Below are 48,161 nucleotides of genomic sequence, written 5' to 3'. Positions count from 1 at the left end.
CACACCGCCAATACTTGACCATTACCCACGGGCTCTCAACGTCCCCGTGTTTCGCGCGGCAATGTGCTTGCCTATGTCGGCTGCCAACGCCCTGGCTAAACGCCTCACCCGCCTCACCCGCTTCACGCGCGTGTGGCAGGTCTAAGGGTATCGAATGTTTCAGCGCCCCATTTCGGTAGTGAATGAGGTTGCTGTGTCGTACAGGACACCGCACTTGTAGCCGCATCGCGTAGCGAGGGTGTCCCGTGCGGTGCGAAGACCTACACACAGTTTGCCGCAAAGGGGCTTGGGAATATTCGATGTCGTGGGCCGCAGTTCGGATGCATGATGCAGGTGAGGCATTTGATCAGCGCGTTGGCAACGCAAATGGACCGGTGTGCTGCCGTGCGAACGGTGGGGACGTTGAGAGCCCGTGGGTAAAGGTCAAGGACTGGCGGTGTGAGCGGCTTTCTTTTGCCTACTTTTCTTTGCCGCTGCAAAGAAAAGTAGGTGCCGCCCCGCACAGGGGCAACGCCCGCGCCGCGAGGCGCATCGCGGATGCCAACGCAAGGGCAAAAACACCACAATAAAAGGCCGTCGCAGACACAAACCGCGGATGCCGGCGGTAAGCCCAAAAAGCAAACAGCGTCGCAGACAGAGAAGAAGAGAAGGCCACATCCATGATCCATGAAACAGTAATCACGACAGCGGCAAGCAACGGCCACCCCCACGTGGCGCCGATGGGTGTGCGCTTCGAGCATGGACTCGCGATCCTGGCCCCGTTCAGACCGTCGAAAACGCTCGACAACATCCTCGAAACCCACGCCGCCGTCATCAACTTCACGACCGACGTGCGCGTCTTCGCAGGCTGCGTGACGGGCGCGCAGCGCGACTGGCCGATCCGCGCCGCGAGCCGCGTCGCCAGTGTGCGGCTGCAGCAATCGCTCGCGCACACCGAGTTGCTGCTCGACCACATGACCGACGATCCGCAACGCCCCGTGCTGCACATGCGTTGCGTGCACAGCGAAACGCACGCGCCGTTCGGCGGCTTCAACCGCGCGCAGGCGGCCGTCGTCGAAGGCGCGATTCTGGTGAGCCGCCTCTTCATGCTGCCCGCCGACAAGGTCGACCACGAAATGGCCTATCTGCAGATCGCCATCGACAAAACGGCCGGCCCCGATGAACTCACCGCGTGGCAATGGATCACGGATGCCGTCGAACGCTTTCGCGCAACAGGCACCGCGTCGGAGTCGGGAAAAAGCAGCGCGCCCGCGCCGTCGCACGCCGGCACGACGTGATGCCGCCATCCACGCATTGCCCCCGCATCGCCCTTTCGGAGACTTCGATGACCGCATTGCTCGCCAGCGTTCGCTCGACGGAAGAAGCGCTCGACGCCGCCGCTGCCGGCGCCGACCTGATCGACCTGAAGGAACCGCTCGAAGGCGCGCTGGGCGGCGTGCGCACCGACGATCTCTGGCGCATCGCGCATGCGCTGCGCGCGCGCTACCCGGTCAAGCCGATCAGCGCGACGATCGGCGACCTGCCGCCCGATGCGCTCGACACGATCGCGGCGCGCGTCGCCGAAGTCGGCGATGCAGGCGTGGACTTCGTGAAAGTCGGCGTCATGCCGGGGCCGCATGCGCGCGCGTGTCTGACGCACCTCGCCGGTCTGGACGCGACCGTGCTTCCCGTGCTGCTGTCCGACGACGGTATCGATGCGTCGCTCGTCGACCATGCGGCGACACTCGGCTTCGAAGGCATCGTCTTCGATACGGCAGGCAAGATGGGGCGCACGCTTTTCGACTGCATCGACGGCGCGACGCTCGCGCGTTACATCGCGACGATACGCGCATCGGGCGCGATGGCATGCATCGCGGGCTCGCTAGGCTGGCCGCAACTCGATCAGATCCGCACGCTCGCGCCCGACGTCGCCGGATTTCGCACGGCGCTTTGCGAAAACGGCCGCACGTCGCGGCTCGATCCGCGCCGCGTCGCGCAATGGGCGGACGCGCTTCATCACGCCGCGCCGAGCGCTGCCGCGTGACGTGATGCGTATGCGTACGCGCGCCGTACCCGCGCGGCGCCGACACAGACGCTCAAACCGCCGACGCAATGTGATGCGTGCGCACGCGCACCGTACCGCCGCAGCGCCGGCACACACGCTCAAAACCGCTCAAACCGCCGACGCATTCAGCAGCCGCTCGCGCACCAGCGCGACATCCGTCTTGCTGAACAGTTCGACCTCGTAGTTCGCCTCTTTTACGTAGTGGACGAAGCTCGGATCGACCACGCCCTTCGACGCGAGCGTGACGAGCGGCACGCCCTCGCCGACGGGGCACGACTTGACGACCATCAGGCGCTCGGCGTTCAGCGTCGTCGACAGCCATGCGGCGAGGCTGTCGGACGTCGTGTCCCAGTTGGTCATCGAATCGGGTGTGACGCGCATCAGGCACACGGGCATCCACACGGCGACCTTGCCCTTGCGCAACGCGCGCCGGATCAGCTCCTCGTTCGTCGCGAGCACGAGATCGGGTAGGACGGCCTGCATGAGAAGCGCGTATTGCGTCATCGCGAGCAGACACATGTTGTGCGCGGCGAGATCGTCGAATTGCCATTCCTGCTGATACGCGCGCACGCTGTCCGCAAAGTCCCCGCCGCCGGGCACGATCACGACGCGCCCGCCGCCGACTTCCCAAAGCTGCGTGAGCCAGTCCCGCAGCGACGGGTCGTGACTCAGGCTTCCCCCGATCTTCACCACCCACATGTCCGTTACCTCGCTCTCGTTCGACTCCACGGCGGCGTTTGCGCCGCGCTGATGGCCCCCCGCCGATGGCCCCCGCTGATACCCGTCCGCGCCCCACAACGCGTCACCCGTTCGATCCCGCGAAGTCCGCATGCGGCCACGCGTGTCGCGCTACGATGCGCAGCACATGCAGCAAAGCCGCGCACGCTCGCGGAAACATTCACGCGGCGCGCGTCGACGCCCGCCGCTGCGCGAGCCCGTTCGCCATCAGCAATGCGACGGCCACGCTCGGCGCGCACGTCGCGATCCATTCGGCGGCGTGCTCTGGCGCGCTCGCCGCCGTGCGCGCGAGCGTGCCGAAGTCCACGTATTCACGCGCATTCGCACGCGCCAGCGACGCCGCCAGAAATCTCCCGCATCCCGCGCCGACGATGGGCGCCCCGTGCAACGACGGATGCGCTTCACACACCTGCGCGAAACTCGCGCCGACCGCTTGCAACTGCGCGTCGCGCCAAGCCAACGCGAACTCGCGCCATTCGTGCTCGGGCGCATCGGCGGCGTCGCGGCCGATCATCCGCGCGAGCCGCGCGCAACTCGCGGCCACCGTCTTCGGACCGTTGTCCGCGCTCGCATGCTGATCGTGCGGCGGCCATAGCTCGCCCGTCAGCCGGTAGACGTCGGCGCTCGTCGCGAACCATTCGTTCATCACGCCCGTCGTCTCGCCGCGAAACGCGATCCGGTGCGCGATGCCGCACAGCGGCGTGCGCACGACGCCGTGATACGCGAGCTCGCCCGTCGCGAGCCGGCCCGCATCGTTGGAGCCGCGCGCCGCGACGCGCCCGGCTACGACGGGCACGATATCCGTCGTCGTGCTGCCGATGTCGATCAGCACACAGTCGCGCATGCGCGTCGCGACGTATTGCGCCGTCGCGAGCCAGTTCGCCGATGCCACCGCTCGCCATTGCGTGACGCTGTACGCGGCGTCGAGCCAGCCAGAAGCGCCCGCAAAGAAAACCGTTGCGTTGCCGATGCGTGCGGCGAGCGCATCGACGATCGCGCGCACGCCGTGCTCGCGGTCCGCGAACAGGTCGACCATCTCGCCCGTCATCGTCACCGCATGGCGCGAGCGCGCGTGAAACGCATCGGGCCAGCGCGCCGCCACATCGTCGATCGCGCGATACAGGTGTTCCAGCCCCTGCCACAGCGGACAGGCCCATTGCGCGATATCGGCGACGGCACCCGACGCGTCGACGCGCGACACCTTCACGTGCGCGCCGCCGACATCCCAGCCGAAGATCGCGAATTCTCTCGAAGCAGAGGACGCGCTCATGTTCCCGTTCCGCAAGTGAAGAGAGCGTTGTCGGCAGCAGGACGGGCACGGACATACAGGCCGTGCGCCGCGAGCACGTCGGCCGCGAGATTACGGCCCAGCCGCGCGGACTGACCCGCATACGCGACCGTCGCGCGCGGATTCACTTCGATGACGACAGGGCCACGGCTCGGGTGCCACACGACGTCGATCCCGGCGAACCCGCGCAGCCCCGGCAACGCGGCCGCGACCTGCTGCGCGAGCGCATCGAGCGCGCGGCCTTGCGCGCCGTGGTGGTCGATGCAGCCGATCTCCACGCCTTCGAAGCCGACGACCCGCCCAGGATGCCCCGCCACGGCCGCCGCGACGCCGATGCGCTGACGGTTGATGCTGACGAGTGTCGTGCGCGATGTATCGCAGCCATCGCAGATCAGCGACACGCTCAGCGGATCGCCGTCCACCCATTCCTGAAGCACCGTGTCGCGCCCCGCTGCGCAGCGCGCCGCATATTCGGCGCGCGCGCCGTCCGCATCGTCGAACACATGCGTATCGAGACCACCCGCGCCGTCGTCGGGCTTGACGACCCAGCGCCGCTGCGTGTGCGCGTCGATCTGCGCGGCTTCGAGTGCGGGCGTCACGGCGATGCCGCGCGACGCGAGGCGCTGCGCCGTCGCGCGCTTGCTCGATGCGAGCGCGATCGCTTCCTTCGTGCAGCCGATCCAGCGCTGGGGACCGACGGCATCGGCGAGATCGAGCATCAGGCCGTCGCACTCCGGCGCGACGATCCACGCATAGTCGTGCTCGCGCGCGGCGCGCCCGACGAATTCGAGCATCGTTTCGCCGGGTTTCGCGCGGCAATGCGCGACGCCGTCGTCGACGGTTTCGAAGCGCGAACTGGCGAAGCTCACCTGCACGCCTTCGAGCTGCCGCAGATCGCCGACAATCGCATCGCGCATCATGCGTCCTTCGACGACGAGCGCGCTCAGGTCCGCGAGACTGCTGTTGTCCACGAACTGCCGGTCGATGCCGCCGCCGGTGAGATACTCATAAACCCAGATCTTCATCAAGGAACGTCTCCGCATGCAGGTGATCCCGGTACTCGATCTGCTCGACGCTCACGCGGTGCACGCGATACGCGGCGACCGCGCGAACTATCGGCCCATCCAGTCTTCCCTTTGCGCGACGAGCGAACCGCTCGCCGTCGCCCGCTCGCTGCTCGCCGCGAGCCGCGCGCGTGTACTGTACGTCGCCGACCTGGGCGCGATCATGTCACGCGATGCCGACCCATCGACGCTCGCCACACTTGCCACGAGCCTCGCCGATCCTCACAGCCAGCGTGACCCGCAACGCGCGCCGCTCGAAATCTGGCTCGACGCCGGCTATGCCGACTTCCCGTCGATGCTCGACCACTTCGCGCGCATCGCTTCCGCTGTCGGCTCCACATTCGAGCGCGAGGCGATTGCGCGCATCGTGCCCGTGTTCGGCTCCGAATCGCTGCGCTCGCCGGACGCGTTGCGTGAAGCCGAAGCGGCCGGCCATGCGCCCATCCTGTCGCTCGATCATCGCGGCGGCCAGCTGATCGCGGCCCCCGACATCGCGGATGCGCTTCGTTCGCCGTCGACATGGCCTTCGCGCGTGATCGTGATGACGCTCGATCAGGTCGGCGCCGATGCAGGCCCCGACCTCGACACCTTCGACGCGATCCGCGCACAAGCAGGCCAGCGAACGCTGATCGGCGCGGGCGGCATCCGTCATCGCGGCGATCTCGATGCAGCGGCACGCAGCGGCGCCGATGCATGGCTGGTCGCATCGGCGCTTCATGACGGCAGGCTCATCGAAACGCTTGCAACTCGCGCACGGTGAACGCGGACGCTTCGGCGTGAACCGCGAAACAATATCCATGCCACGCGGACCGCGTTGCAGCAACGGCGTGTGTCGTCTGCACATTGCGCGCCGTGGTGTCCCGAAGTGACACACTGTTGCAGCGCGGAGCACATACTGTGCTGCGCGCCGCAGGCCGCGCGAAACGCGGAACCGCTTCATTCGCTGAACGTATGTGCTCGCGTTCGACCGTTCGAGCCGCTACGCCAAAAAGCGCGAGACGCATAAGGTCCATCGGCAAGCACCGCGAAAAACGCTAACGCGCACGCACGTGTTGCGCCACGCGAGCCGCCCCTCATCTCATGCGCGCACGACGCGCGGGATACGGGAAATCGGCACGGACCTTGCTGAACGGGTCTTCATGCACGAGTCCAACTCCCACGTCACGAATGCCAATGCGGCCTCGCCCGCCGATGGGCCATTGCCGTTCCCCGCGGCGACGACCGACTGGACCTGCCCGTTCTGCCCGCTGCTGTGCGACGACATCGAGGTCCATCCTGGCAACGACGGGACGCTCACGGCGCCTTTCACCGATTGCCCGCGCCTCGCGCACGCGCTGACGCGCTACGACGCAAGCGACAACGTGTGCTCGCCTTCGATCGACGGCACGCCCGCATCGCTCGATGCCGCGCTCGACGAAGCCGTCACGGTGCTCGCCCGATCGCGCCGCCCGCTGTTCGGCTGCGCGACGGACATTGCGGGAACGCGCGCGCTCTATGCGCTTGCGGCCGGCTGCGGCGCCATCGTCGATTCGTTGCAGGGCGACGCGATGACGGCCGCGACGCTCGCGTTGCAGGATCGCGGCGCGTTCTTCACGACTCTCTCGGAAGTGCGCTCGCGCGCGGACCTGCTCGTCGTCTTCGGCTGCGAGCCGGCCGCGCGGCATCCGCGCTTTTATGAGCGCATCGCGAGCGGCACGGCGATGCAGCGCGAGATACGCTTCGTCGGCTGCGAAGTCGATCCCGTCGCGAGCCGCCTCGACGACGCGCGCGCCGGTTCGATTCTTTCCGCCGCGTCGCTGCACGATGTGCTCGCGCTGTGGTCGGCGATCGCCGAAGGCCGCAAGCCCGAAGCGCTCGAAGACGGCACAGGCATCGCGACCGAGCTTGCGTCGCTGATGGCGCGCATACACGAGGCGCGCTACACGGCATTCGTGATCGAACCCGCCGCTTTACCGCATCCGCATGCGGCGCTGCCGATCGAAGCGCTGCACCGTATCGTCAAGGCGATCAACCGGACGAGCCGCGCCGGCGTGCTGACGCTCGGCGGCGCGGACGGCGCATTGAGCGTCAATCAGGCGGTCACATGGCTGTCGGGCTTTCCGTTGCGCACGCGCGTGTCGAAGCCCGACCGGCTGTCCGGCACGCCGCCGCTCGATCACGATCCGTATCGCTATCGGATGGCGCGCCTGCTTGCGGCGGGCGAACTGGACGCGCTGTTGTGGATAGCGAGCTTCGAGCCGCATGCGCTGCCCGCCGAACTGCGCGACGATGTGCCCGTCGTCGTGCTCGGCGCGCCCACGCTCGCATCGTCGATCGCGTCGCGCGGCGCGAAGACCGTGTTCATTCCCGTCGCTACGCCGGGTATCGACAGCGACGGGCATCTGTTTCGCGTCGATGCGTCCGTTGTCGTGCCGCTGCATCCCGCGCGGAACATTGCGCTGCCCAGCGTCGCGACGATTGCGGCGCGCCTCGCCGATGACCTCGCCGCGCGCGCCGCGTTGACGCGGAGGCCGTCATGAGCATCTCGCGACTGCGGGGCGGCCGCCTCTACGATCCCGCGAACGGCATCGACGGCGAAGTGCGCGACCTGTATATCCGCGACGGCCGCATCGTCGCGCCGCCCGCCGATGGCGCCGTCGACGTGGACTACGACGCGCAAGGCATGATCGTGATGGCGGGCGGCATCGATCTGCACTCGCACATCGGCGGCGGCAAGACGAACCTGTCGCGGCTCCTGCTGCCCGAAGACCATCGCGACGACGCGCCGCGCGACGCCTCGTATGAAGCCGTGCAGGACGAACAGGGCCGCTATCTGCGCATGCCGTCGTGCGGCATCTGCACGCCGGGCACGCTCGCCACCGGCTATCGCTATGCGGAGATGGGCTACACGGCTGCATTCGAGCCCGCGATGATCGCGTCGAATGCACGCCATGCGCATCTGGAAATGGGCGACACGCCGATCATCGACCACGGCGCTTACGTGATGCTCGGCAACGACGAGCTGTTCTTGCAGATGCTCGCCGCGAAGGACGACTTCGAGCGCCTGCGCGATTACGTCGGCTGGACGATGCACGCGAGCCGCGCGCTCGGCGTGAAGGTGGTCAATCCCGGCGGCATTTCGGCGTTCAAGTTCAACCAGCGCTCGCTCGATGTCGATGAGGCGCACGCGCACTACGGCATCACGCCGCGCGACGTATTGCGCACGCTGACGCGCGCGCTCACGGAACTGCGCGTGCCGCATCCGTTGCACGTGCATGCGAGCAACCTCGGCGTGCCGGGCAATATCGATTCGACGATCGCGACGATGGATGCCGCCGACGGCCTGCCCATCCATCTGACGCACATCCAGTTCCATAGCTACGGCACGGAAGGTCCGCGCAAGTTTTCGTCGGGAGCGCGCGCAATCGCGGAGGCCGCCAACGCACGGCCCAACGTGTCGATCGACGTCGGCCAGATCATTTTCGGGCAGACGGTCACGGCATCCGGCGACACGATGATGCAGTTCAAGAACGCGCCGCTCGCGAGGCCGCACAAGTGGATCGTCGGCGATATCGAATGCGATGCCGGCTGCGGCGTGGTGCCGTTCCGCTATCGCGAGCAAAGCTATGTGAACGCGCTGCAATGGATCATCGGGCTGGAGATTTTCCTGCTAGTGAACGACCCGTGGCGCGTGTCGATGACGACCGATCATCCGAACGGCGGCCCGTTCACGAGCTATCCGCATCTGATTCGCCTGCTGATGGACAAGCCGTTCCGCGACGCGCAACTCGATCGGCTGCATCCCGAAGCGAAAGTCGCGAGCGCGCTACAGGAATTGAAGCGCGAGTACTCGCTGTACGAGATTGCGATCGTCACGCGCGCGGGCCCTGCGCGATTGCTCGGCCTGAAGGATCGAGGCCATCTCGGGCCGGGCGCCGCCGCCGACATCGCCGTCTATCCCGACGACGCCGACCGCGAGCGGATGTTCACGTCGCCCGCGTATGTGTTCAAGGACGGCCAGCTGGTCGCGCGCGACGGCAATCTCGTGTCGACGCCGACGGGCGGCATCCACTTCGTCTCCCCCGATTTCGACAGGAGCATCGAAACGACGCTGCGCCAGTACAGCGAAGCGAATCTGGCCACCAATTTCGCCCATGCCGCGATCAGCGACGACGAAATTTGCGCGTGCTGCCGCGGCGGACGGCTGTTGCCCGTCGCGTGCTTCGCGCGGGCATGAGGTTCAGAGCGGACCAACGCGCGATGCAGATCAACGACACCCTGATCGACGACACGTTCGCGGAAGCCTTCCCGATGAAGGCGACGCGGCTCGTCATCACCGCGCACACGCCGCGCTGGGCGCGCGCGGCGGCCGATTCGCTGACGGGCTTCGCGACGTCGGTGATCGACTGCGGCTGCGAGGCGGGCATCGAGCACGAAATCCCCGCCGACGCCACGCCCGACGGCCGGCCCGGCGTCTCGGTGCTGATCTTCGCGGTGTCGTCGAAGGAACTGGCGAAGCAGATCGTGCGACGCGTCGGCCAATGCGTGCTGACGTGCCCGACGACGGCCGTCTACAACGGCATCGATCCGCGCGCGCCGCTGTCGGACGCCGCGCCGCTCGGCGGCTCGCTGCGCTTTTTCGGCGACGGCTGGCAGATTTCGAAAATGCTGAACGGCGTGCGCTACTGGCGCGTGCCCGTGATGGACGGCGAATTCGTCTGCGAGGAAACGGTGCAGACCGTGAAGGCCGTCGGCGGCGGCAATCTGCTGCTGCTCGCGCGCGATCTCGACAGCGCACTGGGGGCAGCGGAAGCCGCCGTCGCCGCGATGCATCGTCTTTCCAACGTAATCACGCCGTTTCCTGGCGGCGTCGTGCGTTCGGGATCGAAGATCGGGTCGAAATACAAAGGCGCGGTCGCGTCGACGAACGATGCGTTTTGTCCGACGTTGATCGGCTTGTCGCATCGCAGCGAACTCGATGCGCAGACCGGCTGCGTGCTCGAAATCGTGATCGACGGATTGACGGATGCCGACGTGGGCGCCGCAATGACAGCGGGCATCGACGCGGCATCGGCAGCAGGCAGTGGTGTCGTGCGCATTTCCGCCGGGAACTATGGCGGCAAGCTCGGGCCCTATCATTTCAGGCTGCGCGAACTGGCCGCGGGCATTGTGCAGCGCGAAACGGGCGGCACGTCGGGCGGCACGACGGACGGCAAGTCGCGCGGCGCGACGAATGCCGCGAAGGACGGCGCGCCATGACCGCGATCACGTTGCGCGTGAAGGACGCGCCGGGCTTTCGCGTCGACGGCTCGCCGCTGCTGCCGTCGGCGTTGTCGGCACTGTCGGGCGAGGCGATCGAGCGGCTCCTGCTGTCCGCCGGCAACGAAGCGTTTGCGATCGGCGATCTGTTCGACGTTTCGCTCGCGACGAACGATGCGCCAGCGCGCGTCGTGATCGAAGGCGATGCGCGCTGGCTGGACGGCATCGGCGCGCATCTCGATGCGGGCAGCGTGCGCGTGACGGGTCCAGTCGGCGATTACGCCGGCTTGCGAATGACGGGCGGCACGCTCGACATCGAGGGCGACGCGGGGCATTTCACCGGCTGCGAGATGAGCGGCGGGCGTCTGACGGTCGAGGGCCACAGCGGCGATTTCGTCGCGGGCGCGCGGCCAGGCGGAATGGAAGGCATGACGGGCGGCACGCTGATCGTCGCGGGCAACGCGGGCGCGCGCCTCGCCGACCGGATGCGGCGCGGCACCGTGCTGATCGGCGGCGATACGGGCGATTACGCGGCGTCGCGGCTCGTCGCCGGCACGATCGGCATCGCTGGCCGTCTGGGTGCACACTATGGCTATGGCATGCGGCGCGGCACACTGTTGCTGCTGCAACGGCCGGAGCGCGTGCCGCCAACCTTTACGGCAGGCGGGCGCGGCTTCGACGTGTTCTGGTCGCTGCTCGCGCGCGCGCTGGCCGCGCAATGCAGCGAGATGGCTTCTGCATCTGCGTTAATGAAGCGACGGCTTACGCCCTTTGCAGCGCTCGATGCGCACCGGCTGCCGCGGCGCTACGCGGGCGATCTTGCCGTCGATGGCCGCGGCGAACTGCTGATCGTCGAATAATGCGGACGCCGCAGAATGATCGAGGGAACCGACATCATGAACGCCACACGCTCGACCGACGTCGCGCGCACGGAAAGGGAAGCGCCAGCGCGCTACCCGATGCCGCTGATCGTGCTGCACTGGCTGATCGCGTTCGGCATCATCGCGATGCTCGCGATCGGCCTGTACATGGTTGGCTTGCCGCGCGGCCTGCCCTTCAAGGCCACGCTGATCAACCTTCACAAGTCGCTTGGCTTGACGATTTTCCTGCTGGTGCTGATCCGCATCGGAGTTCTCATGGTATCCGGCAGGCCGCCGTTGCCGCCGATGCGAGCGTGGCAACGCGCCGCCGCGAGCGCCACGCAGGTTCTTTTATACGTTGCGATGATCGCGATGCCGGTGACGGGCTATCTGGGCTCGTCGTTCAACACGTACGGCACGCGCTTCTGGGGACTCCTGCTGCCGAAATGGGGCTGGGACGACAAGCCGATGCGCGAGTTGTGGTTCGGCATTCATGAGATCGTCGCATGGATCTTCATCGTCATGATCGCGCTGCACGTCGCGGGCGCGATCAAGCATCAGCTGATCGACCGCGACGGACTGTTGCGCAGGATGCTGCCATGACGGCGATGACACTCGACGCTCATCGATCGAAGCGCCTTTTCACGACCTGTTCAGGAGCGCGCGGACAATGAAGATCAAGGTGCTCGGTTCGTCGGCGGGCGGTGGCTTTCCGCAATGGAACTGCAACTGCCACAACTGCGACGGCGTGCGCAAAGGGACGCTCAATGCGCGGCGGCGCACGCAGTCGTCGATTGCCGTCAGCGTCGACGGCATCGCGTGGCTGCTCGTGAACGCGTCGCCCGATATCCTCGCGCAAATTGCCGCGAATCCGGAGATGCAGCCTGCGCGCCACGCGCGCGACACGGGCATCGCCGCCGTGCTGCTGATGGATGCGCAGATCGATCACGTGACGGGCCTGCTGATGCTGCGCGAAAACAGCGCGCCGCTTCCGCTGCATGCGACCGGGGCCGTGTGGCAGGACCTGTCGACGGGATTTCCGATCGTCTCGATCCTGTCGCACTACTGCGGCACCGAGCGCCACACGATCGCGCTCGATGCCGGCCCGTTTGAAATCGGCGCGCTGCCGGGCTTGCGCATCGAAGCGCTGCCGCTGTCGAGCAAGGCGCCGCCCTACTCGCCGCATCGCGCGGCGCCCGAGCGCGGCGACAACATCGGCTTGATGCTCACCGCGCCCGATTCGGGCAAGCGCGTGTTCTACGCGCCCGGCCTCGGCGTGCTAGAACCGCACATCCGCGAGGCGATGCGCAGCGCCGATCTGCTGCTCGTCGACGGCACGCTGTGGACGAGCGACGAAATGATCGAACTGCGCCTGTCGAAAAAAACGGCCGCCGACATGGGTCATCTCGCGCAAACGGGCGCGGGCGGCATGATCGACGTGCTGGATTCGCTCGATAGGCCGAACGCGCGAAAGGTGCTAATACATATCAACAACACGAACCCGATTCTGATCGACGACGGTCCCGAGCGGCGCATCCTCGCGCAGCACGGCATCGAAGTCGCGCACGACGGGATGCTGTTCGAACTGTAGGCGGCGCAAACAGCCGATCCAGACCGAGAAACGGAGAAGCGATCGATGAGGCTCACGAGCGATACCGGCCCCGCATGGACCCGCGAAGAATTCGAAGCGCAGTTGCGCGCGAAGGGTCAGGCGTATCACATTCATCACCCGTTCAACGTGAAGATGAACAGCGGCGGTTGCTCGCGCGAGCAGATTCGCGGCTGGGTCGCGAACCGCTTCTACTATCAGATCAATATTCCGCTGAAGGATGCCGCGATTCTCTCCAATTGCCCCGACCGCCCGACGCGCCGCCGCTGGGTGCTGCGCATTCTCGATCACGACGGCTACGGCGACGACGAAGGCGGCATCGAAACGTGGGCGCGCCTGGGCGATGCCGTCGGGTTATCACGCGGCGAATTGTGGTCGCTCGAACATGTGGTGCCCGGCGTGCGCTTCGCCGTCGACGCGTATGTGAACTTCGCACGGCGCGCGCCGTGGCAGGAAGCCGTTTGCTCGTCACTGACGGAAATCTTCGCGCCGCAGATTCATAAGGACAGGCTATCCACGTGGCCCGATCACTATCCGTGGATCAAGCCCGAAGGACTCGCGTATTTCCGCTCGCGCATCTCGCTCGCGCAACGCGATGTCGAACATGGACTCGCCGTCACGCTCGATCACTTCCGCACGCGCGAGCAACAGGAACGCGCGCTCGACATCCTGCAGTTCAAGCTCGACATTCTGTGGACCATGCTCGACGCGATCGAAAAGGCTTTCCCCGCATGAATACGCCCACGAACACTCCGCACGACAGCGCCGCGCAAGGTGGTGAAAAGCGCGGCCCGAAGCTCAGCAGCCTGTTTCGTCTGCAATGGGAACCGGCGCAGAATGCGCATGTGCTGCTGTACCCTGAGGGCATGGTGAAGCTGAACCAGAGCGCCGCGCAAATCCTGTTGCGTTGTGACGGCACGCGCGACATGCCGACGCTCGTCGCGGAGCTCGAACAGGCGTTCAACGCGACGGGACTCGCGCCCGAAGTCCAGGCATTCGTCGACCACGCGCGCTCGCGTGGCTGGCTGGAGTGACAGCATGAGCGATCTCGCGATTGCAGAACGGCAGCAGGGGCAGCAGGCGGCGCGCGGCGACGTCGGGCCGCCGTTGTGGCTGCTGGCGGAATTGACGTACCGCTGTCCGCTGCATTGCGCGTTCTGCTACAACCCGGTCGACTACACCCGCCAACGCGACGAGCTGAGCACCGCGCAATGGATCGGCGTATTGCGCGAGGCGCGCAAGCTCGGCGCCGCGCAGCTCGGCTTTTCAGGCGGCGAGCCGCTGATGCGCGACGATCTCGAAGAACTCGTCGCCGAAGCGCACAAGCTCGGCTTCTACACGAACCTGATCACATCGGGCGTCGGCCTGACGGATGCGCGGCTCGACGTGCTCAAGGCGAACGGGCTCGATCACATCCAGTTGTCGTTTCAGGATTCGACCCAGGAGCTGAACGACTTTCTGAGCAGCACGCGTACGTTCGACCTGAAGAACCGCGTTGCGCGCTCGATCAAGGCACACGGCTTTCCGATGGTGCTCAACTGCGTGCTGCATCGCTACAACCTGCCGCACGTCGACAAGATCATCGACATGGCGCTCGCGATGGGCGCCGAATATCTCGAACTTGCGAACACGCAGTACTACGGATGGGCGCACACGAACCGCGCGCAACTGATGCCGACGGCCGAGCAGCTGCGCGAAGCGGAAGCCGTCGTCGAACGGTATCGTCGGGAGATCGGCAACCGCTGCAAGATCTTCTTCGTCGTGCCCGACTACTTCGAAACGCGGCCCAAGCGCTGCATGAACGGCTGGGGCTCGGTGTTCCTCGGCGTCGCACCCGATGGCGCCGCGCTGCCCTGCCATTCCGCGCGCTCGCTCCCCGGCCTCGCGTTTCCGAACGTGAAGGACATGCCGCTGGCCGACATCTGGTACGCGAGCGACGCATTCAACCGCTTTCGCGGCTTCGAATGGATGAAGGAGCCGTGCCGCAGCTGCGACGAAAAGACCAAAGACCTCGGCGGCTGCCGCTGCCAGGCGTATCTGCTGACACATGACGCCGCCAATGCCGATCCCGTCTGCGACAAGTCGGAGCATCACGAGCGGGTCGTGCAGGTCGTACGTGACGCGGCCAGACGTGGCGCGACGCTCGCACCCGACGAACAGCCCGTCATGTTCCGCAACGACGCGAATTCGCGGCAGTTCGCCGCTGACGCACAAAGCGGCGCGGAAAACGGTGCACATGGCGGCACACGCGCGGCAACGGGAACGACCACAACGACAACGCCCCCCCCAAAAGAGAGAACACGATCATGACGACGCCCGCCATCTCCGTGCTTCTCGTCGACGATCACGCCGTCGTGCGCGAAGGCTATCGACGTCTGCTCGAACTCAGCCCCGATGTGCGCGTCGCGGGCGAAGCGGCCGACGCGATGCAGGCTTACCAGCGCTTCTGCGCGTTGCAGCCGGATGTCGTCGTGATGGATCTTGCGTTGCCGGGCGCGAGCGGCATCGAAGCGATGCGCCGGATGCTCGCGCGCGAGCCCGAAGCGCGCGTGCTGATCTTCAGCGTGCACGAAGAGGCGCTTTTCGTGCGCCGCGCGTTCGATGCGGGCGCGAGCGGCTATGTGACGAAGGCGAGTGCGCCCGATGTGCTCGTCGAAGCGGTGCGCGCCGTCGCCCGACGCGTGCGCTATCTGAGCGCGGACGTATCGCACGCGCTCGCGTTGCGGACAATGTTCAACGAAGGGCCGCCGGGACGCCAGTTGTCCGCGCGCGAGTTCGAAGTGCTGCGTCTGCTCGTGCAGGGCTATACGCTGCCCGTGATCGCCGAGCGGCTCGGCCTGAGCCAGAAGACGATTGCGAACCATCAGTCGGCGATCCGGCAGAAGTTCGGCGCGAACAATGGCGTGCAGCTCGCGCAGATCGCGCAGCGCCTGGGGCTTCAGTTCTCCGAGCTCGCCTCGCCTCACGAGCTTTTCGGCTCGTCGGGTTCGATGGGAACACTCGGAGCGCTGGGCTCGGGCAGCACGACATGAGGCGGCACGCGAGCGCATAGCAGAAAGCCTCGTCCCGGCTCGCTCGCGACATGGAACTCGCCGCCGAGAGCCTCGACGCGCTCGCGCATGCCGACAAGACCTAGCCCCGCGCGAGGCTTCGACAGATCAGTGCCGGGGCCGTCGTCGGCGACCGTCACGACGACCGGGCCGCCGCGCTCGCCGTCCAGCGGCGCTCTCACCAGATAGATTTCGACGCTCGACTCGCGCGCGAACTTCGACACGTTCGTCAGCGCTTCCTGCACGAAGCGATAGAGCGTGATGTTGAGCGCATCGGTGAAGCCGTCGAAGTCGCCGTCGACGGTGAGCTTGAACGACGCATCGGGCAGGCGCTCGCGCCAGCCTTCGACGCAATGCTCGAGCGCGCTCGGCAAGCCGAGTTCGTCGAGGCCGATGGGCCGCAGCTTGCGGATCATGCAGCCGATCTGCCGATAGACGAAGCTCGCGCTTTGCATCACGGCAAGCGACGCGCGATGAATCTCGCCGCTATCCGCCGACAGATCGCGAATCCGCGCGGCATCGAGCGCGATTGCGTTCAGGTGTTGGCCCAGTTCGTCGTGCAACTCGCGCGCCAGATGACGGCGCTCCGCTTCCTGCGCTTCGATGCCCTCGCTCGCGAGACGCCGGTTGTCGGCGAGAAGCCGCGCGGCCTCCTCCTCCGCCGCGCGCCTGCGCAGCAATTCCCTTTGCGACTCCCTATAGCGCCGCCACGCGAACCACGCGCAGCCCGCCGCGAGCACGAACATCGTGACGGGCAGTTCGTCGAGCTGATAGCGCTCGGCATTGCGGGTCCATCGATAGGCAAGCTCGCTCACGTCGAACGTCGCGCACAACGCCCAGACGATCACCGTCAGCACCACGACGCACGAGAGCTCGATCGATGCGGCTGAGTGCGATTCTTTTGTGCGGCCTTGGTCGTGACTTTTCGCGTGACTTTTCGCGTGACTTTGCGCGTGGCCCGCCTTGCGCGGTGGCGTCGCGCGCGGCTGCGCGGCGGGCGCTTGCGTTGCGCTCGCCGCATCGGCTCGGCTGCCTGCTGCTTGCCGCGGGTCCGGCGCGGGGTTGGCCGGATTCACTGAAGAGAGGGCTTCGGGCATGAGCGTATCGATGGAAGCAGTGACTCATTCTACTCATCCGACGGGCGCTTTTCGCGTCGCCGATGCGGCAAGGAAGGCTTCCCGAAAGAATCGGGAAAGCTTCCCGGGCGGCAGGCGCCCTTCATATGCGACTCTGCATGGAACGGCAAACAAGGCAGAAAGCAGGCAACAAGCAGCAGAGAGGGCATTCATGCGCAGCCCGAACGATCTGCCACCGCCGATAAGGCTAGAACAACCCGCTGGAGACGACAACCATGAGACAAACGCGGCGCACATCGCGGCGCGCGCGCTTGCATGCGCGCAAGGGCGCTATTCAGCTCGTAGTCGGCAGCGCGCTGGCGAGTCTCTGCGCCGCCGCATGGTCGCCGGAAGCCGCGACGCCGCCCGCCAGCGCACAGGAAGCGACAACGAAAGAAGCGCCACAAGACACGGCGCAGAACGAGTCGCCAGACGAGTCGCAACAGGTGGCGCAAAACCAGAATTCTCCGCAGGAAACGGAACAGCCACCGATACTCGTGATCGGCACGACGCCGCTCGTCGGCATCGGCACTGCGATCGAGCTCGTGCCCGCGAACGTGCAGAGCATACGCGGCCGCGAGATCGACCAGCAGCATCCGAACACGCTCACCGACTACTTCGCGAGCAACCTGCAGAGCGTCGATATCAACGATGCGCAAGGCAACCCGTCGCAAGTCGACATCAACTATCGGGGCTTCACGGCTTCGCCGCTCGTTGGCACGCCACAGGGGCTGTCCGTCTTTCTCGATGGCGTGCGCGTCAACGAGCCGTTCGGCGACGTCGTGAACTGGGACCTGATACCTCAGGCCGCAATCGAAACGATCCAGCTGATTCCCGGCTCGAATCCGACCTTCGGCCTCAACACGCTCGGCGGCGCGATCGCGATCACGACGAAGAACGGCAGCACGTCGCCGGGCGGCGAGGCGGAGATCAGCGGCGGCTCGTGGGGACGTAAGAGCGCGCAGATCCAGCAAGGCGGAATGATCGGCAGCAACCTCGACTATTACTTCACGGCAAACGCGACCAACGACGACGGCTGGGCCGATCACAACGGCAGCCGTCTGCGCCAGGCATTCGGCAAGCTGCGCTATCACGATGCCGACAACACGCTGTCGATCTCGGCGGGCGGCGCGGACAACACGCTCGACGGCTCGCAGACGATCCCGCGCTCGTTCCTCGACAACCGTTCGCAGGCTTACACGTTTCCGGATCAGAACAGGAACGAGGTCGGCTATCTGACGATCGCGGGCGAGCATTACTTCACGCCCAATATCCAGTTGAGCGGAAATCTCTACTATCGGCACTACCGCAACGAGAACGTGAGCAGCAACGTCAACGACGACTTCGATCCCGATGATCCCGACGATGCGCCGCCCGCGACCAACCTGCAATCGACGATCTCCACGGAGAGCTACGGCGGGAGCTTGCAACTGTCGCTGCTGCAACAACTCTTCGGCAGGCGCAACGAACTGGTGCTCGGCGTGGCCGCCGATCTGGCGAACTCGCATTTCACGCAGTCGTCGCAAAACGCGGTCTTCACCGACACGCGCGCGACGATCGGCACGGGTCCGTTCGTGCCGACCACGGATGCGAAGACGCGCAACGAAACGTATGGCATCTATTTCAACGACACGTTCTCGTTCAACGAGCAATGGTCGATGACGCTCGCGGGCCGCTACAACTGGTCGCGCACGACGATCGGCGACGAAAGCGGCCAGCAGCCGCTGCTCGATGGCCGCCACGTGTTCTCGCGCTTCAATCCCGCTGTCGGCGTCAACTGGAATCCGACTGACAACTTCACCGCCTATGCGACCTACAACGAAGGCATGCGCTCGCCGACGTCGATCGAACTCGCGTGCGCGGACCCGGATGCGCCATGCTCGCTGCCGAACGACTTCATCGCGGACCCGGCTCTGAAACCCGTGATCTCGAAGACGTTCGAAATCGGCGCGCGCGGAAGGCTCGGCGGCAATACGACATGGAGTGCCGCGCTCTATCGCACGACGCTCGACGACGACATTCAGTTCGTCAGCAGCAATGGCGCGTCGAGCACGCTCGGCTTCTTTCAGAACGTCGGCAAGACGCGCCGTCAAGGCATCGAGCTCGCGGCGCGCACGAAGTACGGCCCCGTCGGCGTGAGCGCGAGCTATAGCTATGTGGACGCGACGTATCAATCGACGTGGACGGAGAGCAGCGCGAGCAATTCGAGCGCCGACGCGAACGGCAACGTCACGGTGAAGCCGGGCGACCGCATTCCGGGCATTCCGGCCAACACCGTGAAGGTGCGCGTCGACTACACGCCGATCGCGAAGTGGAACATCGGCACGAACCTCACGTACCGGGGCAGTATCTTCGCGCGCGGCGACGAGAACAATCGGGATGTGAACGGCACGGTGGCCGGCTACTTCCTGATCGATCTCGATACGACGTACAACGTGACGAAGCAGCTACAGATATTCGCGACCGTCAAGAATCTGCTGAACAAGCACTATGCGAACTTTGCGATTCTCGGCGAGAACTTCTTCAACGGGCCGAACCATATGTTTGATCCGATCAATGTCGCCAACGAGCAGTTCCTCGGGATCGGCGCGCCGCGCGGCGTGTGGGTCGGCTTGCGCTACGCGTGGAAGTAATTGAAGCGAGTCAGCTTTATATTCCCGCTTACCACCAAAGTCATATAGGCCTGGGCGCGTGCAAAAACCATACTGGGTTCAAGCCGCGTGGCCGCACAGTCATCTTTCGCATGGCCGGGCTTTCGCGAGGCTGACTACGTGTCAACGAATTCAATCCTGTCTTGCCACAGATTCTGATGGTTGTGCACGTCTAAAAGTCGGCGTGGCTGTCCGCCTTCTTCGAATGCGGCCCACGCTTTCGTCTCGGTCCGGCGCAACCGCGTAATGCGCTGCAATTGTTCGAAGGAGACTCAAATGAAGACGATGCTCATCCTCTGCGGCGGCGTGCTCTGCCTGTCAGCCTTGCAGGCGTATGCGCAGGAAAGCGCTACCGGCACGGCAACCTCGACGCCCACGACGCCGGACACCGTCGTCAACTCGGAAGGCCCTGGCATGTCGGCAACGTCGATGTCGGGCGGCGCGGCCATCTCGCATGGAAAGACGCGCAGCGAGGTGTATCAGGATCTCGTGCGCTCGCAAAAGAATGGCGAAGCCGCGCGCCTGAACGAACTCTTCAAGGGCGGCAACTGAGCGACACGATTGCATGCCGTTCGAAAAAGCCCGGCACGAAGCGGGGCAAAAAGCGGGGCCTGTCAGCGATGACAGGCCCCGTTGCATGTTCGCCTTACGGATCGATGCCACGTTTCTTCCATCGGCGTGACAGAAAGCGCCCCGCACCGCCCCGCTCTGGTAGCAATCTCGGCAGCCACGCATGCTCTCCGACGGGCACGGTAGGCGGGCGCGCCGTGGCAGGACAGGTGTCGACAAGCTCATGCGGCGATGCGCCCGGCTTGGCAGGGGTGGGGTCTTCATCGGCCGCCTTCTGCTCGATCCATTTGCGGCTCGCGAGCGGATTCATCGTGGTCGCCGCTTTCTTCGACGCGTTCTTCGTTGCCTTCTTCGCTGCCGTCATCGGCGTGAGGACCGCGGCCTCGCCCGTCACCTTCGCTTGCGCGAATAAACGCGACACTTGCGGCGCGGCCGCGCTCGTTCCCGTGATGGCAGCGAGACTCCCGCTGCGCGTGCTCGCGCCCAGCACGCCGGCGCAGGCGGGCGAGTCCTCGCTGACGGCAGTCGCATCGGGTCCGTTTCTCTGCTTCGTGCGAAGCGAAGGTCCCGTCGATGAATAGAGCGCCGCCTTGCCGTCCGTGCGCCGATAAGCGCCGACCACGACGGTATAGTCACCCGTCGCGATCGAACTCAATGTGCTGCTGCGCCTTATCCACGATTCCATGTTGCCCTTGTCGAAGTCCCTCACATGCGAACCCGAGATGAAGCGCTTGTAGAGCGGATCGTCGAAGCGCGACTGGCGTCCGCGTATCGGGTAGCCAAACGCCGTTTCGTTACGCTGTACCCACGCGTGCAGGGTCAGCGCTTCGCCCCGGCGTGCCGTGTTCGACACGATCACGCTCCAGTTGCCTGCCGGCGTCGCATCGCGCGAAGGATCGCGCGTGAGGGTGGGCGCGAGCGCAATCAGGATCATCCTGTTGTCGCCCGTCGCGACGCGGTCCAGATACACGGATGCGCACAGCACATTGCTGCCCGGTTGCCACGCGTAGAAATTTTTCACCGACATAGCGGGGCTTTTATCGCCCGTCGGCGGATACACCTGGATTTTGACCTTCGACGGATCGGCATGCTCAGGCAGCCATAGCTCCAGAAAACTGGGCGTCGCGCAATCGGGCAACACACGCCATGTGATGCTCTTCGATTCGCCATGCGCAAGCTCGACGTTCGCATGACAACGCAGCACGTTGCTGTTTCCCGCAGGCACGACGACGCATAGATCGCGATGCTGATCGATCAGCTCGTCGATGGCTCTTTCGATGATCGAACTGCCGTCGTGCGGGCCCGCCATATAGCCGTAACTCAGATTGAGCACCACGCAGTAGTCGTGGCCCAGGGCGACAGCAAGATCGTCGGCGCGGCGCAGGATGTAGCGCATCGCGTCGAGCGCATGGGTGGCGAACCAGAGTCCCGATGTATCGCGCACGGTCCGCCCGGGCGTCCTGAACTGCACGCCGATCAGACGCACTTTTTCGAGCGCTTTCTTTTCGTCGCCCAACCGCTGAAGGAAAGCCGCATGCAGATCGCCGGGCCGCACGCCGCCTGCGAGGTCCATCGCTTCCGTGCCGTGCGCCCAGCGCTTGCGCACGCCGATGTAGCCCGCCTCCGCATAAACGGCGTCTTCATCGATCAATCCGCCTTGCGTGTGACGCGCGAGCATATCGTCGATCCCGGCCTTCGAGAGTTCGCGTCCATAGTGCAGGCCAGGCGCCGCGTCGGGCGCGTCATCCTGATTCCAGAAGTATTCGATCCGCGTGGCCGAAGGAGCACCGGAAGAACGAAAGCGTTCGTGCGCAAATGCGAGGCCATCGTCCATCACGCCGAGGAACACGATGCGATCGCGCTTCGCGCCCGTTGCCCTCGTCTTTGCCTGAGAAGCGGGAGTGAACTGCGGGCCCGTGCCCGCTGCGAGCACCGTCGCTGCCAGCGATGTGCCAATGGCCTGATCGTCGGGCACAATCGGCATGCCGAGTTCGAAGCGCTTCACGAAGCCCTTTAGCGATGTGTCCAGCTTCGCAAAGAACAGCTTCGTCACGGCGGCCGTCAGGAAGTGCGTGCGTTCGAGATCGTGCGGCGGATAGCGATAAAGCGACGACACCCGTATCCACGCTTTCCACGCCGCGTGCGTGCTTTCGAGACTCTCCGCGAACGACTGTGCCGTCAACGGCGAGCCATCCGGTCCAGACTCTTCGAGCTCGATGATGATGCGCACCCAGCCCGCGGGCGGTCCGCCCAGGTCGGCGAACAGCGTCGCATCGGCCCACGCCAGATACGGGTCGGCTCGCGCCGTGCCGTTCGCGCGCCCCGTCCAGTCCAGACCGCTCCACGCACCCGCCTTGCCCGTCAACGATTGCCAGGTCATCGTCCACCTCGCTTGAACAGGATCGAAGGGCTAGAACGCCGTGTTCGCGAGGCCGTTGCCGTTCCACTCGCTCTCGGCCTGATTCCACAGCCACGACAGAATGTTCGAACCATCGACGGAGTGCGCGCCCGGCTTCTTCCAGCCGAGAAACGGAAACTTCGCCAACACGGCCGCCTTCGACATCTTGTGCGCCTTTGCGTATGCATCGACATCGTCGTCACTCAACGGCTCGTGATAGTCGAAATCGGGATTGCCGTTCGGGTTCTTCGCCGAGAGCACGTGTCCCTTGAACTCGCGCGACGTGATCTTGCCGTCTGCGAGTGGATCTCGCTTCGCGTTCTGAGCCCCTTTCGGCTTCCTCAGGTTGCGCGTGCAGCGCGCGACGAAATACTCGCCAAGCGAGGTGCCGAGCACATGGCCCGCAATGCTGTCGATGGGGAAATGAACGCCCGCCACCGTTCGATTGACGGCGACGCGATAGGCCTGCCGCATCGCCTGCTGGTAGTACACGGAATGGCGGCCCTGCTTGAACAGCGCGCACAGCACGACGGCGATGATGAACGCCTGGGTCGAGTGGCCGCTCGGCAGCGAGCCGTGCCCCGGCGTCTGGATCATCGGCTGCACCTGCTGCGAGTACTCGAGCGCTCTTGACGCCGCGATTGCGTGCTTGAAGCGGATCTCGACGAAAATCGCGAGGCGCACTGCGGTGTCGAGCAGTTCGATCGTCTTCGGCGTGCGGCTCGGATGCAGATAGATCAGCATGCTCCAGAAGGCTACCTGCGGGCCCATCTGGCAAAGTATTTCCGCTGAGCGATCCTCGCGAAGGTCCGCATAGAAGTCGAGCCATTCTGCCTGCTTCGCGAACACGTCCTTGTCCGGACGATGCAGGCTCACGATGTCGACTTCGGTGCCGCCCTTCGCCGGCCGGTGCGAGAGCTGCGGATACGCGAGCGTCTTGCTCCCTTCGTTCTGTATCCAGAAGCGCAGGTTCGACAGCAGCTCGAAATCGAACACCGTCGCGCGCACCCACGGCTCCCATCGCCATAGTTGGCGGTAGTCGTCGATTGCGCAGAAGTTCTCCTTGTCGAAATCGACCGTGACGCGCTCCGGCGGATGCCAGCTGCCGACAATGCCATCGCGATGCCCGATCAGCGCACCGGCGAGAAGCGGCGCATCCGACGACCCACCGCCCACATCGTACACACCGCCCGCACCGCCGCCGCCCGAAGGCACGCCTGCACCGCCCGCACCACCTGCCCCACCTGCGCCACCCGCTCCGCCTGCGCCTCCTGCACCGCCAAGTCCGCTCACGATAGGCCTCCTCTGTCAGGAATCCTGCACCGCATTCACACCTTCTTCTACGCAGGCAAGCCTGCCTGACGCAATGCTTCCGACCATATCTTCCCGGTCTTGTACGCGCCGCTCGGCGAGCGTTCGAGATAGCTCGTGACCGTCAGCGTCGGCTCGATGGCGAGCACTTCGTTGAGCGTCAGCCGCGCGGCATCGAGATCGCCGAGCAGCGATTGCGCGATCGCCAGCGCGCGCAACGTCGATGTATGGGTGCGATTGACGCGCAACGAGCGTTGCGCGAGCTCGACGGCGCGCTCGTAACACCCGGCCGACAGCGCCGCCGTCGCGCCCAGCGATTCGTAGAAGTAGCGCAACGGATCGAGCGGCGACAGACGCAGCGCGCGCTCGGTCGCGTCGACGGCGTCGTCGCCTTCGCCTTCGAATGCGAGCAGCGTGCCTTTGAGCAGCCACGCAAGCGAATCGTTTGGATTGACCGCGAGCGCGCTTTCGTAGCGCTGCTGTCCGACGTCGAGCTGCTTGAGGAGGTTCGTGTGCACGAAGCCGTCGATCGTCATCGCGAGCGAGCATTCGGGATCGGCGTCGAGCGCGCGGCGCGTGCAGCCAAGCGCTGCCTGCGCCTCGGCGGCGCGATCGTTGGTCCAGCCGCGATTGAAACGCAGTACGTGCCATTTTCCGAGCCACGCATGCGGCAAGGCCTGTCTGCGCGCGCGCTCTATCAGCGCTTCGAGCATGTCGCGTGCGCGGTTGAAGTCATGTGAGACGCCGCGATGCATCAGCACGATCGCGCTCATCAGCAGCGTCGAGCTTTCGAGCGTCGGCAGCGCTTGCGAACGCGCGCGCTGCAACTCGCGGTCGATGATCGCGCCGCTCGTTTCGGCGACGACGCGATCGATCATTTCATCCTCGCCGAGCATGATGTGCGTCGCGCGGCCCTTGATGCTCGCCGTCCAAAGAATGTGGCGCGACTTCGCTTCCGCGAGTTCGACGACCAGCACGACCTGATCGCCCGACGTCCGATATGCGCCCGACAGCACGTAGCGCGCGCCGAGGAACGCGCTGATTTCGTCGAGCGTCGCGTCGCGCTCGCGAAACGCCGTCGTCGACAAACGCGAGATCACTTGCAGCTCGGCCGTGCGCGACAGCGACGAGATGATCTCGTCCGCCATCACTTCGCCGAGCACCTGTTGCCCCGCCTCGCCGCCGCGCGACACGAAAGGAATCACGGCGATCGTGGGCCGCAACTCGGGCAGGAACGCGGTCCCCCTTTCGATCACGGGACGCGGACCAGGCGGGCCGATCCGATACGCGCGCACGGGCTGTTCGAAATGCTTGACGTGACATTCGCCCAGGTCTTCGATGTCGGCATCGAGATCGGGTGTCAGCTGGTCCCGCACCTGCGCCGATACGACGATCTCGCCGGGCCCCGCGAGCGTATAGAGCCGCGCGGCCAGATTCACGCCGCGGCCGTAGACGTCGCGCTCGTCTTCGTAAAGCTCGGTGACGTGCAGGCACATGCGCAACAACATGTGCTGCTGCGGCGGCAGCCCCGTGTTGATTTCGCCCGACGCGCGCTGGATCGTGAACGTCGCCGCGAGTCCATCGCGCAGTTCGACGAACGTGACCATCAGTCCGTCGCCTTCCGTTCTGATCAGACGTCCGTGATGCGCGGGTACGATGTCGTTCTCGATGTGCGCCTTGAACTTGCGCCACCGTCCCGCTGCTTCCACTTCGTTGTCCTGGATCAGCCGGCACGACTCCACGAGGTCCATGAACAGAACCGTGCGGACGACGCGCGCCAATCCGTCGGATGGGCAGGAAGAATCTGTGATCACTTTCTTCAAGCCTTTTTAAAGAGCACCTGCTACCGGCTGACGATCCGTTTCATTGCAATCAGGCAGTTCTGCGAATGTCTCGCAATGCAATTGCGGCACACGCGCCACGCGGCGCTGCGCAGAGTTGATCGAACAAACGGATGGTTCGCCTGTCTTGCCGGACGCAGTGGAATGCGCGCCCGACACCTCGGATCGACGTGCGATTGCTATGTGTTATAGATCAAAAACACCGTTTAAAACGGCCTTTTTTCTCGCAGCGTACGTGCGTCATTCAATGGCAGGAAACGGGGCACAGCGATTGGTGCCGCGTATGTAAATAAACCGCTGCAAACGAAACTAGTTTTTCGAGCGCAGCTTGTCCGCTTCGAGTCGCCGCGTGATCAGGTGGATCAGATACGTCGCGAACTCGGGGTCCTGGTAGTAGAGGCGCATCGCGTCGGTGGCCGACACCATCAGCAGTTCGCAATCGCTGATACAACGTGCCGTACAGGTGCGCCGATGGTCCGGCGAAAAGAGACCGATCTCGCCGAGTATCGCGCCGCGTCCCACTTCGATATTGATCTCCGCGAGACTCACGGTGCCGCGCACGACGTAGTACAACGCATCGCTGGGATCGTTCTTGTGAAAGAGCACTTCGCCGGACTTGAAGCGCGTGGGCGTCGTGAACGCGAGCAGCCTGCCGACGGACAGATGGCCGTCGAGCGCGCGATGCAACTGCGCATCGCCGATCTGCCGCAGCCGCGCAGCCGCCACGCTCGCCTGCCCGCGGCTGCCGACCTTCAGCGCCTTGTACACGGTGTACAGATGCACCTTGACGGTGCCCTCCGTGATGTTCAACTGCTTCGCGATCGACTTGTTCGTTTCGCCGCGCGCCGCCAGCGCGAGCACCTGGATCTGGCGCGGCGTCAGCACGTGCTCGTTCATTTCGTCGGCGAGCGCATCGGATGCGCGCACATCGTTCGCAGACGCGGGCAGCGCTGCTTCGTCCGGCACGAGCGGCGCCGAAGCGGGATAACGGCTGCCCGCGAGCAGAAGACGCAGCGCATCCAGCAGCGCCTCGCCCGATTCCGATTTGTCGAGATGGCCCGCGACGCCCGCCGTGACATATTTCTCGACGGTCTTTGGATCGACGGCCGTCAGCAGCACGAGCACGGGCAGTCCTGTCTGTAGCCGCTGCGATGCATTGGCCGCGCTGAGCGCGTCGGGCACGCTGTCGCCGTCGAGCACGACGAGATCCGCGAGCCGCTCGTCGTCGAGTATGTTCGAGGCGAAGTCCGCGCATTTCACTTCGACGCACTCGGCCAGGTCGCCGAGCAGACGCGCGACGCCATCGCGAAACAGACCTGCGGGAGCGATGAAAAGAATCAGCATGCGCGTGAAGTGCTTTCCGGATGGTCCAGAGTCCGTACGCGCTGCTTGCGGCCGTCTTTATCGTATGAATATAGTGTCGCGGCGCGATGCAAGCGTGCGCATCGCTAACCGTTATAGGCGACGCAAGCCGATGCGTCTGCCTGCCGATCGGGTTTCAGTGCTTCAGCGCACGAATGTCTCGACGATTCCAGCCCCTGCGCACAACAGCACGACAAGCAAAGGCCGCACGTTCCAGCGCGTGAGCAGCAGCAGCGACACGACAGCGACGGCGAAATCGGCTGCCGACAAGATGGCGCTCGTCCACACGGGCGCATAAAACGCGCTCGCAAGCAGACCGACGACAGCGGCATTCGCGCCCGCAAGCAACGCTGCAACGGACGGACGCGTTCTCAGCGCCTGCCAGTGCGGCAGCACGGCGATGACGAGCAGCAGCCCCGGCAGAAAGATGCCGACGGTTGCGCAGAGCGCGCCGAGCCAGTGAGCGGACGAAGGGCTCATCATCCAGCCGAGGTACGACGCGAACGTGAAGAGCGGCCCCGGGACGGCCTGCGCCGCGCCGTAGCCCGCGAGAAAATCGTTCGCAGAAATCCATCCGCTTGCGACTGTCGCCTGTTGCAGCAGCGGCAGCACGACATGGCCGCCGCCGAACACGAGCGCGCCGGAGCGATAGAACACGTCGAAGATCCGGATCGTCCATGTGGCGGGCAGAAGCGCTTCCAGCGCGGGCAGACCTGCGAGCAGCACGCAGAACAGCACGAGCGCAATGCCGCTTGCGGCGCGCGGCAAAGCGAATGCGTGCGCATCGGCGGACGCGCTGCTTGCAACGGGTGCAGCGCAAGCCGGCGATGCCGACGACAATCGCCGCACGACGATGCCGAGCAACGCGCCACCGCCGATCACGATGAGCTGCGCGTACGCGCTATTGAGCACGCTCAAGAGCGCGAGCGCGGCAAGCGCGATGGCGGCGCGCGCACGGTCGGGGCACAGGCGGCGCGCCATGTCCCAGATCGCCTGCGCGACGACGGCCACGGCGACGAGCTTCAGCCCGTGAACGAGTCCCTTGCCGGGCATGTTGTCGAGCAGTCGAGCAAGGCTCGCGTAACCGGTCAGCAATACCGCCGACGGCAGCGTGAAGCCCAGCCACGCCGCGAGCCCGCCCCACCATCCCGCGCGCAGCAAGCCAATCGAAAAGCCGACCTGGCTGCTGGCCGGTCCGGGCAGGAACTGGCACAGCGCGATCAGATCGGTGTATGTCGAATCGTCGAGCCAGCGGCGGCGCTCGACGAACTCGCGGCGGAAATACCCAAGATGCGCAATCGGTCCGCCGAAACAGGTGCAGCCCATTTGCAGGAATACCCATAGCACTTCGAATGCGTTGCCTGCGCGCGTCCGCTGACGCGACGTGCTTTCACTTTCCATAAGTGTCGCCAACGGGCGTGAAGTTCGGATTTGCGGATTGCGCCGATGGGCGCGCCGATGCGCGCATCACTCTAACGCAAACCGCAAGCACAGGGTGTTATCCAACTCGCGTGCGTGCGTCGGCGGTGAGATGAACGGGAAACAGCGCGTCGGGTCTTGCGCCTGAAGTCGGCGTGCAGAGCGGGCATCGTGTGCCGAGTGCCCGCACTGCTTCGCGCTTCACTTGAGATCGACGGTCACGAAGCTGCGCGCGTGATTGCGCTGGATCAGCAGCGCGGCCTTCTTGCCCGCCTTCGCCGCGAGCGACGCGAGTTCATCCTGCGATGCGACCAGCGTGCCGTTGAGCGACAGCACGACATCGCCTGGCTTGATGCCGGCGCTGCCCGCCGTCCCCGACACGTCGTCGACCATCAGGCCTTCGGCGAGGCCCGTGGTGCGCCGCTCGTCATCCGTGAGGGGATGCATCGTGAGGCCAAGGTGATCCAGCGGACCTGCATTGCCCAAGCTTGCGCTCACGTCCGTGCCCGAGGCTGCATTCGCCTGTTGCGCCGATGCGCCGACGCCGACCATCACCGTCATCTGCTTGCGATTGCGAATGAGCGTCAACGGGACTTTCGTTCCCGATTGCAGCGCCGCGTCCTGCGCGGCGAAATCGTCCGCGTGCTCGACGGGCTTGTCGGCAAGCTTCACGATCACGTCGCCAGGCTTGAGGTTGCTCGCCGCCGCCGGGCTGCCCGGCTCGACGGAGATCACGAGCACGCCCGCCGCGCGCGGCAGGCCGAATGCGCCCGCGAGCCCCGGATCGACGTCCTGCACCTGGATGCCCAGGCTGCCGCGCGCATTCTTGTCCGGACTTTGCAACTGCGCGCGCACCTTGTTCGCCATATTGATCGGGATTGCGAACGTCAGGCTCTGGGAGCGTTCTCCGCCGCCATACACCTGCACGTCGATGCCGACCACTTCTCCCGCGCGGTTGAACACGGGGCCGCCCGAATTGTCGGGGTTCAACGAAACCTCCGTCTGGAAGAACGGAAACGTGCTGCCATCCGCGAGCGTGCGCGAGGTCGCGCTGACGATGCCCGCCGTCACCGTGTTCTGGTAGCTGTCCGGCGAGCCGATCGTCAGCACCTGCTCGCCGACTCGCACGCGCGTCGAGTCGCCGAGCTTGACGGTCGGCAGCTTCGTCGCGTCGATCTGGATGACGGCGACGTCGCTCTGCGTGTCGACGGCGATCACTCTGGCCTTGAACTCGCGCCGGTCGGTCAGGCGTACGGTCACGTCATCGGATTGATCGACGACATGCGCCGTCGTCAGGATGAGCCCATTCGGGCTCACGATAAAACCCGAGCCGACACCCGAGATCGCGCGCGGCGAACTGCCCTGGCCGTCCTGCGATTGCGGCATGGCCTGCTTGAAGAACGCGAAGAGGGGATCATCGCCGTCGATCGTTTCGGAGCCAGGCCCCGAAGCCGAAACGGGCGCCGACGCCGCGCCCGCCGGCGTCTTGTCCTGCACCACCGCGCGGATGTTCACGACAGCCGGCCCGTAGCGCTCGACGATCATGGGGAAGTCAATGGGCGCGGTCCGCTTCTCTTTCACCGGCGCGACGGGTGCCGCCGGAGCGGACGCGGCGGGAGACGCCGCCGCCGCGATTGCGCCGGTGCAGGGATAACCGGCAAGACATGCCGTCGTCACGGCGATGTAAAGCATGCTGCGGGATACGATCGAGTGAAACACAGCGCACCTCCATGGCGGTCGTTATGCCTGGCACTGTGAAGAAATTATTTCGCGCGCGACGGCGAACGAGTGTGACGCAGCACACCGATGAAGTCGAAAAGAAAAGGAGCCCGGTCAGCCGGCGCGACGGAAAGAGTCGGGCGCTCCATGCGCGAGCGCGCATGGATGAGATCGACCCGTTATGGATTGTTCGGTGGATCGAAGTCGACGTCGGATTCGGCAGCATGTTTGCCCGCGATGGACAATCAGGGACGCGAACGATTCGCTCGCACGCGCGTTCACTCCGGCGTTCGCCCGTTGTGAAACGCAGCGTTCGTCCTGAGTTATTTATAGGGAAGCGCCGGGCAAATTGCAGCGAGTACAAATCCTGGCGTGCGGCGAATGCACGGCTGCCGGTACGCCGATCAGTTCAGGTGCGTTGAATGCCAAGCCATCACGGCTTGCTTGCGATCACGCAAAACGCATCGTCGCCCTTCTGTGTCAGTTTTGCGTCGGCGAAACCGGCGCCCGTAACGCGTTCGAGAAGGCCGCTTTGCTGTTGGCCTGAATGGATCGTGAAGGCAAGCACGAGCGTTGCGCCCGGCTTCATCACTCGCCGCAGCTCAGCAAGACCGGCGGCCGGATCGGGCCAGACCTGCATCGAGTTGACCGCGAGCGCCTTGTCGAATGTGTCCTCGTCGAAGGGCAGGCGCCCGGCCAAGCCCTGACGCAGATCGACCTGCCCTCGCGCGATCGCTGGCGCGTTGCGCGCGGCGGCCTGCGCGATCATCTCCCGCGACGGATCGACGCCCGCGATCATGCCCGCCGTCGCCTTCTGCGCGAGAAGCTGAATGCCGACGCCCGGTCCGAAGCCGATCTCGATCACGCGGTCGCTTGCGCGGACCTCGAGCAGGCCGATCGCCCACGCCGCGCAAGGCGCGTTCATGTTCGCCATGATCTTGCCGCCGATGAGTCCCAGCACGCCTTGCGGGCGGCCGAACGCGCGCAAAAAAACAGGCCTGAAAAAGCTCACATCCTCCCCCTTGGCGAAGCCCAAAAAAAGCACTGGCTAGCACGCGCCTGCCAGTGCTTCGACATATGCGGCGAACCGCTATTGTGCGCTCTGCAAGTCCGCGATGGTCGCCGCGAGAAAGCGCGCCGCTTCGCCGCCCGTGACGACGCGATGATCGAACGTGAGGCTGAGCGGCAGGATGCGGTGCACGGCGGGCACGCCCTCCGCCGCGACGACCTGCTCGTGGATGCGCCCCGCGCCGAGGATCGCGACGGTCGGCGGCACGACCACGGGCGCCGCGTACTTGCCCGCGATCATCCCGAAGTTCGACAGCGTGATCGTGTTGCCGCGCATCTCTTCGGGCGGAATCTTGCGCGCGCGGATATCGGCGCGCATCCGGTCGAGCCCGCCGCGCAGATCGGCGGCATCGCGATGCGCGACGTTGCGCAGCACGGGGACGAAGAGCCCGTCGGGCAGATCGACGGCGATGCCGAGATCGATTTTCTCCAGCACGTGACGCCGCCCCGTATGGCCGTCGAACCACGCGTTCAGCCCCGGCTCCGCGCGGCAGCCTGCGACCAGCGCGCGGATCAGCCGGATCGTCACGTCGGTGCGCGGCGGCCACGCGTGGATATCGGCGTCGTCGATCACGGTCGCCGCGGCCACTTCGCTCTGCGCGCGCGCCATGTTGTGCGCCATCGCGCGACGCACGCCGCGCAGCACTTCGGGCGGCCCGAGCTCGCCGAGTATCTTCGCGACGCGCTGCACGTCCGCCGCCGTGATGACGCCTTCAGGCCCCGACGGCGTCACCATCGACAGATCGACGTCCAGCTTGCGCGCGAGCGCGCGCGCGGCCGGAATCGCCTTGATCACGCCGCCTGCGCCCACACCCGACGTCATCGGCGCGGGCGACTCCTGCACGACATGCTGGCCGACCTCCATGTGGCCGACCACGGTGCCCGCGTCGGCGGCGTCCTCGCCCTCGCCTTCGAACGCGACGAGCGGCGCGCCGAGATGCACGATGTCGCCCGTCTGTCCGAACAGCTTCGCGATGCGGCCGGATTGCGGCGACGGAATATCGACGATCGCTTTCGCCGTCTCGACCGACAGCAACGGTTGATCCGCGCGGACTTCATCGCCGCTCTTCACGTGCCACTCGACGATTTCCGCTTCCTGCAAGCCTTCGCCCAGGTCGGGCAGTTTGAAGATCTTCATGGCCTCACGACGCCTCCAGAGCCTGCCGGACGGCCGCGACGATACGCGCGACGCCGGGCATGTATTGATTCTCGAGCCGGTACAGCGGTACGACGATGTCGTAGCCGGTCACGCGCTGCACGGGCGCGAGCAGCGAGTACAGCCCGCGCTCGGCGATGTTCGCGGCGATCTCCGCGCCGATGCCGCCCGTGCGCGAGCCCTCGTGCACGATCACGCAGCGGCCCGTCTTCGCGACCGATGTGAGAATCGTGTTCATGTCGATCGGCTTGAGCGTCGCGACGTCGATCACCTCGGCCATCACGCCTTCCTGCGCGAGCAGATCGGCGGCGGCCTGCGCGTCCTGCACCGCGCCGCCCCAGCTGACCAGCGTGACATCGGAGCCGTCGCGCAGCGTGAAGCAGCTGTCGAGCGGCAGCGCTTCGCCGTTGTCTTCGACCGTTTGCCGGTAGAGCCGATAGAGGCGCGTTGGCTCGAAGAAGATCACCGGGTCGGGATCACGGATCGCCGCGAGCAACAGGCCGTACGCGCGCGCCGGCGACGACGGCGTCACGACGCGCAAGCCCGGAATGTGCGCGAACAGCGCCTCGGGACTTTCGGAGTGATGCTCGGGCGCGTGGATGCCCGCACCGCACGGCGCGCGGATCACGAGCGGACACGCGAGGCGTCCGCGCGTGCGGTGCCGCAGGCGCGACGCGTGATTCAGCACGTGATCGATCGTCGGATAGAGGAAGCCGCTGAACTGGATCTCCGCGACGGGCCTGAGCCCCATCGCCGCCATGCCGATGGCCGTGCCCGCAATCGCCGTTTCCGCGAGCGGCGTATCGAGCACGCGTTGCGCGCCGAAGCGCGCCTGCAAGCCGGCCGTCGCGCGAAACACGCCGCCGTTCACGCCGATGTCTTCGCCGAGCAGCACGACGGCGGGATCGTGTTCGAGCTCGTAGGCGAGCGCCTGATTGAGCGCGTCGATCATGTTGAGATCAGCCATGACCGTTCTCCTGACCGTTCTTCTGCCCGTTCGCCGCGACGGGCGCGAAGCGCTGTGCGGTTTCGAGCTGCTCGCGCAGCGCGTGAGGCAGGCTCTCGTACAGGTGATCGAACATCGCGGACACGTCGGGCGGCGGCACGGCGAGATAGGCTTCGACGGCCTCTTCGACTTGCGCATGACAGGCCTTGCCGAGCGCTTCGTCCTGCGCCTTATCCCACACGTTCATCCGAATCAGATACGCGCGCAGACGCAAGAGCGGCTCATGCGCCCATTGCTGGCGAATGACTTCGGAGTCGCGATAGCGCGTGGCGTCGTCGGCTGTCGTGTGATCGCCCAGGCGATAGCTGAGCGCTTCGATCAGCGTCGGGCCGTCGCCGCGCCGCGCTTTCTCGAGTGCCGCATGCATGACCTGATGCATCGCGATCACGTCGTTGCCGTCGACCTGCAAGCCGTCGATGCCCGCCGCGATCGCTTTTTGCGCGAGTGTCTGCGACGCGCTCTGCATGCCGCGCGGCACCGAGATCGCCCACTGGTTGTTGTTGATGACGAGCACGAGCGGCGCCTGCCAGACGCCCGCCATGTTCATCGCTTCGTAGAAGTCGCCTTTCGACGTGCTGCCGTCGCCGAAGATCGCGACGGCCACGCGCGGCTCGCCGCGCAGCTTGAACGCGTAGGCCGCGCCCGCCGCATGGCAGACCTGTGTGCCAATAGGCACGCAGTTCGGAAAGTCGAGACGGGGCCCGCTGAAGTCGCTGCCGCGCTCGTCGCCGCCCCAGTAGAGCAGGCTTTCCGTCATCGTGACGCCGCGCAGCAATTGCGCCGCGTGATCGCGGTAGGAAGGGAACAGGACGTCGTCGGCCCGCATCGCGCTCGCGACGCCGACGCCGATCGCCTCTTGCCCGACCGACGAAGCGAACGTCCCGAGCTTGCCGGTGCGCTGCAGCGCGACCGCTTTGGTATCGAATGCGCGCGTTAGCACCATCGCGCGATAGAGCGGGATCAGCGCCGCCGGTTCCCGCGCGAAGGCCGGCAAAGGCTGCACGGGCTCGCCGTCGGGGCCGAGGTATTGCGTATACCCGATGTGAAAACTGGCAGTCGTGGTCATGACCGCCCTCCTTGTTCGTTCGGATCTGAATGCGTGCAGGAGCTCACGTGCACATCCTGTGCCGGTTGGCGCGGGCGTGCCCGGCTGCCGAGGAAGCGAGTCCGGACAGCCTTCTTCTTTGACCGTCGAAGCAGGCATAAGGTGCGAACTTTTTGTCGATTTACACGTAGCGCGTGCTTTGGGTGCGCGTGATTGTTGCCGCAATGCAATAACCGCCGATGCGATATGCGGACCTACTTCCGACAAATCCGCGACATCGGCGCGCTTTACCTTCAGGTCGTGCGAGCCGTGCACTCTTTTTCATTTTTCATGGTGCGATGTTCATCGCCACGCATGGCGACAACGAATAGAACGATCATTAGTTCGGATCGCCAATCTCTTTTGGACGGTTCCATTTTTCATGCAGCACCGTCGCATTTGAACGAAGAGGAAGTGACGGGAAGACACCACACGAAGCCTTCGCTAAACTGATGACCGGAGAATGTAGCTATCCGCCGACAAACGCCCGCACTCGCGGCCTCACCGATCAATGCGAGGTTGAGCATGGAAACGAAACTGACTGCCCATTTGCCGACCGTCGATGTGGAAATCACACGGCGCAAGTTGCCCGATCTTGGCGCAGAAAGCATCGCCATTCACATCACGGCCGTGCCGACCGTCGAAGCGGCCGCGCAGTGGTTCTTGCAACCCAGCCTCTTTTCGCTGATGTCGCCCCTCATGTCTCCCATGTCGATGTCTCCCATGTCGATGTGGGCAATGTGGATGCGCGCCTGGCAACCGTGGCTCGCGCCCATCGCCGCGCCCGAGCACGCAACGCAAGGGCGCGAGAAACGGCTGCCGGATCACAACGCAGCCTCCGGCACGCATTGACGCAAACGGACGTCGCAACAGCGCGCTAACATTCATCTTGCACATGGAAATCGACGGGCCGCATCACGCGGCTGCGCGATTCAATCGATAGCGGCCACCGCCCGCTTGGTGCGAGGAGGACTGATCATGCGCGGCATGGTTTTCGACGGTTCGAGTCCGCGGCTCGCGGAACGCGATCTGCCTGACCGCGCGCCCGCGGCGGGCGAACTGCTGATCGATGTTCACGCGTGCGGCGTGTGCAGAACGGACCTGCATGTCGTCGATGGCGAGTTGAGCGAGCCGAAGCGTCCCGTGATTCCGGGCCATGAAATCGTCGGCAAAGTCGCGGCGCGCGGCGCGGACGTGACCGCGTTCGAAATCGGCGACCGCGTCGGCGTGCCGTGGCTTGGCAAGACATGCGGCATCTGTCCGTACTGCGCGGACGGCCGTGAAAACCTCTGCGATGCGCCCGCGTTCACCGGCTATACGATCGACGGCGGCTACGCCGAACAGGTCATCGCCGATAGCCGCTACTGCCTGCACCTGCCCGCGAACTACGACGACGCGCGAGCCGCGCCGCTCCTTTGCGCCGGGCTCATCGGCTACCGGACGCTCAGCATGGCGGGCGACGCGCAGCGCGTCGGCATCTACGGATTCGGCGCGGCAGCGCATATCGTCGCGCAGGTTGCGCGTCATCAGGGCCGCAGCGTGTACGCGTTCACGCGCCCCGGCGACAGCACCGCACAGCAGCTCGCGCGCAGACTCGGCGCCGTTTGGGCTGGCGGCAGCGACGACGCCGCGCCCGATCCTCTCGATGCCGCGTTGATCTTCGCTCCCGTCGGCGCACTCGTGCCGGCCGCGTTGAAGGCCGTCGTCAAGGGTGGCATCGTGGTGTGCGGCGGCATCCACATGAGCGACATCCCCGCGTTCCCGTATGCGTTCCTGTGGGGCGAGCGCCGCGTGGTGTCGGTGGCGAATCTGACGCGAGCCGATGGCGCGGCGTTCATGAAAATCGCCGGCGAAACGCAGCTCGATATCGAAGTCACGCGCTACCCGCTCGCCGAAGCGAACCGCGCGCTCGACGATCTGCGCAGCGGCCAGGTGTCAGGCGCGGCCGTGCTTATCGTGCGCTAGCGAAACGTGAAAACTGATCGAGCCCGGAACACGGACAATGGGCCGCTTACGGTGCGGACTTGTCCCCTCTCGCACGAAGCGCGGTGAGAATGCCTCGAAGCAGATCGACGGGTGGCGGCGGACAGCCCGGTACGGTGACATCCACGGGAAGAAGATTCGATAGCGGTCCGGATACCGCGTAACTGCCGCGGAAGATGCCACCCGTGCACGCGCAATCGCCGGCGGCGACCACGAGCTTCGGATGGGGTGTGGCCTCCCACGCGCGGCGCACCGCTTCCTTCATGTTCAGCGACAGCGGCCCCGTGACGAGCAGCATGTCCGCATGCCGAGGACTCGCGACGAATTTGATGCCGAGCCCCTCGATGTTGTAGTACGGGTTGTTCAGCGCATGGATTTCTAGCTCGCATCCATTGCACGAACCCGCGTCGATCTGTCGAATGCACAGCGCGCGGCCGAGCACATCGAGAATTTGCGCCTGGAGTTGCTGATGCTCGGTTCTCCACGCGTCGTTGTCCGTGGGAATGCGCTGGGACGGAATGTCGGTCCGTGCGATCTGCTTGATAAGTTGCCACATTAGAGATCGTGCCCCGCGTAGTTCAGATTGAACGACTTGTTGATCAACGGGAAATCCGGAACGATGTTGCCGATGATCGCGTGCTCCAGCGCCGGCCAGTTCTGCCACGATGGATCATGGCAATGACAGCGTGAGATCGTCCCGTTTTCGCCCGTCTCGATCGCAACGAACACATCGCCGCGCCAGCCTTCGACCCAGCCAACGCCGCAAGACGGCGGCTGCCTGGCGCCCACTGATTCTGCAATGTCGCCCTCAGGCAAGCCATCGAGAAACGCGCAAATCAACCGCAGCGACTCGTACACCTCGTTGAAGCGCACAGCGACGCGCGCGGCCACGTCGCATCGATTGTCGGTGACGATTTGCGCCTCGACTTCGTGATACGGCGCATACGGATGATCGGCGCGCACATCGATACGCAGCCCGCTTGCCCGCGCCGCAAGACCGCACACGCTGAAATGCGTCGCCACCTTCGCGGCGAGCATGCCCGCGCCTGCAAAGCGGTCCTGCAAGCCCGACTGGTCGTCGTAGATGCGCTGCATCACGCGGACTTCGGCTTCAATCTGTTCGCACTGGTCCGCAAGGGCCGCGATGTAATCCGCGGCCACGTCGCACGCGACGCCTCCGGGCACTATCTGATCCATCAGATAACGATGACCGAACACCCGATTGTTCAGGCGCAGCCAGTCTTCCTTCATTCGGGAAAACTGCGCGAGACCGAATGCGAACCCTGCATCGTTGCCGAGCGCGCCCAGATCGCCCAGGTGATTGGCAACGCGCTCGCGTTCGAGCAATAGCGCTCTCAGCCACTGCGCGCGCGGCGGAACGAAGACGTTCCATGCGCGCTCGACGGCCATGCAATACGCCCACGAAAAAGCGACTGTCGTGTCGCCGGCAATGCGCCCGGCAAGCCGCTGCCCGAGCAGCACGGGCGTCTGCTCGAACAGCCGCTCGATGCCCCGATGCGCGTAGCCCAGCCGCTCCTCCAGCCGCAACACCTTTTCTCCGACGACCGAAAAGCGAAAGTGTCCCGGCTCGATAGTGCCCGCGTGAATCGGCCCGACCGCTATCTCGTGAACGCCGTCGCCGGCAACGGGCACGAACGGATAGTCCGCTTCTTGCGACTCGAAGCGCTCGTATCCGGACGACAGCTTCTGAAGCGGAAAGTAATCGGCGGGCCAGTTGCCGTGGTTCAGCCAGGGCCGCGTGTCGGCCGCGCCCGTCGCACGCAGGCCGAGCAGATCGTAGACGGCGCGCTGCATCCGCGATGCACACGGAAAGATGCTGGACAGGTCCGGATAACCGGCGTCTCTGTCATCGTCTCGCGCGACGGGCAATTGCAACCACAGCAGACCATCTTCCAGCGCGTAAGCAGCAGAAACGACGAACGCGCCTGTCGCTGCTTCCTTACCCCATAGCGAGATCAGGCGCCCGTCATGCTCCCGAACCGTGCCGGCAATGCGAACCCACGTCGCGGAATCGACGTGCGCCAGAAAGGCCGAAGCCTTGCCGGTGAACATCGACAGTCGCACGACATCAGAAAGCCCGAGTGCGTCGATTCGCATGCGTCACCCCGCGAGCATCGCCGCCGCCTGCCGATACCACGTCGCAAGGTAAGGCGGAATGTAAAGCCCAAGCATCAGACCAAGGCCCAGGTGAACGAACACGGGAAGCAGCGCCGGCGGATGCTCGAGCGCCGTCGCCGTGGTCTTGCCGAACACCATGTGCTGCACGCGCGCGAAGATGATCGCGAACGCCACCGCAAGCGCGAGCAGCAGAAACGGCGTCGCCCATGGCAGTTCGCTGATTGCCGTCGTCAGGATCAGAAACTCGCTCGCGAACACACCGAACGGCGGCATGCCGAGGATCGCCAGTGCGCCGAGCATCATGCCCCAGCCGACGGTCGGGCTCACGCGCAACAGTCCGCGTATGTCGTCGATCACCTGCGTGCGCGCCTTTTGTGCCGCGTGCCCGACAGCGAAGAAGATCGCCGACTTGACGAGCGAATGAACCGTCATGTGCAGCAGACCCGCGAACGTCGCGGTAGGCCCGCCGAGCCCGAACGCGAAAGTCATCAGGCCCATGTGCTCGATCGACGAATACGAGAACAGACGCTTGACGTCTTTCTGGCGCAGCAGCGAAAACGTTGCGACCAGCACCGACACCAGTCCGAATCCGATCAGCAGCCGGCCCGGCAGACCGTTCTGAAGCGCGCCGTCGGTGAGCACCTTGCAGCGGAGCACCGCATACAGCGCGACGTTGAGCAGCAGGCCGGAGAGCACGGCGGAAATCGGCGTCGGGCCTTCGGCGTGCGCGTCCGGCAGCCAGTTGTGCATCGGCACGAGGCCGACTTTCGTGCCGTAGCCGATCAGCAGGAACACGAACGCCAGCGACATGATCGTCGGGTCGAGTTGGCCCTTGACCGCGTTCAGGCTGCTCCACAGCAATGCGTCGCCGCCGCTCAGATGCCGGCTCGCGGCGAGATAGAGCAGGATCGTGCCGAACAGCGCCTGCGCAATTCCGACGCCACACAGGATGAAATATTTCCACGCCGCTTCGAGACTCGCCGCCGTGCGATAGACGCTGACGAGCAGCACGGTGGCGAGCGTGGCGGCTTCCATCGCGACCCACAAGATGCCGACGTTGTTGGTCAGCAGCGCCAGCAGCATCGCAAACACGAACAGCTGATACATGCTGTGATAGAGGCGCATGCGCGCGCCCGTCATCTTGCCGCGGCTCTGTTCGATCCGCATGTACGGCCTCGAAAAGATCGACGTCGTCCAGCCGACGAATGCCGTCAGTGCAACGAGAAAAACATTGAGCGGATCGACGAAGAAGAGCTTGCCGAGCGCGAACGCGGGCCCGTGCGCGACCGTTTGCTCAGCGAGCCCCATTGCGGCGATGAAGGTGAGAAAGCTGAATCCGACGTTGAGATCCGGCGCCACGGCATGCTGCCCAACGAGCGCGAGACAGGCTCCCGCGCACAATGGAATCGCGAATACGAGCAGCAGAACCCAGGCTTCAGTCATCTTTGAGCTTTTCCAGGTGATGGATGTCGAGGCTGTCGAACTGCTCGCGAATCTGGAACATGAATACGCCGAGAATCAGAATGCCGACCAGCACATCGAGCCCGATGCCGAGCTCGACGATCATCGGCATGCCGTTGGTCGCCGCTGCTGCGGCGAAGAACAGACCGTTCTCCATCGAAAGAAAGCCGATCACCTGCGGTATCGCCTTCGAGCGCGTGATCATCATCATGAACGACAGCAGCACGCACGCGAGCGCGATGCCGAGCGTGCCGCGCGCAACGGACGACGCGAGCTGGCTGATCGGCGTCGCGACGTTGAACGCGACAATCACGAGCACGATGCCGATCAGCAGCGTCGTCGGAATGTTGAGCAGCGTCTCGACATCTGTTTTCACGTTGAGGCGCTGCACCAGCCTGTAGAGAATCCACGGAATCACGCCGACCTTCAGCACGAGCGTCAGCAGCCCGGAAATGTAGAGGTGAACGTCGTCCGTGACGAAGCCGAGCACGAGGTTCGCCGAGACGAGTGCGATGCCCTGGAGCGTGTAGAGGTGGATCAGCGAGAGGATTCGCCGCTGGCTGAGCATCGCGAACGACACCATCAGCAGAACGGCGGCCAGCAGGTTGATGATCTGCGTCGCGAGACCGTGCATTCACGCCCCCAGCAGAAAATGCACAAGCATGCCGATCACAGCGAGCAGGAACGCTGTGGCGAGAAACTCCGGCACACGGAAGATGCGCATCTTCGCGTTCGTGGTCTCCACGACCGCGAGCGCCGCGCCGCCGACCAGCAGCTTGACGAACAGCGCCGGAATCGCGAGCAGCAACGCAACGGGATTGCCGGCCTCGGCAATGCCCCACGGCACGAAGAGCGCAAGCCCGATGCACGAATACGCAAACAGCTTCAGGCTCGCGGCCAACTCCATCAGCGCGAGATGCCGGCCCGAATACTCGAGAATCAACGCCTCGTGGATCATCGTCAGTTCGAGGTGCGTCGTCGGGTTGTCGACGGGCAGCCGTGCGTTCTCTGCGAGCGACACCATCGTGAACGCAATGCCCGCGAACGCGAGGCTCGGATAAATCGCGAGTTCCTGATGACTCAACGTGCCGACGATGTGCGTGAGCAATGTGGAGTGCGTGATCAGCGATGCGGAGAACAGCACCATCAGCAAGGCCGGCTCTGCGAGAAAGCCGACCAGCATTTCGCGGCGCGCGCCGAGCGTGCCGAATGCGGTGCCGACATCCATCGCCGCCAGCGAGATCGCGACGCGTGCCAGCGCGAAAAGCCCAACGAGCGCGATTGCATCGGCGGCAGGCGACAGCGGCAGTTCCGTCGACAGCGTCGGCACGATTGCACACGCGAGCGTCATGCACGCGCAGATCACATACGGCGCGCCGCGAAACACGGGACTCGCATGATGCGCGACGACGGATTCCTTGTTGAACAGCTTGTGCAGCGTCCGGTACGGTTGCCAGATGGAAGGCGCGCGCCGGTTCTGCAGCCACGCACGGCACATGTTGATCCAGCCGGACAACAGCGGAGCGGCCGCCAGCGCCAGCACGATTTCGAGCATCTGCGAGAGCAGTCCTGAGGGCGTCATCATCGTCGCACCAGGATCAGCAGGACAATGAGCACAAGGAAGCTGTACATCAGATACACGGCGATGCGGCCGGTCTGAAGCAATCCCGCCAGCGCCGCGATACGCGCGACGATGCGTTCGATCGGCTGGTAGATCAGCGCCCACGCGCGGTCCGTTACGGCCACGCGATACACGGGACGTGCATCGAAAGGCGAAGGCAACTGCCGTTCGATCCTGAAGAGCGGCGCAAAGATTTCGCGGATCGGCTGTCCGAAACCTTCGGCCGTGTCCTGCATGCGCGCGTTCACGAACGGATGGCCGCATGCCCACGGAATCGCGCGACGCAGCCGCCCGTGATAGAAGCGGCGCACGAGAATCCAGACAAGCGCGCAGAACGCAAGGAGGAACAGCAGAAAAGCGACGGGCATGTAGCTCGCGCGTTCGATATTGACGGGCGCGAGCAGCAGCCAACCGTTACGCGCAACCGTCTGGCCAATGCCCGCTCCGATCAACGCGTGCGTCACGCGATCGAGCACTGCCACGAACTGCACGGGCAACAGCCCGAGCAACACGCACATTGTCGCGAGCCACACGAAGCCCGCGCGCTCCCACAGGCTCGCGTCGCGTGCCTCACTCAGTTTTGCTTCGCGTGGCTGCCCGAGAAAAATGATCCCGAAGAACTTGACCATCGTATAGCCGGCAAGCGCGGCAACGAGTGCGATCAGCGCCGCGACGAGCGGAACGATCATGTTCAGGAAGGAGTTGGGCAATTCCGGCGTGAACAGGAAGCTCTGCAACAGCAGCCATTCAGAGACGAATCCGCTCAACGGTGGCAGGCCCGCGCTCGCTAGCGCGCCCAGCAACGCGACCCAGGCGGTCCATGGCATGAAGCGGATCAGCCCGCCGAGGCGTCCGAGATTGCGTTCGCCCGTTGCATGCAAGACGGAGCCCGTCGCGATGAACAGCAGGCTCTTGAACGCCGCGTGGCTTGCGATCTGATAGAGCAGCGCGGTCAGCGACAACGCAGAGAGCGCCGGCATGTCGAATGCGCGGAAAAGAATGGCCAGGCCCATGCTGACGAACATCAGACCGATGTTGTCGATCGACGAGTACGCGAGCAGCCTCTTCATGTCGGTCTGGATCGCGCTGAACACGACGCCGAACAGCGCCGTGAAAAGCCCGAGTGCGAGCAGCACCACGCCCCACCACGCGATCTGCACGTGCAGCAGGTCGAACACCGTGCGCAGCATACCGTAGAGCCCTGCCTTCAGAACAAAGCCACTCATCAATGCCGACACGGGCGATGGCGCCGCCGGATGCGCCTCCGGCAACCAGACATGCAACGGGAAAATGCCCGCTTTCGCGCCGAATCCGAACAGCGCAAGAACGAACGCAATGGACGCCCAGAACGTGTCCAGATGCTGCTGTCGCATGCCGGCAAACGTGTAGTCCCCCGTATTCGCTTGCAGCAAGCCGAAACACAGCAGCAGACCGAGCGCACCGACATGCGAGATCAGGAAGTACAGGTAGCCGGCACGGCGGATTTCGTCGATGCGATGGTTGCTCATCACGAGAAACGTTGCCGCCAGCGTCATCGTTTCCCATGCAACCATGAAGCAGTAGGCGTCGTCAGCCACGAGCACGAGCGCGAGGCCCGCGAGGCACACGTGATATTCGAAGCAGAGCAGCCCGGGGGGCGTGCCTTCGCCCTTGCGAAAGTAGCCAGCGGAGAACGCGCTGACGCCGGCGCCGACCATGCCCAACACGGCAAGAAAATACGAGGACAGACCATCGAGCCGCACGTGAAACGGCAGGCCCGGCAGCCCGAGCGGCAGGACCGTTTCATGAGGAGCGGAAAACACGCCGGCAAGTCCCAGCGCACACAGCAGGACCCCGAACACTGCGCCTGCCGGAAACAGCCCGTGTGCCACGACGCGCGTGCGGCGCAGGCTGGCGAGCCCCAGTAACGCGATGGCAAGCCAACCCGCAATCACGAGCAACACGGCCTGAAGGATGGTGGGAGAAGCCATCGCGTGTCGTGTTTTCTTGTGCGCCTAGCGGCGGACAATGATGACGCCGGTCCACGCCGGGTCATCGACGACTCTCGCACAGCCTTCAGTGCACCGTGGGCGCGAGCGTTTTCGTTCGCGTCCTTCCGTTTGAACAGGCTGTCCGTCTGCCGCAAATCCGCACTGCATGGGATGTCTCCGCTCGATGTCGGGACTCGAAACATCGGTCCCGCGTCAGGAACATACAGTTATCAGAGTATGATAATGGCGTTATCATCCTATCAGCTTTGCCCGCAGGATTCCATACAACGTCGATGACGTGCGCCGCTTCATGCCGGCCCCTCCGCCTTCGCCGCTGCTTCTCTGCGATCCATGCTTTGGACCCCAAGGCCAGCGTGAAATCCGACGCAAGGGAGATCACGCGCCATACGTACACGAGTTCCCGCCACACGGCGACAGCAGTCGATCTCACATGCCAGCACAGTTTTTTCGAACATTGACGGGAAGGGACCGGAGTACCGCGGCAAACAGGCGCCTCGGGTTTTCGCTTGCATTCGTCGCGGGCGCGGCGAACGCAGGCGGATATCTGGCTGTCAGGCAGTACACGTCGCACATGAGCGGCGTGGTCTCCTCGATCGCCGACGACGCCGTGCTCGGCAACTTCGCACTGGTGCTAGCGGGCGTCGGCTCGCTGATTTGCTTTTTGCTGGGCGCCGCGTGTTCGGCCGTGCTCGTCAACTGGGGACGTCGCCAGCGTCTGCACAGTCAATATGCTTCGCCGCTTCTGCTGGAAGCCGCGCTGCTGCTGTGCTTCGGATTGCTCGGCAGCCACCTGGCGCTGTGGGACACCCTGTTCGTTCCAGCAACCGTCATGCTGCTGTGTTTCATCATGGGCCTGCAGAACGCGATGATCACCAAGCTGTCGGGCGCGGAAATTCGCACCACCCATATGACAGGCATCGTCACGGACATCGGCATCGAACTCGGCAAGCTCTGTTACTGGAACGCGTCTCGCGACGACCCGGCACTCGCGCCCGTTCTGGCCAACAGGGAGCGGCTGAAGGTGCATGCGAGCATGCTCGCGAGTTTCTTCGCGGGGGGAGTAACGGGCGCATTGGGCTTCAAGCATGTCGGCTACGCGGCAACCATTCCGTTGGCCGGCGTGCTCTCGGTGCTCGCGATCATTCCGCTGCTCGACGATCTACGCGAGCGAACGTGGGGTCCCGCCCGCAGGCCGGAATGAGCGCTCCATTGAGCGGGCGCCACGCATGGGCGTTTGCGCGGTCTTTTGTGACGCACATGGTATTATCATGCCATTAACATATAAATCTGATCGATAACGGGTGAAATCTACGGACGGAAACCTGCTGCGGCAAGCCATCCGGCAGTGCGGCACCGCAGGTTCGCGAAGTCCGTGCGAAAGCAAGGAACTCAATGTGATCGACCCTGGCGCGGTTCTGCTGTCATACGACCATGCGTGTCGTCTCATACGGGATGTGACCGGCGATCACGGCCTGATCGTGGTCGGCGTCGGCACGGCCGGGGAACGTGGGTTTCAGATGCTCTATCGCTTCGCAGAGGTCTGCGACCGTCTCGAAGCCCAGGGGATCAACGTCATCTTCGTTTATCCGAAAGCGTCGGCACGCCATGTGTTCGATGCGATGTCGGTACGCGGTTCCCGGTATCGGGGAAAGACGTGCCTGTTTCTCGACGGTGATGGCCAGCTCTTTCGCAAGCCGGTTCAGCCTCGGGCGTTGCGTGCCGTGTATCTGGACGCCGGGATGCGGCAGGCGGGAACGGCAGACGTGATGCTCGACAGCGAAACCTGGGACGAGCAGTTGCGCGGTTTCTTTTCAGACATCGTCGGTCGGCGACTGCATTGAATCGGGTCGTCGCGTGATCGTCGGCGGCTGGCGATGTGTGCGATGACGAACGCCGCGTTATTTGCTGGTTGCATTCTCCTGATGCTACGCAGGCGGGCGATCTATTATAATTTGATTAACATATCTGATCCCGCTCACGCCATGGAAACGAAAAGTGCCCGATTGACCGTCCTGATCGACCCCGTCAAGAAAGAGGCGTTCGAGAAACTCTGCGCCGCACAGGACCTGACACCCTCCCAGGTAGTTCGGCAGCTTATCAGGGAGTACCTCGAGCAGCACGGCGTAACCTGGAAGACACGAAGCGCAATAGGCTCGCGCACGCGGCAGAAAGCGGAATAAGCCGCGCGCTATTCGCTATAAGGTCAAATGGCCGAAGATGTACTCCCGGCTTCGAATAGCGCATCTTCATTTTCTTTGGATTCGGTCCTGTCCTCCTTGAATATCTGCGCATACAGGTCTTCGCCCTAGCTCGTTTCAAGGGGTTCACTCTTCGATATCTTTCGCTCCCGCTCACCGGATGTGCGCAGCACATACGCGAGGCCGTTGTTTCAATCGAGGCAGGCAGCGCATTCCATCTTCTTCACCTCCTCGCGGCAATTGAACGCCCGGATCACATCAAGACGGACGCCGACAAAATAAAATGCCTACCGGCCCGGTACATGTTGGGCCCAGTAGGCATCATCAGCCGCACACGAGCAGCGGCGGTTAGGCAGAAATGCCATCTCCGGCAGACACGCTTTCGAGTCTGGAGAGAGGTCGCCATCTGCACAGTGGCAATCGCTTTAGTGTGCGCCGCCCTTGTGAAACAGCGAGAACTTCTTCGGATGATGCTGCGGGTCGTCTTCACCCAGCACCCCGAACTCGATCGGCATACGCGTATAGAAAACGTGTACGCGCTCTGCGCGGACCACATCGAGCAACCGCTGTGCCTCTTCTTCGGTGACGGCAACGATGATCTGCACCGGCTGGTCAGCGAGCTTGAGCATGTGCGCGGCATGATGAGCGCCCGCATGTCCAACGCCCTCGCTGCCGCTGATGACCGTGGCGCCGCGTATGCCCAGCGCCTTCACCTCGTGCAGCAGCCACTCGGAAACCGTCCTGTGACCGTGCCGCTTATTCTGCTCGGTGTAGAACGTCAGTTGATATCCGTTCATACGAATCTCCGTGGACGGACCGGACCAGCCGGACCGTAAAGCCATGGTCCTTTCCGACAACAGGCGCGCAGAACCATGACCCATTTCATTCTAGTGCAGGCGATCGCGTGCATGCGAATTATGCGACGCGATGACAGGAGTGCGCCCCCGCACCCCGTCATGCGAGCGTGTTGCGGATTCCGTCATCGTCCGCTTAGAGCTTCGTCTGTGGGTCGTCCGGGTCGCCGAGCACTTCGAATTCAACGGGACAACGGGTGTAAAACATTCGAACACCACCGCCGTCGAGATTCGCAAGCAATGTATCGATCTGCTCATCCGCCGCCGCGACCATCACGGCGACAGACTGATCGGCGAGCTCGAAAAAGCGGGCAGCGTGATGCTTCCCGTGGGCGTCGATTCCCTCGCTGACCTCGGTCACGGTTGCACCGTGGATGCCTACCTTTGCTATCTCATCAAGCACCCACTCAACGACCGTCGACTGCAGTTTGCTATGACTCTCGTTGGATGCGTAGAGTGTGAGTTGGCTGCCCTTCGTCACGAGAACCTCCGGTGATTCACCGACGGTCCGAAGATGTCCTTCCCCAGACGTGACTCCGCAAGCGTCGTCTAATCGACGAGCACTCGATCGTCGACAAAATGACCGATAGAAGCCAGAAGAAGCAGACATCGAACCAGACCTGAATAGAGACGATCAAATCTGGGCAGCAGGACGCTGAAGGAGGAACCTACGACTTCCTGACCCAGGAACCGTAGGCATCATTAGCCGGCCAACCGGCGGTTACGGGAGGAATGCCATCTCCGTCAATCGATACTAGCACGCAATGTTTCCGCTCGAAACGATCGCGCTTTCGCGCAAGCAAGACGCAAAGCGGATCACGACATGCGTGATCCGCTGGCAACGTCGAGCGTATTAGCGCGCCGACATCCACTCTTCTCCTGAAAGACCGCTCGTCGCGTACTCGGCCTCTTTTGCGCGAATCGTATCGCGCTCGTCGAGATAAGCTGAGCGATAGCCCGTATGCACACCCCAGTAATAGAACACGAGCGAGAACACGATCACGACCAGCATGTCCCAGCCATACGGCAACAGCCCCATCCCGCCGAACTGCTTGCTGCCGATCAGCGACAGGATCGCCATGCCCGGCAGATACGCGACCAGCCACCATGCCGCCTTCAGGTCCTGGTTGAAGCCCGTGAAGCCCGACTTCGCCTGGAAGTAGAAGAACACCGGCAGCGCGACGATCATCAGCAGGATAATCTCGCCCGTCAGCGGCCACTTCGCCCAGTACAGGATCAGCGACGCGCACACGAACGCGAACGGCGCGATCACGCCCATGCCCGGAATGTGCAGCGGACGCTCCAGGTCCGTCGCCGAGCGGC

The 48,161-nt window shown here is 64.5% G+C and carries 42 protein-coding genes, 1 pseudogene and 2 riboswitches; of the genes and pseudogenes, 20 read left to right on the top strand and 23 right to left on the bottom strand.

Going from position 1 to position 48,161, the window contains the following annotated elements:
• The first annotated feature begins 659 nt into the window (after nt 1-659).
• Both BN2476_RS23035 and BN2476_RS23030 read left to right on the top strand, forming a co-directional pair.
• Nucleotides 660-1,277, top strand: a complete 618-nt coding sequence (locus BN2476_RS23035) for a DUF447 domain-containing protein (RefSeq protein ID WP_087736465.1) — start codon at nt 660-662, stop codon at nt 1,275-1,277.
• 47 nt (nt 1,278-1,324) lie between these two features.
• Complete coding sequence (locus tag BN2476_RS23030) at nt 1,325-2,023, top strand: (5-formylfuran-3-yl)methyl phosphate synthase (RefSeq protein ID WP_087736464.1); 699 nt, start codon at nt 1,325-1,327, stop codon at nt 2,021-2,023.
• Between the two features lie 129 nt (nt 2,024-2,152).
• Here BN2476_RS23030 and BN2476_RS23025 read toward each other — a convergent pair whose 3' ends face one another.
• From BN2476_RS23025 to BN2476_RS23015, 3 genes are all read right to left on the bottom strand, one after another.
• Nucleotides 2,153-2,743, bottom strand: a complete 591-nt coding sequence (locus BN2476_RS23025) for an amino acid kinase family protein (RefSeq protein ID WP_087736475.1) — start codon at nt 2,741-2,743, stop codon at nt 2,153-2,155.
• 199 nt (nt 2,744-2,942) lie between these two features.
• On the bottom strand, nt 2,943-4,052 hold the full coding sequence (locus tag BN2476_RS23020; protein ID WP_087736463.1) for a hydantoinase/oxoprolinase family protein: 1,110 nt from the start codon (nt 4,050-4,052) through the stop codon (nt 2,943-2,945).
• Nucleotides 4,049-5,095, bottom strand: a complete 1,047-nt coding sequence (locus BN2476_RS23015) for an ATP-grasp domain-containing protein (protein ID WP_087736462.1) — start codon at nt 5,093-5,095, stop codon at nt 4,049-4,051. Before BN2476_RS23015 ends, BN2476_RS23020 begins: the two co-directional genes overlap by 4 nt.
• Nucleotides 5,096-5,111: 16 nt before the next feature.
• On the opposite strand from BN2476_RS23015, the gene BN2476_RS23010 reads away from it, so the two are divergent.
• The 11 genes from BN2476_RS23010 to BN2476_RS22960 all read left to right on the top strand — a co-directional run bounded on the left by BN2476_RS23010 (nt 5,112) and on the right by BN2476_RS22960 (nt 15,873).
• A complete protein-coding gene (locus BN2476_RS23010) occupies nt 5,112-5,894 on the top strand; it encodes a HisA/HisF-related TIM barrel protein (protein WP_087736461.1) in 783 nt (260 codons plus the stop codon).
• Nucleotides 5,895-6,273: 379 nt separating this feature from the next.
• On the top strand, nt 6,274-7,653 hold the full coding sequence (locus BN2476_RS23005) for a molybdopterin-binding domain-containing protein (protein WP_173819651.1): 1,380 nt from the start codon (nt 6,274-6,276) through the stop codon (nt 7,651-7,653).
• Nucleotides 7,650-9,350, top strand: a complete 1,701-nt coding sequence (locus BN2476_RS23000; RefSeq protein ID WP_087736460.1) for a formylmethanofuran dehydrogenase subunit A — start codon at nt 7,650-7,652, stop codon at nt 9,348-9,350. The genes BN2476_RS23005 and BN2476_RS23000 overlap by 4 nt, the downstream gene beginning before the upstream one ends.
• A 23-nt stretch (nt 9,351-9,373) precedes the next feature.
• Nucleotides 9,374-10,372, top strand: coding sequence for a formylmethanofuran--tetrahydromethanopterin N-formyltransferase (gene fhcD / locus BN2476_RS22995; RefSeq protein ID WP_235850930.1), 999 nt, complete (start codon nt 9,374-9,376; stop codon nt 10,370-10,372).
• Entirely contained in the window at nt 10,369-11,232 is an 864-nt protein-coding gene (locus BN2476_RS22990; RefSeq protein ID WP_087736459.1) for a formylmethanofuran dehydrogenase subunit C, read from the top strand. The genes fhcD and BN2476_RS22990 overlap by 4 nt, the downstream gene beginning before the upstream one ends.
• A 36-nt stretch (nt 11,233-11,268) precedes the next feature.
• Complete coding sequence (locus BN2476_RS22985; protein ID WP_087736473.1) at nt 11,269-11,835, top strand: cytochrome b; 567 nt, start codon at nt 11,269-11,271, stop codon at nt 11,833-11,835.
• 67 nt (nt 11,836-11,902) lie between these two features.
• Nucleotides 11,903-12,823 carry a pyrroloquinoline quinone biosynthesis protein PqqB gene (gene pqqB, locus BN2476_RS22980; protein ID WP_087736458.1) on the top strand — a complete coding sequence of 307 codons (921 nt, stop codon included), beginning with the start codon at nt 11,903-11,905 and terminating at the stop codon, nt 12,821-12,823.
• A gap of 45 nt (nt 12,824-12,868) precedes the next feature.
• Nucleotides 12,869-13,576, top strand: a complete 708-nt coding sequence (pqqC, locus tag BN2476_RS22975) for a pyrroloquinoline-quinone synthase PqqC (RefSeq protein ID WP_087736457.1) — start codon at nt 12,869-12,871, stop codon at nt 13,574-13,576.
• The gene (pqqD, locus tag BN2476_RS22970) at nt 13,573-13,875 is read left to right on the top strand and encodes a pyrroloquinoline quinone biosynthesis peptide chaperone PqqD (protein ID WP_087736456.1); all 303 of its coding nucleotides are present in this window, start codon (nt 13,573-13,575) and stop codon (nt 13,873-13,875) included. Before pqqC ends, pqqD begins: the two co-directional genes overlap by 4 nt.
• A 4-nt stretch (nt 13,876-13,879) precedes the next feature.
• Nucleotides 13,880-15,151, top strand: a complete 1,272-nt coding sequence (gene pqqE / locus BN2476_RS22965; RefSeq protein ID WP_087736472.1) for a pyrroloquinoline quinone biosynthesis protein PqqE — start codon at nt 13,880-13,882, stop codon at nt 15,149-15,151.
• Nucleotides 15,148-15,873 (top strand): response regulator transcription factor, encoded by a 726-nt coding sequence (locus tag BN2476_RS22960; RefSeq protein WP_087736455.1) that lies wholly within the window; start codon nt 15,148-15,150, stop codon nt 15,871-15,873. Before pqqE ends, BN2476_RS22960 begins: the two co-directional genes overlap by 4 nt.
• On the opposite strand, the gene BN2476_RS22955 is transcribed toward BN2476_RS22960, so the two are convergent.
• A complete protein-coding gene (locus BN2476_RS22955; protein WP_235850929.1) occupies nt 15,804-16,988 on the bottom strand; it encodes an ATP-binding protein in 1,185 nt (394 codons plus the stop codon). The genes BN2476_RS22960 and BN2476_RS22955 overlap by 70 nt on opposite strands.
• Before the next feature lie 254 nt (nt 16,989-17,242).
• Between BN2476_RS22955 and BN2476_RS22950 the strand changes: the two genes are divergently transcribed.
• Nucleotides 17,243-19,639 (top strand): TonB-dependent receptor, encoded by a 2,397-nt coding sequence (locus BN2476_RS22950; RefSeq protein WP_087736454.1) that lies wholly within the window; start codon nt 17,243-17,245, stop codon nt 19,637-19,639.
• Between the two features lie 294 nt (nt 19,640-19,933).
• Nucleotides 19,934-20,209 (top strand): hypothetical protein, encoded by a 276-nt coding sequence (locus BN2476_RS22945; RefSeq protein WP_087736453.1) that lies wholly within the window; start codon nt 19,934-19,936, stop codon nt 20,207-20,209.
• 94 nt (nt 20,210-20,303) lie between these two features.
• Here the strand turns inward: BN2476_RS22945 and BN2476_RS22940 are convergent, their stop codons facing one another.
• The 10 genes from BN2476_RS22940 to pdhA all read right to left on the bottom strand — a co-directional run bounded on the left by BN2476_RS22940 (nt 20,304) and on the right by pdhA (nt 34,573).
• Nucleotides 20,304-22,607 (bottom strand): S8 family serine peptidase, encoded by a 2,304-nt coding sequence (locus tag BN2476_RS22940; protein ID WP_087736452.1) that lies wholly within the window; start codon nt 22,605-22,607, stop codon nt 20,304-20,306.
• A gap of 30 nt (nt 22,608-22,637) precedes the next feature.
• On the bottom strand, nt 22,638-23,918 hold the full coding sequence (locus BN2476_RS22935) for a phosphatase PAP2 family protein (RefSeq protein WP_087736451.1): 1,281 nt from the start codon (nt 23,916-23,918) through the stop codon (nt 22,638-22,640).
• 47 nt (nt 23,919-23,965) lie between these two features.
• On the bottom strand, nt 23,966-25,687 hold the full coding sequence (locus BN2476_RS22930; RefSeq protein WP_235850928.1) for an adenylate/guanylate cyclase domain-containing protein: 1,722 nt from the start codon (nt 25,685-25,687) through the stop codon (nt 23,966-23,968).
• Nucleotides 25,688-26,086: 399 nt separating this feature from the next.
• Nucleotides 26,087-27,121, bottom strand: coding sequence for a LuxR C-terminal-related transcriptional regulator (locus tag BN2476_RS22925; RefSeq protein ID WP_087736450.1), 1,035 nt, complete (start codon nt 27,119-27,121; stop codon nt 26,087-26,089).
• 162 nt (nt 27,122-27,283) lie between these two features.
• Nucleotides 27,284-28,540 carry a chromate efflux transporter gene (gene chrA / locus BN2476_RS22920; RefSeq protein ID WP_087736449.1) on the bottom strand — a complete coding sequence of 419 codons (1,257 nt, stop codon included), beginning with the start codon at nt 28,538-28,540 and terminating at the stop codon, nt 27,284-27,286.
• A 219-nt stretch (nt 28,541-28,759) separates the two neighbouring features.
• Nucleotides 28,760-30,277 carry a trypsin-like peptidase domain-containing protein gene (locus BN2476_RS22915; protein ID WP_235850927.1) on the bottom strand — a complete coding sequence of 506 codons (1,518 nt, stop codon included), beginning with the start codon at nt 30,275-30,277 and terminating at the stop codon, nt 28,760-28,762.
• Nucleotides 30,278-30,710: 433 nt separating this feature from the next.
• On the bottom strand, nt 30,711-31,289 hold the full coding sequence (locus tag BN2476_RS22910; RefSeq protein WP_235850926.1) for a class I SAM-dependent methyltransferase: 579 nt from the start codon (nt 31,287-31,289) through the stop codon (nt 30,711-30,713).
• A 78-nt stretch (nt 31,290-31,367) separates the two neighbouring features.
• Nucleotides 31,368-32,483, bottom strand: coding sequence for a dihydrolipoamide acetyltransferase family protein (locus tag BN2476_RS22905; RefSeq protein WP_087736447.1), 1,116 nt, complete (start codon nt 32,481-32,483; stop codon nt 31,368-31,370).
• A 4-nt stretch (nt 32,484-32,487) separates the two neighbouring features.
• Complete coding sequence (locus BN2476_RS22900; protein ID WP_087736446.1) at nt 32,488-33,468, bottom strand: alpha-ketoacid dehydrogenase subunit beta; 981 nt, start codon at nt 33,466-33,468, stop codon at nt 32,488-32,490.
• The gene (gene pdhA, locus BN2476_RS22895; protein ID WP_087736445.1) at nt 33,461-34,573 is read right to left on the bottom strand and encodes a pyruvate dehydrogenase (acetyl-transferring) E1 component subunit alpha; all 1,113 of its coding nucleotides are present in this window, start codon (nt 34,571-34,573) and stop codon (nt 33,461-33,463) included. Before pdhA ends, BN2476_RS22900 begins: the two co-directional genes overlap by 8 nt.
• Before the next feature lie 543 nt (nt 34,574-35,116).
• Between pdhA and BN2476_RS22890 the strand changes: the two genes are divergently transcribed.
• Nucleotides 35,117-35,443 carry a hypothetical protein gene (locus BN2476_RS22890; RefSeq protein ID WP_087736444.1) on the top strand — a complete coding sequence of 109 codons (327 nt, stop codon included), beginning with the start codon at nt 35,117-35,119 and terminating at the stop codon, nt 35,441-35,443.
• Between the two features lie 126 nt (nt 35,444-35,569).
• Nucleotides 35,570-36,556: a zinc-dependent alcohol dehydrogenase family protein gene (locus tag BN2476_RS22885; protein WP_087736468.1), complete on the top strand. Its 987-nt coding sequence runs from the start codon at nt 35,570-35,572 to the stop codon at nt 36,554-36,556.
• A gap of 46 nt (nt 36,557-36,602) precedes the next feature.
• On the opposite strand, the gene BN2476_RS22880 is transcribed toward BN2476_RS22885, so the two are convergent.
• The 6 genes from BN2476_RS22880 to hyfB are packed head-to-tail and all read right to left on the bottom strand — an operon-like array spanning nt 36,603 to nt 43,765.
• Nucleotides 36,603-37,130: an NADH-quinone oxidoreductase subunit B family protein gene (locus BN2476_RS22880; protein WP_087736443.1), complete on the bottom strand. Its 528-nt coding sequence runs from the start codon at nt 37,128-37,130 to the stop codon at nt 36,603-36,605.
• Complete coding sequence (locus BN2476_RS22875) at nt 37,130-38,692, bottom strand: hydrogenase large subunit (protein WP_087736442.1); 1,563 nt, start codon at nt 38,690-38,692, stop codon at nt 37,130-37,132. The genes BN2476_RS22880 and BN2476_RS22875 overlap by 1 nt, the downstream gene beginning before the upstream one ends.
• A 3-nt stretch (nt 38,693-38,695) precedes the next feature.
• The gene (locus BN2476_RS22870) at nt 38,696-40,156 is read right to left on the bottom strand and encodes a hydrogenase 4 subunit F (RefSeq protein WP_087736441.1); all 1,461 of its coding nucleotides are present in this window, start codon (nt 40,154-40,156) and stop codon (nt 38,696-38,698) included.
• Nucleotides 40,149-40,808, bottom strand: coding sequence for a formate hydrogenlyase (locus tag BN2476_RS22865; RefSeq protein WP_087736440.1), 660 nt, complete (start codon nt 40,806-40,808; stop codon nt 40,149-40,151). The genes BN2476_RS22870 and BN2476_RS22865 overlap by 8 nt, the downstream gene beginning before the upstream one ends.
• Nucleotides 40,809-41,759, bottom strand: coding sequence for a respiratory chain complex I subunit 1 family protein (locus tag BN2476_RS22860; RefSeq protein WP_087736439.1), 951 nt, complete (start codon nt 41,757-41,759; stop codon nt 40,809-40,811).
• Nucleotides 41,756-43,765, bottom strand: a complete 2,010-nt coding sequence (gene hyfB, locus BN2476_RS22855; protein WP_087736438.1) for a hydrogenase 4 subunit B — start codon at nt 43,763-43,765, stop codon at nt 41,756-41,758. Before hyfB ends, BN2476_RS22860 begins: the two co-directional genes overlap by 4 nt.
• Nucleotides 43,766-44,216: 451 nt before the next feature.
• Between hyfB and BN2476_RS22850 the strand changes: the two genes are divergently transcribed.
• The 3 genes from BN2476_RS22850 (at nt 44,217) to BN2476_RS22840 (ending at nt 45,966) form a co-directional block, all read left to right on the top strand.
• Nucleotides 44,217-44,987, top strand: a complete 771-nt coding sequence (locus BN2476_RS22850; protein ID WP_087736437.1) for a YoaK family protein — start codon at nt 44,217-44,219, stop codon at nt 44,985-44,987.
• A 193-nt stretch (nt 44,988-45,180) separates the two neighbouring features.
• Nucleotides 45,181-45,627, top strand: a complete 447-nt coding sequence (locus BN2476_RS22845; protein WP_173819650.1) for a hypothetical protein — start codon at nt 45,181-45,183, stop codon at nt 45,625-45,627.
• A 141-nt stretch (nt 45,628-45,768) separates the two neighbouring features.
• Nucleotides 45,769-45,966 carry a ribbon-helix-helix protein gene (locus tag BN2476_RS22840; RefSeq protein ID WP_087736466.1) on the top strand — a complete coding sequence of 66 codons (198 nt, stop codon included), beginning with the start codon at nt 45,769-45,771 and terminating at the stop codon, nt 45,964-45,966.
• A 326-nt stretch (nt 45,967-46,292) separates the two neighbouring features.
• A riboswitch (Fluoride riboswitch) is annotated at nt 46,293-46,362 on the bottom strand.
• A gap of 47 nt (nt 46,363-46,409) precedes the next feature.
• On the opposite strand, the gene BN2476_RS22835 is transcribed toward BN2476_RS22840, so the two are convergent.
• From BN2476_RS22835 to BN2476_RS22825, 3 genes and pseudogenes are all read right to left on the bottom strand, one after another.
• Nucleotides 46,410-46,781, bottom strand: a complete 372-nt coding sequence (locus tag BN2476_RS22835) for a DUF190 domain-containing protein (RefSeq protein WP_087736436.1) — start codon at nt 46,779-46,781, stop codon at nt 46,410-46,412.
• 193 nt (nt 46,782-46,974) lie between these two features.
• Nucleotides 46,975-47,319 (bottom strand): DUF190 domain-containing protein, encoded by a 345-nt coding sequence (locus tag BN2476_RS22830; protein WP_235850925.1) that lies wholly within the window; start codon nt 47,317-47,319, stop codon nt 46,975-46,977.
• 205 nt (nt 47,320-47,524) lie between these two features.
• Nucleotides 47,525-47,590, bottom strand: a riboswitch (Fluoride riboswitch).
• A gap of 101 nt (nt 47,591-47,691) precedes the next feature.
• Nucleotides 47,692-48,161 (bottom strand): annotated as a pseudogene (locus tag BN2476_RS22825) (amino acid:proton symporter); the annotation flags it as partial.

Source organism: Paraburkholderia piptadeniae (assembly GCF_900007165.1).
In the GTDB taxonomy this organism is placed as follows: Bacteria; Pseudomonadota; Gammaproteobacteria; order Burkholderiales; family Burkholderiaceae; genus Paraburkholderia; species Paraburkholderia piptadeniae.
Note: the sequence above shows the minus strand (reverse complement) of the source record. Positions and strands in the feature narration are given on the sequence as shown.

Coding starts and splice junctions, on each gene's coding strand:
- BN2476_RS22835 (WP_087736436.1), bottom strand. CDS start 46,781: ATGAACGGATATCAACTGACGTTCTACACCGAGCAGAATAAGCGGCAC.
- BN2476_RS22890 (WP_087736444.1), top strand. CDS start 35,117: ATGGAAACGAAACTGACTGCCCATTTGCCGACCGTCGATGTGGAAATC.
- BN2476_RS23005 (WP_173819651.1), top strand. CDS start 6,274: ATGCACGAGTCCAACTCCCACGTCACGAATGCCAATGCGGCCTCGCCC.
- BN2476_RS22945 (WP_087736453.1), top strand. CDS start 19,934: ATGAAGACGATGCTCATCCTCTGCGGCGGCGTGCTCTGCCTGTCAGCC.
- BN2476_RS22850 (WP_087736437.1), top strand. CDS start 44,217: ATGCCAGCACAGTTTTTTCGAACATTGACGGGAAGGGACCGGAGTACC.
- BN2476_RS22905 (WP_087736447.1), bottom strand. CDS start 32,483: ATGAAGATCTTCAAACTGCCCGACCTGGGCGAAGGCTTGCAGGAAGCG.
- BN2476_RS22990 (WP_087736459.1), top strand. CDS start 10,369: ATGACCGCGATCACGTTGCGCGTGAAGGACGCGCCGGGCTTTCGCGTC.
- BN2476_RS22865 (WP_087736440.1), bottom strand. CDS start 40,808: ATGCACGGTCTCGCGACGCAGATCATCAACCTGCTGGCCGCCGTTCTG.
- BN2476_RS22955 (WP_235850929.1), bottom strand. CDS start 16,988: ATGCCCGAAGCCCTCTCTTCAGTGAATCCGGCCAACCCCGCGCCGGAC.
- BN2476_RS22930 (WP_235850928.1), bottom strand. CDS start 25,687: ATGGACCTCGTGGAGTCGTGCCGGCTGATCCAGGACAACGAAGTGGAA.
- BN2476_RS23015 (WP_087736462.1), bottom strand. CDS start 5,095: ATGAAGATCTGGGTTTATGAGTATCTCACCGGCGGCGGCATCGACCGG.
- BN2476_RS22860 (WP_087736439.1), bottom strand. CDS start 41,759: ATGATGACGCCCTCAGGACTGCTCTCGCAGATGCTCGAAATCGTGCTG.
- BN2476_RS22985 (WP_087736473.1), top strand. CDS start 11,269: ATGAACGCCACACGCTCGACCGACGTCGCGCGCACGGAAAGGGAAGCG.
- BN2476_RS22875 (WP_087736442.1), bottom strand. CDS start 38,692: ATGCGAATCGACGCACTCGGGCTTTCTGATGTCGTGCGACTGTCGATG.
- hyfB (WP_087736438.1), bottom strand. CDS start 43,765: ATGGCTTCTCCCACCATCCTTCAGGCCGTGTTGCTCGTGATTGCGGGT.
- BN2476_RS23025 (WP_087736475.1), bottom strand. CDS start 2,743: ATGTGGGTGGTGAAGATCGGGGGAAGCCTGAGTCACGACCCGTCGCTG.
- BN2476_RS23020 (WP_087736463.1), bottom strand. CDS start 4,052: ATGAGCGCGTCCTCTGCTTCGAGAGAATTCGCGATCTTCGGCTGGGAT.
- BN2476_RS22840 (WP_087736466.1), top strand. CDS start 45,769: ATGGAAACGAAAAGTGCCCGATTGACCGTCCTGATCGACCCCGTCAAG.
- BN2476_RS22880 (WP_087736443.1), bottom strand. CDS start 37,130: ATGTGGCAACTTATCAAGCAGATCGCACGGACCGACATTCCGTCCCAG.
- BN2476_RS22950 (WP_087736454.1), top strand. CDS start 17,243: ATGAGACAAACGCGGCGCACATCGCGGCGCGCGCGCTTGCATGCGCGC.
- BN2476_RS23035 (WP_087736465.1), top strand. CDS start 660: ATGATCCATGAAACAGTAATCACGACAGCGGCAAGCAACGGCCACCCC.
- pqqD (WP_087736456.1), top strand. CDS start 13,573: ATGAATACGCCCACGAACACTCCGCACGACAGCGCCGCGCAAGGTGGT.
- BN2476_RS23000 (WP_087736460.1), top strand. CDS start 7,650: ATGAGCATCTCGCGACTGCGGGGCGGCCGCCTCTACGATCCCGCGAAC.
- BN2476_RS22900 (WP_087736446.1), bottom strand. CDS start 33,468: ATGGCTGATCTCAACATGATCGACGCGCTCAATCAGGCGCTCGCCTAC.
- BN2476_RS22870 (WP_087736441.1), bottom strand. CDS start 40,156: ATGACTGAAGCCTGGGTTCTGCTGCTCGTATTCGCGATTCCATTGTGC.
- pqqC (WP_087736457.1), top strand. CDS start 12,869: ATGAGGCTCACGAGCGATACCGGCCCCGCATGGACCCGCGAAGAATTC.
- chrA (WP_087736449.1), bottom strand. CDS start 28,540: ATGGAAAGTGAAAGCACGTCGCGTCAGCGGACGCGCGCAGGCAACGCA.
- BN2476_RS22940 (WP_087736452.1), bottom strand. CDS start 22,607: ATGACCTGGCAATCGTTGACGGGCAAGGCGGGTGCGTGGAGCGGTCTG.
- BN2476_RS23030 (WP_087736464.1), top strand. CDS start 1,325: ATGACCGCATTGCTCGCCAGCGTTCGCTCGACGGAAGAAGCGCTCGAC.
- BN2476_RS22960 (WP_087736455.1), top strand. CDS start 15,148: ATGACGACGCCCGCCATCTCCGTGCTTCTCGTCGACGATCACGCCGTC.
- BN2476_RS22925 (WP_087736450.1), bottom strand. CDS start 27,121: ATGCTGATTCTTTTCATCGCTCCCGCAGGTCTGTTTCGCGATGGCGTC.
- BN2476_RS23010 (WP_087736461.1), top strand. CDS start 5,112: ATGCAGGTGATCCCGGTACTCGATCTGCTCGACGCTCACGCGGTGCAC.
- BN2476_RS22885 (WP_087736468.1), top strand. CDS start 35,570: ATGCGCGGCATGGTTTTCGACGGTTCGAGTCCGCGGCTCGCGGAACGC.
- pdhA (WP_087736445.1), bottom strand. CDS start 34,573: ATGACCACGACTGCCAGTTTTCACATCGGGTATACGCAATACCTCGGC.
- fhcD (WP_235850930.1), top strand. CDS start 9,374: ATGCAGATCAACGACACCCTGATCGACGACACGTTCGCGGAAGCCTTC.
- pqqB (WP_087736458.1), top strand. CDS start 11,903: ATGAAGATCAAGGTGCTCGGTTCGTCGGCGGGCGGTGGCTTTCCGCAA.
- pqqE (WP_087736472.1), top strand. CDS start 13,880: ATGAGCGATCTCGCGATTGCAGAACGGCAGCAGGGGCAGCAGGCGGCG.